Genomic DNA, 56258 nt, shown 5'->3' on the forward strand with positions numbered 1-56258 from the left:
ACGCCGATGCGCACCGGCGTGTCGTGAGGGTTTCGGCTGCCAGCAGCCGAACCCCGCAGCCGCCCGGAGGATGCGAGCCCTAGACGGCCAGCGCGGTGATCTTGTCCTTGACCTGCGCCAGGGAGGGGTTGGTCTGGGCGGTGCCGTCGGGGTACACGAGCGTCGGCACGGTCTGGTTGCCGTTGTTCGCGGACTCCACGATCGCGGCGGCCTCGGGGTGCTGCTCGATGTCGACGACGTCGTAGGTGATGCCCTCACGGTCGAGCTGGCTCTTGAGGCGGTGGCAGTAGCCGCACCAGGGCGTCGTGTACATCGTGAAGGAGCTCATCTGGGACTGTCGCCTCCGGCGTCTAGGGTTTGATCTGCACCCGATCCAACCACCGTCACCCAGGAGATGTTCCCCCGCATGGCCACCGCCGCCGACCTGCTCACCGCGCTCGACCCCGAGCAGCGCCAGGTCGCGGAGGCGCTGCGCGGACCGGTCCGGGTGCTCGCCGGCGCGGGCACCGGCAAGACCCGGGCGATCACCCACCGCATCGCGTACGGCGTGGCCACCGGCGTCTACGCGCCCACCGAGGTGCTCGCGGTGACGTTCACCACGCGGGCGGCCGGCGAGATGCGCGGGCGGCTGCGCACCCTGGGCGCCGGCCCGGTCCAGGCCCGCACGTTCCACTCCGCGGCGCTGCGCCAGCTGCGCTACTTCTGGGCAGGCGTCTACGGCACCGAGCTGCCGACGCTGATCGAGTCCAAGATCGGGCTGCTCGCGACCGCCGCCCGCCGCCAGCGGCTCAGCGCCGACCAGGCGCTGCTGCGCGACCTCGCGTCCGAGATCGAGTGGGCCAAGGTCAGCAACGTCCACCCCGACGACTACCCGGCCGTCGCGGCGCAGCGCGGGCGCAGCGTCACCGGCCACGACCACGACACGGTCGGGCGGGTGTTCGGCAGCTACGAGGAGGTCAAGCGCGGCCAGGGCCGGATGGACATGGAGGACGTCCTGCTGCTCACCGCCGGCATGCTCGCCGAGGACGAGCGGGTGGCGGCCCAGGTGCGCCGGCAGTACAAGTGGTTCGTCGTCGACGAGTTCCAGGACGTCTCCCCGATCCAGTCCGCGCTCCTCGACCTGTGGCTCGGCGGCCGCGACGAGCTGTGCGTCGTCGGCGACCCCGCCCAGACCATCTACTCCTTCGCCGGCGCCAACGCCGCCTACCTGCGCGACTTCCCGGCCCGCCACCCCGGCACCACCTCCATCGAGCTGGTCCGCAACTACCGCTCCACCCCGGAGGTGGTGGCCGCGGCCAACACCCTCCTCGGCGGCTCGGCCAGCGCCGGGGTCGAGCTGCGCGCCCAGCGGCCCTCGGGCCCGCCGGTCAGTTACACCCCGCGCCCCGACGAGGTCGCCGAGGCCGAGGCGGTCGCCGCCCAGATCCTCCGGCTCCGCGACGCCGGGCGCTCGCTCGGCGAGGTCGCGATCCTGTTCCGCATCAACGCCCAGTCCGAGGCGTTCGAGGAGGCGCTGGCCGCGCGCGGTCTCCCGTACGTCGTGCGCGGCGCCGCCCGGTTCTTCGACCGCCCCGAGGTCCGCGAGGCGGTGACCCGGCTGCGGGGCGCGGCCCGCTCCGGTGAGGCCGCCGCCGACACCACCGACGGCGACTGGGTCGAGGTGGTGCGGGCGATCCTGGCCGGCATGGGCTGGAGCGCCGAGGCGCCCACCACCCGCGGCCAGACCCGTGACCGGTGGGAGTCCTGGCAGGCGCTGGTCGACCAGGCCACCCAGTTCGCCGCCGACGCCGGCCGGGCCGGCGAGGCCGCCGACCTCAACACGTTCGTCGACCACCTCGACCGGCGCGCCGCCGAGCAGCACGCCCCGGTCGCCGACGGCGTCACGCTGGCCACGTTCCACGCCGCCAAGGGCCTCGAGTGGGACTCGGTGTTCCTCTGCGGGCTCCAGGACGGCACCCTCCCGATCACCTACGCCGACACCCCGACCGCGGTCGAGGAGGAGCGGCGGCTGCTCTACGTCGGCATGACCCGCGCCCGCCTCGACCTCGCCCTGTCCTGGGCGCTGTCGCGCAACCCCGGCGGCCGCGGGTCGCGCAAGCCCTCGCGGTTCCTCGACCCGCTGCTGCCCGACGAGGCGCGCGCCTCGCGGGACCGGCCCCGCACCCGCAAGGTCGCCAACTGCCGCGAGTGCGGCCGCCCCCTCGCGACCGGCCAGGAGCTCAAGCGCGGCCGGTGCACGGACTGCCCGGCGTCGTACGACGAGGAGCTCTTCGAGCGGTTGCGCGAGTGGCGCCGCGACCGGGCCGGCGAGGAGAGCGTGCCGGCGTTCGTGGTGTTCACCGACGCGACCCTGCAGCTCATCGCCGAGCACAAGCCGCGCACGCCCGAGGCGCTGCTGCGCATCAACGGCATCGGCCGGTCCAAGCTCGAGCGCTACGGCGAGGACGTGCTCACGGTCGTCGGCTGACCGCTCGCGGGGAAGTGGCCCAAGAAATTTCGAGAAATACCCACTAAATGGTTTGCCCATTACATGTGGGAGCCGCTAGGTTTTCCGAGAACAAACAGCACGCGCACTCGATCCTGGCAAGATCGGCGCCCAATCGCACCGAAGGAGGTGGCCTCGTGAACAGCACCATGACCTGGAAGACGGCTCAGAGCCCGTCGCCCTTCGGCATGCCCATTTCCGGCCACGCCTTCGGCGTGACTCGGCGTGCGACCGATTCCTGCACCGCCGCCGCCACCCTCGTGGTGCGCGACCGCGAGGCCGGCATCGGCAGCACCACGGGCGCCGTCAAGACGGACAAGGGCCTTGTCCAGTCCTACTTCCCGGGGACCTCTGCCTGGAGACCACCGACCTGTTGACACCCAACAGCCATCGGCAGCCTCCAGGCCGCGGAACCCGAACCCCGGGATCCGCGGCCTTCTTGTTTCCGGAAGACCCGCACCGCACACACCCACCGCGATCAGGTCAGAGAAGGAGGTGAAACATGACCATCAGTGAACTCGTCCGCGCCGATGGGGCTGCCGAGGTGAGCCTGGGCCACCTGCACGACCAGGCCGTCCAGACCGACGACGAGACGCTCCCGTGCCGGGTGAACAACCCCGAGCTCTGGTTCGCCGAGTCGCCCAGCGACGTGGAGTTCGCCAAGGCCCTGTGCCAGGACTGCCCGGTCCGCGCCCTGTGCCTCGACGGAGCACTCGAACGCCGTGAGCCCTGGGGCGTCTGGGGAGGCCAGCTCTTCCTGCAAGGAGTGGTGATCCCCCGCAAGCGGCCCCGTGGCCGCCCCCGCAAGAACGAAGCTGCCGCCTGATCCACCGACGACCGCTTCCCGACCTCCCGCCCGAGCATCACCGATCCCTTCTCGACAACCTTCTCGACAATGACGTCAAAGGAACCGACATGATCCACAGCCACGAGACCCTGGTACGCGCGCACCTCAGCGCCCGCCTGGGTGAGGCGGAGCAGTGCCGACCGGGCCGCCAGCTGGCCCGCGTGCAGCGCACCGACCGCCGGGCCGAGCGACTCGCTCAGCAGGCCCGTCTCGCCCTCGCTCGCGCGTTCTGAGCGCACCACCGAACACGAAAGTAGCCACTTTCCGATGAAGACCACCCAGACCACTGACCCGAACGGAACCACGAAGATGAGTCTTCTCCACGAAAATCTGGCCCGAGCGCAAATGTCCGAGCGCCTGGGAGAGGCGCAGCAGCTCCGGCGCGGCCAGCAGTTCGTCCGCGCCCGCCGACTCAGCCGCAAGGCCGAGCAGGCAGCGCAGCAGGCCCGTCTCGCCCTCGCCCGCGCGCTGTAGGTCCAGACCACCGCAAGCTCACCCCCGTCCTGATCGCGGGTGACTGAGAGAACGAGAGCCGGGTACGACGACGTCGTACCCGGCTCTCGCACGTCCGGGCCCTCAGTTCGGGCTAGGGTCGAACCGTGATGACCTGCGACTTCTGCGGGCGCCAGGAGGCCGACGCGGCGAAGACGCTCACCTGGACCACCGCCGTCGAGAACGGCCGCAAGCGGGTGTTCTGCGACGAGTGCTCCCGGGCCAACCTGCGCGCGATGGAGGGCAAGCTCGACAGCGAGTGGTGGTGACCGGCCGCGCGTTCAGCCCAGCTCGCCGCGGAGCACGATGTCCCCGGCCGACCGGCCGACCTCGACCGTGAACGTGCCGGGCTCGCGCGCCCATCCTCCGGCGGCGACGTCCCAGTGCTCGAACGCGCGCGGCGCGACCTCGACCGTCGCCCGCACCGTCGCCCCGGGCGCGGCCTCGACCCAGGCGTGGCCCGCGAGCCACCGCACGGGGCGCTCGATCGTGCTGACGGGGCGGGACAGGTAGACCTGCACCAGCTGCCGGCCACCCCGGTCGCCGGTGTTGGTGAGCGACACCTCGACGACGGCGCCGCCGTCCGGTGCCGAGGCGGCGGTCACCGCGTCGTACGACCAGGTCGTGAACCCGAGGCCATGGCCGAGCCAGTACGCCGGGGCCACGTGCTCGCACAGGAACCGGCGGTAGCCGACGTGCAGGCCCTCGGCGTAGGGCAGCCGCCCGTCGACCGGGGTGGTCGACGCAAGCGCCGGTCCCTCCGCGGTCGGCCAGGTCGTGGGGAGCCGGCCGCCGGGTTCGACCGCGCCGAGCACCACGTCGGCCAGCGCGCCCCCGAACTCCTGGCCTGGGAACCAGGCGAGCAGGACGGCGGCGACCTCGTCGCGCCAGGGCAGCAGCACGGGCGCGCCGGAGTTGACCACGACCAGCGTCTCGGGCCGCGCCCGCGCGACCCGGTGCACGAGCTCGTCCTGGCGGCCGGGGAGCGCGAGGCTGTCGCGGTCGAACCCCTCGCTCTCGACCTCCTCGGTGGTGCCGACGACCACGATCGCGAGGTCGGCGGCCGCGGCGTCGGCGACCGCGTGTGCGAGCGCGGCATCGTCGTCCTCGACCGTGCAGTCGACCGCGACCTGGAGCGAGACGAGCAGGTCCTCGCCGGCGCGGTGGTCCTTGACGACGTGGGTGAGCGAGACCCGGATCGACTCACCGGCGTTGAGCGACACCGTCGCCCACTCCTGAGGTGGGCGCATCAGCCCCTCGACCGGGTCGGCCCCCGGCCCCAGCTCGAGCAGCTCGTCGAAGGCGGGCCGGTCGTCGAGGCGGAGCCGGAAGCGTCCGACCCCCGACGCGCCGATCCGGTACTCCCCGGTGAGGTCGGCGGTCACCACGGTCTCGAGGCCGATCTCGGTGATCAGCGCCGGGTCGACGCCCTCGAAGGCGTTGTTCCAGTTGAACGCCGAGCCCAGGCGCCGGTCGCGGCCGAGCACCTCGCCGCCGGCGCCCCGGAACTCGACCAGGATGCCGCGCTCACCGTCCGGCGTGGTGAGCAGCTCCGGGTCGGCGGCCGAGACCCGCTCGTGACCGCGGGCGCCCTGGCAGTAGGTCACCTCGACGTCGGGGCCGAACGCCGCGAGCAGCCCGGCCAGGGGGGAGACGGTGGCGGGCGGGAAGACCAGCGCGCTGCCGCCGCCGAGGAAGCGGGCCTCGCGCGCGTTGGGGCCGATCACGGCGACCCGCCGGACACCGCCGGCGTCGACGGGCAGCAGTGGCCGCCCGTCGACGGGCTCGTTGCGGACGAGCACGAAGCCGGACGACGCCGCGCGTCGGACCAGCTGGTCGCTCGCCGCATCGGTCCACGGGTCGACCGGCTGCGGGTCGGGGCCGTCGGCGAGGGCGCCGACCCGGGTGGCGAGGAGGAGCAGGCGGCGCACCTTGGCATCGACCTCGGCCTCGGTGACGTCGCCGGCCTCCACGGCCTCGACGAGCGCCCGGCGCCACGGGCCGGTCGGGCCGGGCATCATCAGGTCCAGGGCACCGCGGGCCGCGGGACCGGTGGAGCGACCGGCGTACCAGTCGGTCATGGTCACGCCGTCGAACCCCCACTCCTCGTGCAGCACCGAGCGCAGCAGCGGGCTCTCGGTCATCGTCGTCCCGTTGAGGCTGTTGTACGCCGCCATCACGGCCCACACGCCCGCGTCGCGCACGATCGTCTCGAACGGCGCGAGGTACAGCTCACGCAGCGTCCGCTCGTCGACCCGCGCGTCGACCGTGAGCCGGTCGGTCTCGGAGTCGTTGGCGACGAAGTGCTTGACCGTCGCCGCGACCCCCTGGGACTGCAGCCCACGGACGAGCGCCGCACCGAGGTCGCCGGTCAGGAGCGGGTCCTCGCTCAGGCACTCGAAGTGCCGGCCGCCGTACGGCGAGCGGTGCAGGTTCACCGTGGGGGCGAGCACCACGTCGACGCCCTTGCGGCGCGCCTCGTGGGCCAGCAGCCGGCCCAGCGTCTCGACCAGCTCGGGGTCCCAGCTGGCGGCGAGCGCGGTCGGGGAGGGGATGTTGACCGACGGGTCGCGCTCGTCCCACAGCTCGCCGCGGACGCCGGCCGGGCCGTCGGAGGTCACGATCCGGCGCAGGCCGATCGCGGGCTCGTCGTACAGCGCCCAGAAGTCCGCGCCGGTGAGCAGCCGCACCTTCTGGTCGAGGGTGAGGCGCGCGACCAGGGCATCGAGGTCGGGCGCGGCGGACGGGACGGCGGAGGGCATGCGGGTTCTCCCGGGGATGAGGTCTGGGGTTCGGTGAGGGGTGTGCCGAGGAGGGCGAGGGGCGGGCTACTTGACGGCGCCCTCGCTCAGGCCGCTCTGCCAGAAGCGCTGGAGGGCGAGGAAGGCGATCACCAGCGGGATGATCGAGAGCAGCGCTCCGACCACGACGTACAGCTGCAGGTTGCCGGCGATCGCCTTCTGGCTGTTCCAGGTCGCGAGGCCCAGCGTCACCGGGTAGAGCTTGGTGTTCTGGAGCATCACGAGCGGCAGCAGGTAGTTGTTCCAGATGCTGACGAACTGGAACAGGAAGATCGTGACCAGCGCCGGGCCCATCAGCCGGGTGGAGATCGTGAAGAACGCCCGGAACTCCCCGGCCCCGTCCAGCCGGGCCGACTCCAGCAGCTCGTCCGGCACCGCGGCCGCGGCGTAGATGCGGGCCAGGTAGACGCCGAACGGCGAGACGATGCTCGGGAGCAGCACCGACCAGAACGAGTCGGTCTGGTCGACCTTGCTGAACAGCAGGAACAGCGGCAGCGCCAGTGCGGTCGCCGGCACCAGCACGCCGGCCAGGATCACGTTGAACACGACCTCGCGGCCGGGGAAGACGTACTTGGCCAGGGCGTAGCCGGCCATGCTCGCGATCAGGGTGCCGACCAGCGCGCCGATGCTGGCGTAGAGCACGCTGTTGAGCATCCAGCGCAGGTAGATGCCGTCCTGGTAGGTCAGCACGTGGCGGACGTTGGTCAGCAGCTCGAACTGCCCCTGGAACCACAGGCTGGTGTCGGTGAGGCCACCGCGGGTGGTGCTGGACGCGACCACGAGCCACCACAGCGGCAGCAGGAAGTACGCCGTGCACACCGCCATGAAGCCGGTGGCGGCGAGCCGGGACACCGGCCGGGTCTGGATCCGGGTGCCGGCGCGGGGAGCGGTCGTCGTGCTCACTGGAAGGCCCTCCTCTGCGCGAGCTTGAGGAACAGGAACGACAGCGCGCAGGTGACCAGCGCGAGCACCACGGAGTAGGCCGCCGCGAGGTGGTAGTTGGGGATGCTCGAGGTCGAGTAGACGACCATGTTCGGGGTGTAGGTGCTGCTCACGGCGCTCGAGATCGTGCGGAAGATCTGCGGCTCGTTGAACAGCTGCAGGGTGCCGATGATCGAGAACACGCCGGTGAGCACGAGCGCGGGGACGACCTGCGGGATCTTGATCGACCAGGCCATCCGCACCTGGCCGGCACCGTCGACGGTCGCGGCCTCGAGCACCTCGGCCGGGATCGACTTCAGCGCCGAGTAGATGATCAGCATGTTGTAGCCGGTGTAGACCCAGTTGACGACGTTCGCGATCGTGAACATCACCAGGTCCGGGCCGAGCAGGTCGAAGCGGTCGGCGACCGCCGGGATCGGGGTGGTGCCGGGGGAGTAGAGGAAGCCCCACATCAGCGCGGCGATCACGCCGGGCACGGCGTACGGCGCGAAGAGCGCGAGCCGGAAGAACCGCTTCGCCTTGAGGGCCGGTGAGTCGAGCAGCAGCGCGAACACCAGCGCGAGCCCGAGCTGCAGCGGCACCGAGATCAGGAAGAACTGCCCGACGTTGACGAGGCTGTCCCAGAACTCGGAGTCCTGGAAGACCTGGGAGTACTGCGTGAAGCCGCCCCAGGCGTCGTGGGCGACACCGAAGGTGCCCTCCCGCTCGACGGTGAGGAACGACTGCCACACGGCGTACCCGATCGGCAGGACGTAGAAGAGCGCGAAGGCGGTCACGAACGGCGCCAGGAAGCCGATCGCGGCCCTGCGGTGTCGCCGCGAGCCGGCGTCGCCGCGGCGCGCCCGGGGTGCGGGTCCGTGGTCCGCCGGGGCACCGGCGCCGCCCGGCACCGGAACGGCGGGATCGGCGACCGTCGGCGGCAGTGCCGTCATGGTGGGGAGCCTCCTCCGGGGTGGTGGTGAGGATCGTGTGGCCGGCCGGCGAGAGGAAAGCACGGAGCGTCGGCCGGCCACACGGGTCGGTTGGTGCGGGACGGCTCAGTCGGCGACCGAGAGCGACTGGGACTTCATGGTCGCGACGGTCTTGTCCTGCGCGGAGGTCAGGGCGTCGGTGAGCGTGCCCTGCCCGTTGACGGCCTTGCCGATGCCGTCCGCGAGGGCGGCGTAGGTGTCGGTCATCGTCGGGCCCCACTGGAAGCTGGGGTCGACGCCGGCGGATGCCTGGGCGAACACCTCCCACACCTTCTGGTCTCCGTAGTAGGGCAGACCCTCAGTGAGCGCGGGGAGCTGCTCCTGGCCCTCGGTGGTGGCCGGGTACTGGCCGCCGTTCTTGTTGTTCAGCGTGAGGGCGTCGAGGTTGCTGAACGCCCAGGTGGCGAACTTCGCGGCCTCGTAGGGGTGCTCGCTGCCCTTGAAGACGACGGCGGTCGAGCCGCCCCAGTTGCCGGCGGTGTTCTCGCCGGCGGTCCACTGCGGCATCGGGGCGACGGCCCACTTGCCGGCGGTCTTGGGTGCGGCGCTCTCGAGCAGCTTGGTGGTCCACGCGGCGCCGATGATCGACCACTCCTGACCGGAGTCGAGCGCCTTCCACTGCGGGTCGCCGAGGCCGGGGATGGTGTCGACGAGGCCCTCGTCGATCAGCTTCTGCCAGTAGTCCGCGACCTGCTGGGTCGGGTCGTCGTCGAGGCTGACGCTCCAGGTGTCGCCGTCGACGGAGAACCACGAGGCGCCGTTCTGCCAGGCGAGCGAGGTGAACCACGCCGGCTGGTCGGTCGGGAAGTCGCCGATCGTCGCTCCCTCGGCCTTGATCTTCTGGGCGGCGTCGTAGTACTCGTCCCACGTCGTGGGGACGGCGATCCCGGCCTGGTCGAAGAGGTCCTTGCGGTAGTACAGCGCCATCGGGCCGATGTCCATGGGGATGCCGTACACGGCACCCTCCTCGCCGAACCCGACCTGCGAGATCGCCCAGTCGACGTACTTGCCCTCGGCCTCCTGGACCGGTGCGCAGTCACCGATGTTCGTGAGGCCGTCCTGGAGGCGGAACGACGGGAGGTTGTCGAACTCGATCATGCCGATGTCGGGGGTCTTCCCGGCCTTGATCTGGTTCGAGTACGCCTGGTACGTGCCCTGGTTGCCGCCGACGACCTCCTTGTACTCCACCTGGATGTCGGGGTTGTTCTTGTTCCAGAGATCGACGGTCTCCTGCATCCCCGGCACCCACGAGGTGAAGGTCAGCGTGACCTTCCCGTCGGCCGGCTGGCACGAGTCGCCGCCGGCGGCCTTGTCGCCGCTGCCGCTGTCGTCGCTGCTGCCGCATGCCGCGGTGGCCAGGAGCGCGCCCGCGGCGATGACCGCCGCGATCGCCCGGCGCCCTCGCGCTGCCCGCATGTGCCCTGTCCGCATCTGGTCCCTTCCCTTCCGGCCCTGGGCCGGTCCGATGAGTGTCGCGATGAGAAGACCGCTGGCTGTGACTGCCGCCACAGGGTGGCCGAGGCAGAGTCAAGCACACTTGCTGACAGGTAAGTAAGTATCGCAGCGAGGAATGTTCCCGAATCGTGATCTTCGGTCGGGGCGGGGTCAGGAGAGCACGGTCGAGGCGCGCTCGGTGCTGCCCCAATGCTCGAGGAGCGCGTCGATCACGAGGCCGACCGCGGCCGGCATCTGGACGGCGTCGGGGTCGAGCAGCCACTGCACCTGCAGGCCGTCCATGACGGCGATGATCGAGGACGCGCCGGCGCTCAGCTCCTCCGCGGAGGGCATCGCGTCGGGCTCGCAGCACGCCTCCAAGGCGGCCGCGATCAGGCCGCGCAGCACCTCGAAGCGCTCGCGGAACGAGGTCTGGGCCGGGTGACCGTCGGTGACCGACTCGGCGGAGAGCACGACGTAGGACTGCACGAGCCCGATCCGGCCGGTGTTCACCACCGCGGTCTTGACCAGGTGTCGGAGCATCTCGGGGCCGCGCGGCGGCTCGTGGTTCTCGAAGTCGGCGACGTCGAGGTGCTCGCGGTAGATCAGCACCTCGACGAACAGCTGCTCCTTGGAGCCGAAGTGGTGCAGGATCCCCTGGTGGGTGATCCCCACCCGTTCTGCGATCTCGCCGAGCGAGGCCTTGTGGAAGCCGCGCGCGCCGAAGACCTCGTGGGCGGCGAGGATGATCTCCTGGCGCCGCACGTCGGCGGAGACCCGGGGCGCGCGGGCCCGGGGTGCGCGTCCGCGGACAGGGGGACTCTCGGGACGACTCATGCCCGCAGCCTAACCCTGGCTTACCACTCGGTCAGTTGGTACGGCGGCGGGCACCGCGGCGAGCTCCCACGAGCAGCCGCAGTGCGGGTGCCGCGCCCAGGGGTGTCGGACCGGGTCGAGCTCGGCGCCGATGGCGACCGTCGCCGACCAGGTCGCCGGCCGCACGCCGGACAGGTAGGTGAGCACGTCGCGGACCGCCCAGGCCGCGGCCAGGGCGCGCAGCGCGGGGTCGTCCGGCCCGCCGGGGCGCCCGTCGAGCTGCTCGACCACCACCGCGCGGCGCGGGTCGTGCTCCCCGTGGTGGGCGTCGACGCAGCGCAGGCAGGCGGTGGCGCCGGGCACCACGAACGGGCCGACCGTGTAGCCGTACGCCGACGCGCCGACCACCAGGTGCGGCCGCCCGGCGCGCACCTGCGCGTCCACGTCGGCCCGGCTCGGCTCGCCGTCGGCGAGCACGAGCGCGACGCCGGCGTCCTCTGCCACGGTGCGCCGGGCGGTGTGCAGGACCCGGGCGGCCTCCACGGCCAGCGGGCCGCGGCCGTGCACCGCCACCGCTCCTCGGCGCGTCGACGCGGCCCGGTCCGGTCCCGCAGGGTCGAGCAGCATGCCGGCCCGCGCCAGGGCGAGCAGCACCCGGTGCGCGTCGGGGGTGTCCGGTGCCGGCGCCCGGCCGGCCCCGAGGTCGTCGAGGAGCCGCTGGACATCGGGCTGGTCGGGGACGACCAGCCGCCAGGGCGGGTCGAGGCCGATCTGGAGGTGCTGGTCGTCGCGCCGTACGACGTGGAGCCCGGGCCGGAGTCGAGTCATGGGAGCGGTCTACCCGCTGCGCGCCGCTCGAGCGCGCTCTCTCCACAGCCACCGGCCCTGCTGGTCGCGACAACCGCGGACACCCGGGGCGCCGGCGGGCCGGAGGTGGAGCAGGTCCGGAGACGGCGACGGCGGCGCCGGACCGGGAGAACCGGGCCGACGCCGCCGTCGTCGTCAGATCGTCGGGGCGCTACGCGCGAAAGTGTCGCGTCACGCCTTGCCGAGGATGCGGTTGAGGTTGGTGCCACAGACCGGGCAGACAGCCTTCGCCATCCGGGTGCCCTTGTCGTTCACCTTCACCTCGCCCTCGGCCTCGCGCTTCTCCTTGCACTTCACGCAGTAGAACTCGCCGCTCCAGGTCTCCGCCATGACGGCCTCCTTGCCTATGTATAACTGGTCGTCGCGACGGGGCAGAGGGGAAGACCCGTCGGAAGCTCGGCAGCGGTTGCCGCCGAACCGACTCAGACCCTACGACACGAGCGGTCACGTGTGCGTCAGGCGCACCGGAACCGGTGAAACGGGTCACGGCGCGCCGCGCCGCCGGTCAGTACCTTGTGCGCATGTCCGAGCCCCTCTCTGCCGCCCCCGACCTCACCCACCTGCGTCTCGAGCGACCCGCCGACGGAGTCGCCGTGCTGACCCTCGACAACCCCGACCAGCGCAACGCGATGTCCGACGCGATGACGGCGTCCTGGGTCGAGGCGATCGATGCGCTGGCCGCCGACCGGTCCGTGCGGGTCGTCGTCGTGACCGGCGCCGGCTCGGCGTTCTGCTCCGGCGGCAACACCTCGTGGATCGCCAGCGAGCCGGACGCGACCGTCGACGAGCTGCGCACCCGGATGATCGCGTTCTACCGCGCCTGGCTGTCGATCCGGCGCCTCGAGGTGCCGACGATCGCCGCGGTCAACGGCCCGGCGATCGGCGCGGGACTGTGCCTGGCGCTGGCCTGCGACATCCGGTACGCCGCGGCCGGCGCGCGTCTCGGGGCGCCGTTCGTCAAGCTCGGCATGCACGCCGGCATGGCCGGCACCTACCTGCTGCCGAACGTCGTGGGGGAGGCGCACGCCCGCGACCTGCTGCTCACCGGCCGGCTGGTCGACGCCGACGAGGCGCTCCGGCTGGGCCTGGTGTCGCGGGTGGTCGAGCCGGCCTCGTTCCTCGACGAGGTGCTCGCCACCGCCGAGGGCATCGCCGCCACCGCGCCGATCGCCAGCCGGCTCACCAAGCTGGCGCTGGCCGACGGCGGGCACGCGGACTTCGAGAGCTGCCTGCAGTGGGAGGCGATGGCGCAGCCGATCACGCTCGCGACCGCGGACCTGCAGGAGGGCATCCGCGCGGCGCAGGAGAAGCGGCCCGCGGTCTTCACCGGACGTTGACCCGCCCGAAACTTTCGGGCGGGTGAACGTGAGGAGGCCCCCGACCGCATCGGGACACTTGCCTTCCCCTTGCGAGTGTCCGTCGGCGGCCGGGGGCCTCATCTGCCGACCACGCTAGGAGCCGGGGGCGGCGGGGTCAACGCGGCGGGCCTGCTGCCTGTGGACAAGCCTGTGGACAAAGCTGTGGACAGGCGGTCGCGCCGGTGGAGGAACGGCCCGCGCGGTGGAATCCGCCTGTGGAGAACGCCCCGCCGGAGACGACGCCCGCACCGCTGACCAGCGACAATGGCTCTCCACCGGGTGTGGACGAAAGAAATCCGGGCCCAGCCAGCACTGCACCACGACGAACGAGAGGGCTGACGGCGTGTCGGACACGTACGACGCGGGGCCGGTCGCCGCGCTGCGCCGGATCGCGTTCCTGCTCGAGCGGGGGCGCGAGGACTCCTACAAGGTCAAGGCGTTCCGCGGGGCCGCGGCCGCGATCCTGCCGATGTCGCACGACCAGGTCGTCGCCGCCGTCGAGGACGGCACCCTCACCGCGCTGCCCGGGGTCGGCGCGAGCACGGCCCGGGTGATCGCCGACGCGGTGCGCGGGGTGATGCCGGCCCGGCTCGCCGAGCTCGAGCGCGAGCACGGCGGCGACCTCACCACCGGCGGGTCGGGGCTGCGGGCGGCGCTGCGCGGCGACCTGCACTCCCACTCGGACTGGTCCGACGGTGGGTCGCCGATCGAGGAGATGGCGTTCACCGCGATCGAGCTCGGCCACGACTACCTCGTGCTCACCGACCACTCGCCGCGGCTGACCGTGGCCCACGGCCTCAGCGCGGAGCGGCTGACCCGCCAGCTCGGCGTCGTCGACGCGGTCAACCAGCACCTGGCCTCGGCGGGGGAGGGGCACTTCACGCTGCTGAAGGGCATCGAGGTCGACATCCTCGACGACGGGTCGCTCGACCAGGACGACGACCTGCTCGCCCGGCTCGACGTCCGGGTCGCCAGCGTCCACTCCAAGCTGAAGATGGACGCCGACGACATGACCCGCCGGATGATCGGCGCGATCCGCAACCCGCGCACCAACGTGCTCGGCCACTGCACCGGCCGGCTGGTCACCGGCAACCGCGGCACCCGCCCGGGCTCGCGCTTCGACGCGAAGGCGGTCTTCGAGGCGTGCGCCGAGCACGGCGTCGCCGTCGAGATCAACTCCCGTCCCGAGCGGCGCGACCCGCCGACCGCGCTGCTGGAGCTGGCCCGCGACCTGGGCTGCGTGTTCTCGATCGACAGCGACGCGCACGCGCCGGGACAGCTCGACTTCCTGGTCTACGGGTGCGAGCGGGCCGAGGCGGCCGGCATCGACCCGGATCGGATCGTCAACACCTGGCCGCGGGAGCGGCTGCTGGCCTGGGCGACGAAGTAGCGTTTCGACCATGGACCGACCCGAGGTGGAGGTGCGGCGCTCGAAGCGGCGCCGCCGTACCGTCTCGGCCTATCGCGACGGCGACCGGGTGGTCGTGATGATCCCCGCGTCGCTGTCCCGGCGCGAGGAGGCGGAGTGGGTGGAGAAGATGATCGCCCGCCTGGACCGCTCCGAGCGCCGCCGCCGACCCAGCGACGGTGACCTGATGCGCCGGGCGCAGGACCTCAACGACCGCTACCTCGGCGGGCTGGCCACGCCCGAGTCGGTGCGCTGGGTCGACAACCAGCAGTCCCGCTGGGGCTCGTGCACCCCTGGCGACCGCACGATCCGGCTCTCCGTCCGGCTGCAGGGGATGCCGTCGTGGGTCGTCGACTACGTGCTGATCCACGAGCTCGCGCACCTGCTCGAGCCGGGCCACGACGCGAAGTTCTGGGCGTGGGTGGACCGCTACCCGCGCGCCGAGCGGGCCAAGGGCTACCTCGTCGGCTGGTCGACCGCCGCCCGCCTCGAGCCGCCGCCGGGCGAGGCGATCGACTAGGGAGCCCGCTCGCCGGTGGTTTCGAGGCTCGCTTCGCTCGCACCTCAACCACCGCCAGCAACCCGGGCTCGGGCCAGTCGCACCAGCTCGACCAGGTCCGCCTCGGGGTCGGGCAGCGCGTCGGCGGGCCACCAGCGCACGTCGAGCGACTCCTCGCTGACCGCGTGGGCGGCGCCGGCGGGCGCGACCGCGACGAACCGGACGTCGAGATGGTGCACGTTCCCGCCCGCCCCGCAGAACGGTACGGCGTGCTCGCTCAGCTGCACCGGCACCGGGTCGAGGACCAGGCCGGCCAGCCCGGACTCCTCGGTCGCCTCGCGGAGCGCTGCCCCCGCGAGCGTGGCGTCACCGGGCTCGCAGTGCCCCCCGAACTGGAACCAGGCCCGGGCCTTGGCGTGCAGGGTGAGCAGCACCGACCCGTGGTCGGCGTCGAGCACCAGCGTGCTGGCGGTGAGGTGATCGGGGCGGCAGCCGCGGTCGAGCCCGTCGGGGTGGGCGCGCAGGTGCGCGACGTACCGCTTCCGGAGCCGCTCCTGGGCCGCGTCGGGCGCGGCCCAGCCGTCGAGCACCGCCAGGGCGTCGGCGTGCAGGCTCACTCGTCGGGGGAGTCGAGCAGCTTCTTGAGCTCGGCGTCGAAGTCCTCGTCGCTGAGCTCGGGCAGCGCGGTGGCCTCCTCGCGGAACCCGAGCGGGTCGTCGAGGTCGGCCGCGGTCGGCAGCAGGTGCGGGTGCATCCACACGCCGTCGCGGGCCTCCACGCCCTGGCGGGTGCGCAGCGAGCCCCACAGCGTCGAGGCGTCGCGCAGCCGCCGGGGCCGCAGCTCGAGCCCGACCAGGCTCGCGAACGTCTCCTCGGCGGGTCCGCCCGCGGCCCGGCGGCGGCGGAAGGCCTCCTGCAGCTTGCCGGCGGCGGGCATCCGCTCGGCGGTGGCCTGGCCGACGACCTCGTCGACCCAGCCCTCGACCAGCGCGAGCGTGACCTCGAGGCGCTGCAGCGCGGCCTCCTGGGCCGGCGAGCGGGGCAGGTCGAACATGCCGCCCTCGAGCAGCGCCTGCATCGAGGCGGGGTCGTTGGGGTCGATGCCGCGCATCTGCTCCTCGATGCGCGACTGGATGCCCTGGGCGTTGATCTCGATGCCGCGGGCGTAGTCGGCGACCGCGCCGATCAGGTGGTCGCGCAGCCAGCCGACGTGGGCGAACAGCCGCTGGTGGGCGGCCTCCCGCAGCGCGAGGTAGAGCAGCAGGTCGTCCTCGGTCACGTCGAGACCCTCGGCGAACGCGCTGATGTTGGCGGGCACGAGCGCGGCCTTGCCGGGCGCGGCGAGCGGCAGGCCGATGTCGGAGACGCTGAGCACCTCCGACGCCAGGGCGCCGAGGCCGGAGCCGACCTGCGAGGCGAGCATGCCGCCGACGGCCTGGCCGAGGATGCCGAGCAGCGGCCCGGACATCGCCCGGGCCTCCTCGGGCAGCGCGCCGCTGAGCGCCTGCACCGACGACTCGGCGATCGGCTCGACGAGCACCTTCCACACGTCGGTGGTGCCGACCACCCACTCGGCGCGGCTCCACGCGGCGGTGGAGGTGACGCCGGAGGGGAACGCGGTGGTGTCGTCGAGCCAGTGGTCGGCGAGCCGGACGGCGTCGGCCACCGCGTCGCGCTGCCGCTGGCTCGGCGTCGGGTCGGGGGACTGGGCCACGGTCTTGCGGGCCAGGTCGAGCGCGAGGTCCCAGTTGACCGGCCCGTCGTGGGGCTGCATGAGGAACTGGATCTGGCTGAAGAGCTGGCCGAGGTCGGGCAGCCCGGCCGCCCCGGGACCGCCGGCGGCACCGCCGAGGCCGCCCAGGGCGCCGAAGAGCTGCTCGAACGGCGTGCCCTTGAACGGGTTCTGCCCCGGGTCGCTGCCGTCGTCGGGCGTCTCGCCCGGCTTGTCGTTCATGGCCCCAACGGTACGCGGGCCCCGGTCACCGGGCGTCGTGCAGGCGGACGGAGTGTTCTAGGGTCGCGACGTGAGCTCCGCCGTACGCCTCGTGGACCTGCGCGAGACCCCGCTCGACGTCGCCGAGGTCGTCGCCGCGCTCGACGACGACGCCTCCGGCGGCCTGACCCTGTTCGTCGGCCGGGTCCGCGACCACGACGGCGGCAAGGGCGTCACCGGCCTCGACTACTCCGCACACCCGACCGCGCTGGCCCGGCTGCGGGAGGTGTGCGAGCGGGTCGCGGAGGAGTACGACGTGCAGGGCGTCGCGGCCGTGCACCGCACCGGCAGCCTCGCGATCGGCGACATCGCCGTCGTGGTCGCCACCACCGCCGCGCACCGCGGCGACGCGTTCACCGCCTCGCGGGCGCTGATCGACACGCTCAAGGCCGAGGTGCCGATCTGGAAGCACCAGCGCTTCGGCGACGGCACCGAGGAGTGGGTGGGAACCCCCTGAGCGGGCGCGCCTCCCCGGCGTGCGGGTCGCCCGCTCCTACGGTGGAGGCGTGGAGATCCTGCTCTGGCTGGTGCCGTCGGTCGTCGTCACGGTCGTGGCGATGCTGTGGGTCGCCTGGGCCGGACGCGAGGGCCGCGGCGAGGTCGACCGCGAGGTCGCGGTGCGCCGGCTGGCCGCCGCGCTCGAGCCCGACCCGCGTCGCCGGCGCCGGCCCAGCCCGGGGTACGCCGTCCCGACCCCGGACCGCGACCGCTCCACCGGCGTCGCCGTACGCCCCTCGCGCCGCGCCTCCTGATCGCCGCCTAGGGGACATCTGACAGTCTTGGCGGCATGACGCAGCGCACTCTGGCCGGCCTCCTGGCCGTGCCGCTGCTCATCGGGCTGTGGGTGACGGCCGCGCTCAAGCCGCTGCCGTTCGTGACCTACGAGCCCGGCCTGACCATCGACGTGCTCGGCACGAACGACCAGGGCAAGGAGATCATCGAGATCCAGGGCCACCAGGTCTACCGCGACGACGGCCAGCTGCGGATGACCACGGTCTACGTCTCCCAGCCCGAGCCCAAGGGCAGCAACAACCTCTTCGAGCTGATGCGCGACTGGCTCAGCAACGAGGACGCGGTCTATCCCTACGACGCGGTCTACCAGCGCGGCGAGACCGTCGAGCAGAACCGCAAGCAGGGCGCCCAGGAGATGACCAGCTCCCAGGACGCCGCGACCGCGGTCGCGCTGGAGGAGCTGGGCTACGACGTCACCGAGGCGGTCGTGGCGGGCGTCGCCAAGGGCACGCCGGCCGACGGCGTGCTGAAGACCGGCGACGTGCTGCTCAGCGTGGACGGGGTCGCGGTCGCCAACGGCGACGACGTGGTCGCCGCGGTCGGCAAGGTCGAGGCCGGCCGGGCGCTGCGGCTCGTCGTACGCCGGGACGGCGAGCGCCGCGAGCTGTCGGTGACGCCGCAGGTCAGCGACGGCAAGCCGCAGATCGGCATCCAGGTCGGCACCCAGACCAAGGGCGAGCTGCCGGTGAAGGTCACGATCGGCATCGACTCCAACATCGGCGGCCCGAGCGCCGGGCTGATGTTCTCGTTGGCCATCTACGACACCCTCACGCCCGGGTCGCTCACCGGCGGCGCGACGATCGCCGGCACCGGCACCATGGACGCCGCCGGCAACGTCGGCCCGATCGGCGGCATCCAGCAGAAGATCGTCGGCGCCCGCGACGACGGCGCCGAGCTGTTCCTGGTGCCGCCCGACAACTGCGCGGACGCGCTCGGCGCCCCCAACGAGGACATGCGCCTGGTGCGCGCCGACACCATGCACGACGCCCGGGTGGCGATCGAGGCCTGGGTGAAGGACCACGACGCCGACCTGCCCAGCTGCGAGGAGACTGACGAGTGACGGAGTTCGACCCGGAGTTCGACCCGGAGCTCAGCCCCGACCTGACCGCCGACCTCGACGTCGACCCGGCGCTGGCCTCGGCGGTGCTCGAGATCGAGAGCCACATCGCCGCGGAGGGCTGGGACCAGCCCGCGCGGCTGTACGCGCTCGTCGACACGGCGTCGCTGGTCGAGCGCGAGCCCGCCCTGGCCGCCGCGATGGGCCTGGACGCCGCGTCCGCGCACGGGTCGCTGACCCCGATCGAGCAGGACCAGCTCGCCCCCGACCTGTCGCTGGAGGTCGCGCTCGAGACGATCGTGTGGCCGCCGGAGGTGACCGGCTGCGCCGCGGTCGTCGAGCGCCTGGTGCTGCCCCCGGACGCGGACCCGCTGATCCCGAACGACCCAGCCTCGGCGGAGCGGTTCGCCCGCGAGCACCCCGACCGGCAGGACGTCCGCATCGTCGCCGGTGTCACCCGCGCGGGCGCGACGTACTGTGCACTGCGACTGCGTGCGCACGACGACGACCAGTCCGTCGTGGGCGGCTCCGACCTCGTGCCGGGGCTGCTGGAGCTGCTCGGGGCGACGTTGGAAGAGCCCGGGGAGACGCCCGGGCACGAAGGAGAGAAGCAGAGATGAGCGAGCTGTTCGACGAGGACCCCCGCGACGCGGGCCCCCCGGCCCGGTCCGGGTCTCGGCGCTCACGCGCGCTGATCATCACCGCGGTGGTGCTGGTGATCGCGTTCCTCGGGCTCAGCACGTTCGCGGGCATCTACACCGACCGGCTCTGGTACAAGTCCGCCGGCTACGGCGAGGTCTTCGGCACGCTGTTCTGGACCAAGACCGTGCTGTTCCTGGTCTTCGGCGCCGGCATGGCGCTGGTGGTCGGCCTGAACATCTACCTCGCCTACCGCTTCCGCCCGTTCTTCCGGCCCAGCTCCCCGGAGCAGAACGGCCTGGACCGCTACCGCGAGGCCGTCAACCCGATCCGCACCTGGCTGCTGCTCGGCGTCGCGCTGGTGCTCGGCCTGTTCGCGGGCAGCTCCGCGATCGGTGAGTGGCGCGACTACCTGCTGTGGCGCAACGGGGTGTCGTTCGGCAGCGACGACGCCTTCTTCCACAAGGACATCGGCTTCTACGTCTTCACGCTCCCGTGGCTGCACTACCTGCTTAACTACGCGATGGCGGTGCTGGTCGTGGCGCTGATCGCCGCGGCCGTCGTGCACTACCTGTACGGCGGGATCCGGCTGCAGACGCCCCGCGACCGGCTCTCCGGGGCGGCGCAGGCGCAGATCTCGCTGCTGCTCGGCCTGTTCGTGCTCGCCAAGGCCGGCGACTACTGGCTGGACCGGTTCGACCTGGTCTCCCAGGGCGGCGGGCTGATCACCGGCATGACCTACACCGACGACAACGCGGTGCTGCCGGCCAAGAACATCCTGCTGGGCATCTCCGTGATCTGCGCGGTGCTGTTCTTCGTCAACGTGTGGCGCCGCACCTGGCAGCTGCCGTCGGTCGGGCTGGCGCTGCTGGCCGTCTCGGCGATCCTGCTCGGCCTGATCTGGCCGGGCATCGTGCAGCAGTTCCAGGTCAAGCCGTCCGAGGCGGACAAGGAGGCCTCGTACATCAAGGCCAACATCGAGGCGACGCGCACGGCGTACGACGTCTCCGACGTGCAGGTCGAGAAGTACACGCCGTCCTCCTCCGCGGCCTCGGCCGAGCTGACCCAGCTCGCGAACGAGACGTCCTCGGTCCCGCTGGTCGACCCGCTCGTGGTCCGGGACGCGTTCGAGCAGGTGCAGCAGAGCCGCGCCTACTACTCGGTGGCCGACGTCCTCGACGTGGACCGCTACGAGATCGACGGCACCGACCGGGCCCTGGTGCTCGGCGTGCGCGAGCTCGACCAGGCCGGCATGAACGACGGCGACAAGAACTGGACGAACCTGCACACCGTCTACACGCACGGCAACGGGCTCATCGCGGCGTACGCCAACCAGCGCCCCGAGGACAACAGCTCGGAGATCAACAGCGTCAGCGGCGCCGGCGGCAGCGACCAGAGCGGCCTGGTGTGGGCGCAGGGCATCAACGCCGGCGAGGACGGGCTGCGCCGGGCGGTCGGCGACTACGAGGACCGGATCTACTACGGCGAGCAGAGCCCGACGTACTCCGTGGTGGGCAAGCCCGCCGCGGACGCCAAGGACGTGGAGCTCAACCTGCCGACCGGTGGCGAGGACGCCGGCTCGACCACGACGTACGAGGGCCCCGGCGACGCGAGCGTGGGCGGGCTGTTCAACCAGCTGATGTTCGCGACGAAGTTCGGGGAGCCCAACTTCCTGCTGTCCGGGCGGGTCAACGAGAACAGCAAGGTGCTGTTCAACCGCCAGCCGCGCGAGCGGGTCGAGAAGGTCGCCCCGTGGCTGACCGTCGACAGCGACCCCTACCCGGCGATCGTGAACGGCCGGATCCTGTGGGTCGTCGACGGCTACACGGTCACCGACCGGTACCCGTCGTCGGAGAAGGAGTCGTTCCAGACGATGACGGACGACTCGCTGCAGGACGAGACCGGCCTGCGGACGCTGCCGACCGACGAGATCAACTACATGCGCAACGCGGTCAAGGCGACCGTCGACGCCTACACCGGCGAGGTGACGCTGTACGCCTGGGATGACACCGACCCGATCCTCAAGGCGTGGAGCTCGGCCTTCCCCGGCACCGTGAAGCCCAAGGCGGAGATCCCCGACGAGCTGCTGCAGCACCTGCGGTACCCCAAGGACCTGTTCCAGGTGCAGCGCTACCAGTTCGCGCGCTACCACGTCACCGACGCGGGCGACTTCTACCAGGGCAACAACCGCTGGGAGGTCCCCGAGGACCCGTACGCGCGCGGCCGGTTCCAGCCGCCGTACCGGCTCTTCACCGGTGACCCCGAGACCAGCGACGAGACGTTCTCGCTGACCTCGGTGTACGTGCCGTTCAACAAGAACAACCTGGCGTCGTTCGTCTCGGTCGACTCCGACGCCACCGACCCGGACAAGTACGGCGCGATGCGCGTGCTGGAGCTGAGCAACGACCAGACCCCCGGTCCGGGCAACGTGGCCAACGAGTTCACCAGCGACCCCGACGTCGCCGACAAGGTCGCGCAGTTCAGCCGCAGCGGCGCGACCCCGATCCGGGGCAACCTGCTCACGCTGCCGGTCAACGACGGGCTGATGTACGTCCAGCCGGTCTACGCCAAGCAGGAACTGTCGGAGTCGAGCTGGCCGATCCTGCGCTACGTGCTGGTGAAGTACGGCAGCCAGATCGGCGTCGGTACGACGCTCCGCCTGGCCCTCGAGGACCTCGTCGGCACCTCCGGCGGCACCGTCACCCCGCCGCCCGACACCGGTGGCGACGGCGGAGACGGGTCGGGCAACACCGGTGGCGACGGGAGCATCAACTCGCGGATCCAGCGGCTCCTGGACCAGGCCGACCAGGCCTTCCAGGACGCGCAGGCCGCGCTCGACCGTGGCGACCTGGGCGCCTACCAGGACCAGGTCAAGCGCGCGCAGGACTCCGTCGCGGCCGCCCTCCGCCTCGCCGAGCAGCGGGACGCGGGCGGCTCGGGAAGCTCGGACCAGGAGCCGTCGGGATCGGCATCCCCCTCGGAGTCGCCGTCCCCCTGATCGGACCCCGAATCGGGCCCGGCGGCGACCGTCGCCGGGACCCGATTTGGACCGTCCCGCACCGGTCTGTAAGGTTGTGTTCACCGACGCGGGGTGGAGCAGCTCGGTAGCTCGCTGGGCTCATAACCCAGAGGTCGCAGGTTCAAATCCTGCCCCCGCTACAAGAAAGTGGCCCCTGACCTGCGGAAACGCAGTTCGGGGGCCACTTGGTTTCTTGAGCCACATAGCCTTGTGCCGCGTTTATGTCCCGGAAACCTCCGCGTTGGCAGCACGTTGTGGTCCCGGGGTTGGGGCCAGGCTGGCGCTCGAGGCGGCCGCCTGCGGGAGGCTCTACGGTCTAGGATTCGGCGGCTTCATAGACGGCATCGTTCTGCACCAGATACTTCAGTGGCATCACATGGTCAGCCACGTGGAGGAATATCCGGCGGACACCGTGGCGGGCCTGGAAGTGAACACCTTGGCTGACGGCTTCTTCCATATGGCGACGTGGGTCTTGGTCCTGGCTGGATCGATCGCGGCGATCAAGGCTTGGCGTGAAGGCCGTTTCGCTCCGAGTTGGTCCTTCCACTTCGGCCTCGTTCTGGCGGGGTGGGGGATATTCAACCTGGTTGAGGGAATCGTGGATCATCACCTCCTCGGTGTGCACCACGTGCGCGACGACGTCGGTTCCCCGCTGTCGTGGGACCTCGGGTTCCTGGCGTTCGGTGCGCTACTGCTCGTCGGCGGGTGGCTGCTGCACAAACGAGGTATAGCGGCGATGGAGCGTCGAGCACGAGGAGGTGGAGAGCGGGCGTCGGTGGGCCGCTGACGGGCGGGCTGCCGCCCGCACCTGATCTGGCGCGGACCTGAGCTATCCCAAGGGCAGGGACACATAGCCGCGGATGGGGCCGGAGCGGAGTCGAACGGCCGAGTCCAGGTCGACATCCCAGTCCGGCTGGCGGGCCAGGAGCGTCTGCAGGGCGATGCGCGCTTCGAGACGTGCCAGCGCCGCGCCGAGGCAGAAGTGGATCCCGCGTCCGAACGCGACCTGCCGTTCTGGTGCGCGATGCAGGTCGAACTGATCCGCCTTGGCGAAGACTTGGTCGTCGCGGTTGGCGGATCCGAACAGAAGCAGCACGGTCTGGCCAGTCGCCATGTCTTGTCCGTGCAGGTCGACCGGGCGGGTCAGGGTGCGCGAGAGGCCCTGGACGGGGGAGTCGTAGCGCAGCAGCTCTTCGACGGCGCCGGGGACGAGGTCTGGGCGGTCCGCCAGCTGCCGGCGGCTATCGGGATGCTGAGCGAGCACGACCGCGCTGTTGGAGAGCAGGTTCGTGGTGGTCTCGTGTCCGGCCACGAGCAGCAGCAGGCAGAACCCGAGGAGTTCCTCCTCGGTGAGGCGTTCGCCGTCGGCGTCGGCCTGGACCAGCGCGCTCATGAGGTCGTCCTGCGGGCGCGCGCGTCGTTCCGCGAGAAACCCTGAGAAGTACTCGTACAGCGATGCGGCGGCGTCGAGTCCGGGGCCGAACTCGCCACGGGTGGGGTTGGACTGGATGAGGGTGGTGGACCAGATGCGGAACCGGTCGCGGTCGGCCCGTGGTACGCCGAGCATGTCGGCGATCACGATGGCGGGGAGGGGGCCGGCGAATCTGGAGACGAAGTCCCATCCGCCCGAATCTGGGGACTCGTTTAGAAGGTCGTCGACGATGGTGTGGATGTGCGGCTCCAGTGCGTTGATCCGCCGGGGGGTGAACGCCTTGCTGACGATCTTGCGCAGCGCGGTGTGCCGCGGCGGGTCCGTCATGATGAGCATGGGCAGGAACAACTGGGTCATGTCCACCCCGGGAGGGGTCGGGAAGATCCCCGACGCCGAGGAGTACGTCGCCGGGTCGGCGAGAGCTGCGCAGACGTCGTTGTAGCGGCTGAGCACCCAGGTGTTCGCCTGCACCGACCAGTAGGCGGGGGCTTCATTGCGGAGCTCTCGATAGATGGGATAGGGGTCGACGATGATGTCGGGATCGAACGGGCTGTAGGTCAGTTGCTGACTGCTCATCGGCACTCTCCAGGTGGTGTTCATCGTGTGCCTTCTGCGGAGGCGCCCGTCCACGCCGCTGCACTCCTGTCGGGGACTGGCGCAACTCGCCTGAGGCTTGCTGCGAAGGTGGTGATTCCCATCAGGCCAAGGACCCCAGAGGCAAACTCTCGTTTGCAACGGCGCGTTTGTACTGCGAGTACAACACACCCAACCGCTCAGGTCGAGACCCCTGTCGGAGTCGAGGGCCGTCCGCGGCTTGGCTCAGAGCGGCCACCGAGCAGGTTGGCGGTCGTCGGCGGCCGCCGACGGTGGGCCGTCACGTTCGCCGCGCGGCTCGTCTCATGATGAGACCGAGAGCTGCTGTGACGGCGATCAGATCCTGGCTCATCAGCGCGGCCGGCATTCCCAGGATCCGCTGGGGGATGCGGTGCTGATCGTAGGGTGAGGTGCCGGGTATGAACAGGGTCAGGTTGAAAGGTGCCCAGCGGGCGATCGGCAGTAGTGCGGCGGCGGTGATGAGTCGTTCAGAGGAGGGGTCGTGCGGCCGGCGGCTATGCAGCAGCCAGAGCGCCACGAGTCCTTCCGTTGTCGCGCTGACGACCTCCGACGTGCCGTGCCAGCGGGCGTGTGGCCCGTACTCGGGGCCGAAGGTATGGCGGCGGTTCCAGTCTGCGAGCCACGGAAGCGTGGCCGAGGCGACAATGGATCCAGCAATCAAACGCAGGCCAAAGCTGGCCACCCCAGCGTGGGCCCCAGGGACCGGCCAGCCCTCGTTCACAACGAGCTCCTTCTGTCGTCGGAATGCCCCTTGGCTCAGCTCGAGACTCGGCTGGGGCCGCTACTGCGCCGACGCCAGTCGGCAGCCATGCGACTCATGGTGCCCAGAAGCGTCGGCCTCATGCCGCCGACCGTCGGTGCGTTCGTCGCCCGGGACCCACTTCCGTGACTCGCGTTGGCCGGTCGGCTGCCGCGACTAGGAGGGGTGAATGTGCGCGATGGGCAATCTTGCCTGTTCGGCAATCGCCTGGGAGGCTGGTGCCGTGATCGAAGGCCTGAGGGGGAGGAAGCGCGCGGCGACCGCGCAGGCGCTTGCCGAGGCTGCCTTCCACCTGGCGAAGGAACGCGGCCTGGGCGGGTTCGTGATAGACGAGGTCGCGGAGATGGCTGGGTACTCGCGCCGTACGTTCGCGAATCACTATCCCTGCAAGGAGGCGGCGGTGGCAGCAGTCGCCTACGCCGGTATCGAGGCTGCCGCCGACGCACTCGAGGACGTGTCGGAGGGCCGACCGTTGCTGGATGCGGTCGAGGTCGTGCTGCGGCTGCAGCTGACGACGACGGGGCTGTCCCGGATGCGGGAGGTCTTGACGTTGGCGCGGGCGTATCCCTCATTGGAGCCCCACGTGTACCACGTCCAGCACCGGATGCGGTTGGAGGTCGAGGAGCGGATGGTCTCCGTGGCGGCGGGACGCTATCCGGCTTCCTATCTCACTCTGCTCGTCGGCGCCGTCTACGGCATGGTCTCCTCCGCGCTCGAGGGGCTCGTCGACGTCCGCCTTCCTGGCGATCTGCCGAGTCGCGACGCCGTGGAGTTCGACGAGTTCTTGACCGAGGTCTTCATGCATCTCCGTACGGGCTTCTGACCCGCACGCACATCAATCCCGAGGAGCAGCCCCAATGTCCACGTTCTTGTACCGCCTCGGCCGCGGCTGCTACGGCAGGCCCTGGCCATTCATCGTGGGGTGGGTGTTGGTGCTGGCTACAGTGGTGGCTGCGTTGGTGTTCAACGGGGTGAAGGTGACCTCGGAGATGAAGATCGACAACACGGAGGCCCAACAGGTCCTGGACCGCGTCGCCGCGGAGCTACCGCAGGCTTCGGGCGGCCAGGCCAGCGTGGTGTTCACCGTCCCGGACGGTGAACGGTTGGAGACACCGGAGAGGATGACCGCGCTCGCCGAGACCGTGCGGAAGGTCTACGAGTTGGAGCAGGTCGTCAACCCGGCTGACTTGAGCCAGGGCCAGGGTCAGCCGTCGGCCGGACCGGAAGCCGCCCCACCGGGGAACGCGCAGGGTGCTGCTGACTCGCAGCCTCAGCAAGCCGATGGGCCAGACCCGGCACCGCCGCCGTATCGGCCGCTGGTCCTGGATGGGGCGCCGGTGCCGGGTGTGCTGGTCTCGACCCGGGCGCCGGTGGCGCTGTTCCAGTTCCAGTTCACCGTGCCGTCCACGTCCCTGACAAACGAGCAGGTCTCTGCGGTGTTGGAGGTGGTCGAGGATGCCGAGCAGGGAACCGGTCTGCAGGTACTGCCCAGCGACTCGTTGAAGGCGATCGAGATCCCAGTCGGCGCCGCCGAGGTGGTCGGGCTCGCGGTCGCGGCCGTGGTCCTCGTCCTCACACTCGGCTCGCTCATCGCCGCCGGCCTCCCCTTGGTCACCGCCTTGGTCGGCGTCGGGGTGGGCGTGGGGACGGCCTTCGCCTTGTCGACGTCGGTGGAGATGAACACCGCCACCCCGGTCCTGGCGTTGATGATCGGCCTCGCCGTGGGTATCGACTATGCGTTGTTCGTGGTCAACCGGCAGCGGCGACTGATCATCGACCGCGGCCTGGACGCCCGCGAGGCAGCTGGCCGGGCCGTTGGGACCGCGGGCAGCGCCGTGCTGTTCGCCGGTCTCACTGTGCTCGTGGCGCTGGTCGCGCTCACCGTCATCGGCATCTCGATGCTCACCACCATGGCCCTGGTCGCCGCGGCCACGGTCCTGCTCGCCGTCCTCATCGCCCTTAGCCTGTTGCCAGCCCTACTTGGGCTGATCGGAGAGCGGATCGTCTCCGCCAAGACTCGGGCCAAGGGACACAGCCAACGAGGGGATGGCCAGGGCGCCCACTCTGTGGCGGACCGGTGGGTCAAAGCGGTGCTGCGGTTCCGCTGGCCGGTGATCCTCGGTGTGGTCGCGGTCCTGGGCATGGGAGCTGCCCCCGCAGCAAGCATGGACCTGGGATTGCCGACGGGCGCGACCGCGAACACCGACACGGCCGCCCGGCAGAGCTACGAGCTGGTCACCCTGGGGTTCGGAGAGGGGTTCAACGGGCCGTTGCTGGTGACCGTGGAGTCCTCCAAGGGCGCTGCCGTGGACGCCCAGACCCTGGGGGCGGTCACGCAGCGATTACAGCAGCGCGATGAGGTGGTGGCCGCGGTACCTGTGGGAACCAGTCAGGACGGGCAGATGGCGGTGCTCAGCGTCATCCCCACCTCGGGCCCCGATGACGAGGCCACCGCCGACCTCGTCAAGGCCCTTCGTTCACCCAGCTCGGCTGTCGCGCAGGAGTATGACGTCGAGGTGGGTGTCACCGGCTTCACCGCGATTGGCATCGACATGTCCGACCGACTCGCCGAAATCGTCCCGCTCTACCTGGCCATAATCGTCGGCCTGTCGCTGCTGATTCTGCTGGTGGTCTTCCGGTCACTCGTCGTACCGATCCAAGCCACGCTCGGTTTCCTACTCAGTATCCTGGCCACCTTTGGGGTGACCACCGCGGTGTTCTCTTGGGGGTGGCTCGGCTGGCTGGTGGGGATCGACACCGGCGGGCCGTTGTTCAGCTTCATCCCGGTCATCGTTACCGGGATCCTCTACGGGTTGGCGATGGACTACCAGGTCTTTCTGGTCTCCTCGATGCGCGAGTCCCACGTTCATGGCCACCACGGCGAAGCCGGCGTGGTGCACGGCTTCGACCAGGCCAGCCGAGTCGTCGTCGCCGCCGCGGTCATCATGGTCTCAGTGTTCGCCGGTTTCATCTTCAGCCACGACGTCATGATCAAGCAGATCGGGTTCGCGCTCGCGGCCGGCATCCTTATCGACGCCTTCTTGGTGCGCATCACGTTGACTCCGGCGCTGATGGCACTGTTCGGCGACAAGGCTTGGTGGCTACCGCGCTGGCTGGACCGGCTCCTGCCCGACCTCGATGTCGAGGGTGACCGGCTCCTGCGCATGCTCACCGACCATCAGGACAGCGAGGCGACGCCACGTAACGAGTCCATCGGCAAGTAGTGGGCCCGCGCTCCCAGCCAGCACGAGAGTGCACTCAGGGCGCGCGCACGAGGGGCTGGTTAGCACCACCGTCAGCCGTCAGCCGTCAGCGGTACCAGCGGCCAACCTCACCATGTGTGGATGCATGTCCACTCCCCGCCGTCAGGGAGAGCGCTCGCCGACCGCGTTAGGCAGACGCTCGCTGTGGGACGTCATCTCCGCCCGCTCGCACGCTTATCGAGGCGGCCGCGGTCGGCGGTGGCCCCGGGGCACCCTCGGCCGCCTGCCCCGGTGAAGTTCGTTCACCGGGGCAGGGCACTGAAGTCGCAGGAACTCCTCGACCTCGCGCAGGCCGCGCGCGACATCTCTGTCGACCCGGCTCGCTCGTCGTTGCTCTCGCCGCGCAATCCAGTCACGATCCCATTGCTGCCAGGCGCGGTAGCCCCCGCACCCGATCAGCCAGCAACTCCCAAAGGCGACCATTCCGCCATAGATCCACCACACCGTATGCCACACGGCGTCCGAGAGCAGGTCCGCCAATGGCCGCCAGACAGGCCCGAAGTACATGGGTCACCCCCGCCGGACGCGGACGGGTCGAGAGGAGCGCCCGGATCCCCGTAAGCCTACATGCAGGCGCGCATGCATGTAAGCCCCCGACGGGTGAGGAGGCCCCTCGCCTAGGTGGGGCTATCCCAGGGTGCCCGCCGGCGAGTTCCTCCGCGCAGGCAGAGCGCGGCGGGCTGGCTCGGGTGGAACGCTGGGCCAGGCTGGGCCGGGCTGGGCGGCCCGGCCGGGAGGCGCCGGCTCCCTTGCGATTCCCTGAGGGGCCGGGCCTCTTGTCGAGATTCTGGGCGCCTGCGGCCGGCGCGGATAACGATGCCGTGGAGTCGGTCGACTATCCGGGTTGGTGCTTGGGCCGGTGGTGCTCTGGTTGTCGCGACCGGGCGCTCGGGAAGAGACCGGTGTTGCTGCGATCTGCAGCGGACGCCAAACCAAGATGATTGACTCGAGAAGTCGCGAGCGAGGGCAGTCAGGTGACCACCGACGTCGCGGCAGACCTGGCGACGGTTCTTCAAGGCGCCGGAAGGGCACGGGGCTGGGGATCAGTGTGAACGTACGCCGTCGAGGACCAGGGTCGTCACCGCGCTCGCGAGGCGCTCCTGGTCCAGGTCCTGGGCGCTCACGAGGTAGGACAGGGCGCTGATGGTGACCGCACCGAAGACCGCCATCGCGACCGACCCCGGGTCGGGCACCTGACGCAGCGAGCCGTCAACTACGCCGTCTTCGATCAGCGACTGCACTGGCTGGTAGTAAGCCGAATGGATCATTGCTGCGATCTCAGGAATCCGGCCGGCCCGACCGAGCTCGCCCACCAAGGCCCGGCAGACCGCCGGTTGCTCGGCCATCACCCGCAGCTGGGCCCGGATAACCTCGGCTAGCCGGGCCGCTGCGGATCCCTCCGACTCAACCGCGATGGCCACTTCGTCGGCGACGCGATCCAGGGCGTCGCGGAACAAGAACGCGAGGATCTGCTCCTTGCCAGCGAAGTAGTAGTACAGCGTCGCCTTGGGGATGGTGGTGGCAGCCGCGATGTCTTCCATCTTCGTCTGGTCGACACCGTGCTCGGCGAACAGCTCGGCCGCAGCACTCAACTTGACGGCAGTGTGACTGGGAACAGTTCGCATCGAAGCCCTCCAGAGTGATTGGACTGAGAGACTAGATCGGCTGCGGCAACCTCCGGTTGCGACGGTGCACGGTGAGCCCTGGGAGGCGGGCGAGGCGCAGGTTCTGTTGGCGCGATTGTGCCTCGCATCGGAGCTGGGGCTTAGTCACTAGGCTGCGTCGTGGTGCCCTGAGCAAAATGCTCCGCGCCGACTTTGACGAAGACAGCCGTCGAAGAGACGACAGCGCTACCGCCCGGCCCGATCCCGCTGGCGGTGAGGAACAGCTTGCGTCCGTCTCGGCGGGCCACGTCGGCTCTCAGGTGGTACGTCGTTCCGATGAGTACCGGCGCCAGGTATTCGATCGTCAGCTGGCGGGTGACCGCCGGCCCGCCCTCGAGGAACAGCAAGCAGCCGTAAAGGTCGTCGACAACGGTAGCGACCGCGCCGCCATGGACAATGCCGGGCGCACCTACGTGGCGGGCGTCGAACTCATGCCATGCCTCGACGCCGTCGCCCTCTCGAACGGCCCGGAGATGATGCCCGTGGGGGTTGTGCGGCCCGCACCCCAGGCAGTGGTCGTGGTGGACCGGCAGTTCGGCGCCGTCGGGGTAGCCAACGAACTTCTCCGACCACATAGCCAGCAGCGTATGCATGTCAGCCACGCGGGGCTCCCTGCAGACGCAGTGCCCAGGCAGTGAGAGCCTCCGCCTGCCGAGGGCCTGGATGGGGAGTCAACAGTCCGCTGACTCCTCTTCCGAGGAGGAGGTCGAGGGTGAGCCGGATCTCTGTGGGGTCCGCGGTGACGTAGGTGCGGCAGATCTTGGCCAACTCGGCGTTGACGCGGTCTTCGGCCGGAACGAGATGGTCCCGCAGGGCCTGATGCGCCCGAGCGGCAACCCACAACTCCAGGCTCGCGGCGTACAGGGGCCCAGAGAGCGCCTCCGCCAGCAACCGTAGAGCCGTCTCGCGCTGCTCTGCGCCCCCTACACCTTGGGCTCCGGTGGAAGGGGGCCCAAGCAGCTCCATCTGCTCTCGGACGCGGCGTAGGCGCTCCTGCGCCAAGTGCTCGACGGCGGAGACGACCAACTGGTCGCGGGTTCCGAAGTGGTGCAACTGTGCACCACGTGAGAGGCCCGCCCGGGCCGCGACCGCGGCACTGGTGGTTCCCGCATATCCGAGTTCCGCGAGGCATGACACGGTGGCATCGAGCAGCGCTCGCCGTGTTGACGCCGAGCGCTCCTCTTGCCTTCTCACGTGGACGGGCATGCTCAGAGACTACATGCGTGCACGAACGCACGTAGCTGCGCGGTACTTGGGCCGGCGGGTAGCGGGTGGATGTGGCACGCCTGTCAGTTCTGCAAGGTCGATGGCCGATGCGGCTGTCGGGCGGTGTCTTGGCGGGCGCCGCGTGTCCGGGCGTCCACCTCCACAGCGGCCCCGACTGTGCGCAGAGTGTGCTTCCGCCCCTCGGCGAAAACCTCCGCGTGGTCTGCCCATGGAGGGCCTCAGATGTCACACTCGCTGGGTGGTCACAAGGAATCAGGCGGTGTGGGTGGCCCCCGAGGGGGACGGCGATTGGCTCGAAGCCACAGTCCTAGAACTGGGCACAACGGTTGCACTCGTGCGACTTGCCGACGCCTTACATAGTGAGTGGGTGCCGCTCACCCGTGTCGTCGACAGCCCACCCGGCCCATGAGTGGTCCAACGAGCTGGCCGCATTGCGGGGAGGCGGGGCACGCTCAACTCGACCGCCGAAAGGTGCTGGGTGTTGCCCAGACCCGTGCCAGGGCGCCCCTGCATCGCCGACTCCCCAGGCCCGGCTTTGCAGGCAAAACTCGGTTGAGGTGAGCTGCGCGATGCAGACGCGGTCAGCAGGATAGAGGTCAGCTCGGCGGATGGGGCTCGAAGCGGAGGCCCCTGCTGCGGATCGTCGTGATCAGGTGCGGGTGACGAGGATCGTCACCCAGCTTGCGGCGCAGCCAGCCCAGGTGGACATCGATGGTCTTGGAGGAGGTCCAAAACGTGGTGCCCCAGACATCGCGCATGAGCTCCTCGCGGGTGACGATGTCCCCGGCGCGAGATGAGCGCGTGAAGAAGGTCGAACTCCTTGCGGGAGAGTTCTACCTCCTCGCGACCGCGCCACACGCGTCGGCTCTCGGGGTCCAGCCGGAGGTCCTGCACCTCGATCACGACTCCATGGTAGGGCAGCCGTCGACCCGTCTGGTCGGAGAAAGCGAGAACCGCTGGTGGCAACACGCTGCCACCAGTCCCGTGCCCCCAGGTGTGTCGCCGCTCTTTGGCTTCTAGCGGCCAGCGGCCCGTCTGACCCTCGACAGCATGCGGCTGGCTCGATTCCCGAAGGACCGTGGGGAGTCATCGGAAGCCTGCCCTCCGGCAGACGTCCCTACGCGGCCGGTCAGCCGCCAGATGTCGGGGCGGAGTCGACGTCGTCGATCCACCCCAGCCCGGCGACCGCGGTGGGGAACCCACAGGTCGTCACCGCCAGCATCGCCACCGCCCGCAACTCATCCGCGCTGGCGCCCAGTGCGAGGGCCTTGCGGGTGTTCGACCTGACGGCCCCCTCCGACTGGGCTCCCACAGCAAGGGCGAGCTTCAGTAGTCGGACAGTTCGATCGTCGAAAGGTGTCGCACTTGCCATCTCTTGCGCCAGCGTGTCCTGGGCGCTCGCCACACCCGGGTAGCGCTCTCTGAACTCCTGATAGATGCCGGGCAAGTACTCCGCATGGTCCACCAAGACGCTCGCCTCTCCTCGTTGCCACTTGTTGCGTTCTTCCTGTGCAGCCGACAGAGCCACCAGGGGGGCGTCGCCCCTCACGCGCATCCGTTCCGCAACGCAGACTACTCGGGGCCGGTGTCGAAGGGCGGGCACTTCGGAGGGCGACTCGGGACCAAGGTCCATATCGCCGGCGCCCTCCTGCGCGGACTGTGGGATGGAGTGCCGGCGAGGCCGGCCACGGCGGACCGGAGGCGGGTATGGCAAAACCGACGTTGATCGAACGGGAGCGGACCTACGACCGGTTCGCACCACACCTTGTCCCACAGCCACACTGGCGGGGACCGCATGCGCTGTGGTTCTGGGCCATGGGGCTGGGGGCGGGCACCTTCATGGTGCGTCACGCGTTCTCGCTCGCCGACACCGGAACCGTGCTGGGACTGTCCCTGCTCGACGTCGTGGGCCTAGTCCTGGTTGGGATCGGCGGACTGATCTTGATCCTGGACCTGGGCAGGCCGGAACGGGTGCTAAAGGCGTTGAAACGCCCTGACCGGTCGTGGATCGCGCGGGGGGCGCTCGCTGACTTCGTCTTCCTGATCATCGGCGCGCTCTATCTGCTCCCCGGCTGGTTCGGGGCGTTGCCCTGGACGGACGAACCATTCCTGGAAGCAAACCTGACGGCTCAGGTGATGATCGCCATCTCCTTCGCCGCAGCGGCCGTGATCATAGCCTATCCCGGCATGGTGCTCTATGAGTCGATCTCGATCCGCCTGTGGCACTCGGCGCTGGTGCCGGCGCAGTTCATCGCTCATGCGCTGACCTCTTCACTGGGGTTGACGCTGTTCGTCCTCGCCGTCAACGGACGGCTGGAGGACGTGCGGACCGAGCTCGGTGTCGGCTTCCTTGTCGGCCTGGTGGCCACGCTGGGGATCACCCACATGTACGTCCTCGATCGTGCGCACGAGCACACTCCTGCGGCTCGGGCCGGACTGCACCGCTTGCTGCGGGGTGGGATGGCCGCCCACTTCTGGACCAGCGTGCTGATTGGGTTCGGCGTGCCTGTCGTCCTCACCCTCATCGCTTTCGCCGCTACGGCAGCAGGTCCTGCCCTGCTTGCCATCGGTGGCGCCCTCAGCGTGGCCGGCAGCCTGCAGTTCCGCTATGCCCAGCTGTGCGCTGGCGTCAAGGTCAGCCCTCTCGGCTGAACCGGCATCCCTCGATCCCCCCACAACATCGGAGTTGTTCCCATGGCACTGACAGCACCTCTGCCGCTGTTGCCCGCAGAAGGCGAGCAGGTCTTCGCCTCCGCGTGCACCCCCAACTGCTGGATGAACTGCCGCCTCTACGCGCACGTGCGAGACGGCAAGCTCGTCGAGACCACCGCGGCACCGTTCCCCGACTCCCGCTACAACCGTATTTGCCTGCGCGGGCTGAGCCACCCGCAGCGGGTATACGGCACCGACCGCATCACGACGCCGCTGCGCCGGGCCGGGAAGCGTGGGGAGAACCTGTGGGAGGAGATCTCTTGGGAGGAGGCGCTCGACGAGATCGCGGCCAAGCTCACCGGCGTGCGCGAGCGCTATGGTGACAAGGCGGTCTGCTTCGCGCCGCTGTCCGGGAGTTATGCACTCATCAACGGGGCGCTTGCCGGTGCGGCGCACCGCATGGCCAACGTGCTGGGGGCGACCCTCGCGGCCGACTCGATCGACCTCGGCCTAGCCACCGGCGAGACTCAGGTGGCGGCCAACCTGGCCAGCGGCATGGCCGCCTGGATGCTAGCCCATCAGCCCGAGGACATCGCCAATGCCCGGACCATCATCGCGTGGGGCACCAACGTCACCGAGTCCCAGGTGCACAACTGGCACTTCTTCGCCGACGCCCTCGACAACGGTGCCAAGCTCATCGTGATCGATCCACGGTTCTCCGAGGCAGCCAGCAAGGCCGACATCTGGGTGCGGCCTCGACCGGGGTCGGACAGCGCCCTGGCCATGTCGATGGTCAACACCGTCATCGAGGAACGGCTCTACGATGAGACCTACCTGCGCGCGCACACGGTGGCGACCTACCTGGTGCGTGAGGACAACGGGCTGTTCCTGCGGGCCAGCGACTTGGACCCGACCGCGGAACCCGTTGTGCTCGCCCTTGACCCGAGCACCGGTGTGCCCGTCCCGGCCGACCCCAACACGGCGACGACGGCGATCTTCGGCACCTACCAGGTACAGACGCCCCAGGGGGCGGTCACGGTTCGGCCCGCCTTCCAGCTCCTTGCCGACGCCGCAGCCGAGCACAGCCCGGAGGCGATGTGGGACGTCACCGACGTCGAGCCCGCGCTTGTGCGTGAGGTCGCCCGCCGCTACGCCACCGCCGGGCCGTCGTTCATCTACTCCGGCATGGGTATCGACCGCTGGGACAACGCCGACCTAGTCGGCCGCGGCATCGCCACGCTGGGTGTCATCAGCGGGCAGATCGGCAAGCCGGGGGCCACACCGTTCGGCTCGCTGATGGGCGGAACCGCGATTAGCATCATCTTCACCCCCGGGGTGCTCGATGAGTGGACCATGCCGACCGGCAACCACACGGCCAAGCTCAACTACCTGTTGCTCTACGACGCCGTCGCCAAGGGGGTAACCCAGCAGTGGGTCCCCGCCGACCCCAGCAACCCCTTCGCCGGGCCACGGTCGAGCACACCTGAACCGGTGGACTGGCCCGTCAAGGCGCTCATTTTCAACTGCTCGAACTTCGTGAGCAACTTCCCCAACCAGAACCGCATCCGAAACGAGATGCTCTCGGAGGAGAACGTCGAGCTGGTCGTCAGCATGGAGATGGTCATGAACGACACGGCGCGGATGGCCGACATCGTGCTGCCGGTGACGAGCTGGTTCGAGAACGACGACCTCTGCGCAGGCATGCACCCCTTCCTCATGCGTCAGCAGAAGGCCATCGCCAACGTCGGACAGGCCCGCTCGGACTACGAGATCTTCGGCGCGCTGGCCCAGCGGCTCGGCGTCGGTCAATACTTCTCCGAGAGCCCGACGGTGTGGATCGACCGGATCGTCGACAACATTGCCACGGCTCTGCAGCGGCCCGAGGTCGCCGAAGAGTTCCGCCGCGACGGCGTCGCCCGGCTCTTTGACTCTGGCTACATCCCGTTGAGCGACGGCGGGTTCATGACTCCCTCGGGGAAGGCGGAGTTCTACGCCGAGGGAGTCATCGTCAACTACCCCGAGTCCATGCCCTCATTGCGGATCCCGGTGACCCACGGCGTCGACCCGCTGCCGCACTTCGAGCCGCCTTTCGAAGCGTGGCGGGACAACCCGAAGTTCGCCAAGTACCCGTTGGTGCTCAATCAGCGACACTCTCGGTTCCGGGTACACAGCACCTACTACGAGGTGCCCGTCCTGCGCGAGATGGACCCCGAGCCGTTGGTCGAGCTCAACGATCGCGAGATGGCCGCCCGGGGCCTGGTCGACGGCGACGTGGTCAAGGTGTTCAACGACCGGGGCGAGGCTTACCTCAAGGTGCGCACCAACAACGCGTTCCCCGACTCCACGTGCAACATCAACAAGGGCTGGCAACGTCACCAATTCCTCGCCGGCGGTTACCAGGAGCTGACCCACGAACAGGCCAACGTCCGCCACTACAGCTGCTCGTTCTTCGATGTCCTGGTCGAGGCGGTCAAGGCCGACGCGGCCGCCATCCCGGTCATGCCAGAAGCCCAGCGGCGCGGCGCCCCGACCCTCGTGAAGGAGAAGTGACGATGTCCAAGGCGAAGACCCAGAATGGGGCACGGCCCCGCCGGTGGGGCATGGTGATCGACCTCAACCGCTGCATCGGATGCCAGACGTGTTCGGTGGCCTGCAAGATAAAGAACAACCTCCCCGAAGGGACCTGGTGGAACCGGGTGCTCACGGTCGAGGGAGACGAGATCGACCAGGTCGGAGGCACCGTCGAGCACCCCACCCTGTCGTTCCTGCCCATGGCATGTCAGCACTGTGAGGACCCGGCGTGCCTGCCGGTGTGTCCTACCGGCGCTACCTACAAGCGCGAAGACGGCATTGTCGCGATCCACACTGAGGACTGCATCGGTTGCCGCTCGTGCATCCAAGCCTGTCCCTACGGGGTTCGTGTCTTCAACGAGAAGCCGGCCAAACGCCCCACCGACCATGCGCTCGGCTCCTCGGCGGTCACCTCGGGAGTGCGCGGCACAGTCGAGAAGTGTGACTTCTGCATGGACCGCATCGACGCCGGCGCCCTTCCGATGTGCATCGAGACGTGCCCTGCGCGGGCACGCTTCGTCGGTGATCTCAACGACCCCGACTCGGAGGTCTCCCGGCTCATCCGCGAGCAGGGCGCCCAACAGCTGCAGCCGGAGATGGGCACCAACCCCAGCGTCTACTACATCCCCGTCCAGCGGCGCAACGTGCACCGGACAGGGCTCGACTCGATCGCCGTCGAGCCCAGCACGGTGGCTGTGGGGCCCTCCTAGTGCCGCACCGCCGGGGGGGCAGCTACGGAGTTCTCAGGCGCAAGTCACCTGCCTGTCTGGGGTCGGCGGCAGGTTCGATACGGCAAGGGCCGGGCGTCCACGCAGTCAGGACCGTTCCCGCCCCTCATCGCTCCGTCCTCCCGTGAAGGGGGACACCGTTCGGCCGATCCAGGCGGGACACGACGACGCCGCCGACCGGAGGACGGTCGCCGAGGCGCTCGTCCGCCGGCCATGGACAATGCCCGCGGAGGTGACAGTCGGCGGGGCGCGGGCCGCTTTCGCCGACGAGCATGTTCACATGCTCCTCCTCACCCGAGGGCCCAGTCTGCTGGGCACGCTGGTGCGCGAGGACCTCGAGGCGGACGTTGACGACGGCGCGCTGGCGCTGCCGCTTGCGACCCTGACCAACCGCACCGTCGCCCCAGACGTCCCGCTTGAGGACGTGCGCCGGTGGCTGGTAGCCAGAGGCGAGCGGCGGCTCGCTGTCGTAGAGGAGGACCGGACGCTGCTGGGCTTGTTGTGCCTCAAGCGTCGGCAGACCGGCTTCTGTTCCGACGGGGACGTGGCCGCCAGGGCCGCTGAACGGCATGCGACCGGCACTCTGTCGCGTGCCGCGCTCCCTCAGGACGCCCTCGCCTGAACGTGCTCATCGCCGGCGAACAGCCGGCGGGTGGTTGGTCCACTCACCAGGTCGCGGAGAGGCCGCCGTCGACCACGAGGGTCTGTCCGGTCATGAACGCCGACCCGGGACCCGACAGGAAGACGGCGGCGGCCGTCATATCGGCCGGGACCCCCCAACGTCGGACAGGGGTACGCCGCACGACGCGCTGCTGGAACCGCTCGTCGGAGTGCAGGTCGCTGACCAGGTCGGTTTCCACCCAACCCGGGCACAAGGTGTTGACGGTGACCCCGCTGCGACCGAGCTCAGCCGCCAGTGAGCTCGAACGCGGGATTCGATCTCATTCTCGGCGTCCCGGGTGCGTGGTCGAGCCCGCGGCTGCCGGACGTGCCCACGCTGGCCGCGCAGTACGAAGCCGCAGGCGGCGTCAGCCTCGCCCACTGGGACTTCCACCTGGCGCTGGCGTACTACAAGATCGCCGTCGTCTCCGCGGGCATCGACCACCGGATGCGTGCCGCGGGCGACCCTGGCCAGGCTCACGACTCGCCTGGGGACGCGGTGGAACGCGTACCTGGAGCTTGCCCGCCGAGCACTCGGGCGCCCGTGAGCATCGACATACCGGCGCGCGACCTGACGCTGTTCGCGCCAGCCAGGCTCAGCGTTGCGCGGTCTGAGCCGTCGCTTGACGAGCTCCGTCCCCGTCACCTCAACGTTAGAGATGGTTTCACATGAACAAGTCCACCACCATGGAACGGGTGGCGATCGTGACCGGTGCGGACATCGCCCGCCGACTGGCCTCCGACGGACTCGCTGTCGCGGTGGCCGACCGCGACGAGCCGGCGTGTCAGGCCGTGGTCGAGGAGATCGAGGCGGCAGGCGGTCGGGGCCTGGCGGTCCGCGTCGACGTCAGCGACGAGCAGGCCGTCCAGGACGGCGTCGAGCAGATCGTCACGCAGTTGGGGGAGCCGACGGTCCTGGTGAACAACGCCGGGATCATCCGAGACAACCTGCTCTTCCGCATGACCGTCGAGGAGTGGGACGCCGTGACCAACATGAAGCACTTCTCGAGAATCCGCCGTGACCCAGGCATGGACGCAGCGCTCAACGCACGCGAGGAGAAGAGCTGATGGATTTCGGGCTTGACTCACGGACCGAGGAACTCCAGACCGAACTGCTTGACTTCATGCGGGTACACGTATATCCGTCCGAGGCCGTGTTCGCCGAGCAGTTGGCGGACCTCGGGAACCGGTGGGCGTGGGACTCGGCGCCGATCATGGGCGACCTACGCGCCGAGGCCCGCAGGCGCGGACTGTGGAACCTCTTCCTTCCCGGGGACGAAGGCGCCGGACTCACCAATGTGCAGTATGCCGTGCTAGCCGAGATCTCAGGTCGCAGCCCACACCTTGCACCACCGGCGATGAACTGTGCCGCTCCGGACACCGGCAATATGGAGCTCTTGTCGATGTGTGGCAACCAGGAGCAGAAGGAGCAGTGGCTTCGACCGCTGCTCGCCGGTGAGATCCGATCGTCGTTCGCGATGACCGAGCCATCGGTCGCTTCCTCCGACGCCACCAACATCGCCACCAGCATCGTCCGCGACGGCGACGACTACGTCATCAACGGGCGGAAGTGGTGGATCACGGGCGCGATGAACCCCAACGCGAAGATCTTCATTGTGATGGGCAAGACCGACGCGGCCGCCGAGCGGCACCGGCAGCAGTCCATGATCCTCGTCGAGCGAGACACGCCGGGCCTCGAGATCCACCGCGCCCTGACTGTCCTTGGGTACGACGACCACGATCACGGCGGCCATGCTGAGCTTTCGTTTGACGATGTGCGGGTGCCGGTCGGGAACCTGGTGGGTAGTGAAGGCGATGGGTTCGCCACGGCTCAGAAGCGCCTGGGGCCCGGCCGAATCCACCACTGCATGCGGTCGATCGGCGTCGCCGAGCGCGCCATCGAGCTTATGTGCGCCCGCGCGGACGGCCGCATCGCCTTCGGTAAACCGCTGTCGGATCAAGGCACGGTCCGCGACTGGATCGCCGAGTGCCGACTGCGCGTGGAGCAGTTGCGGCTGCTGGTCCTCAAGACGGCGTGGTTGATCGACACCGCCGGCGTCAAGGCCTCTCACGCCGAGATCCAAGCCATCAAGGTCGCCACCCCGCTCACGGTCGAGTGGATCCTGGACAAGGCGATCCAGGTGCACGGAGCCGGTGGGCTGTCGCAGGACTTTCCCCTCGCTGCGATGTACGCCTCGATCCGGACGCTCCGATTCGCCGACGGACCAGACGAGGTCCACAAGAACGGGCTCGCCCGAGCAGAGCTCCGCCGTCAAGCGGCTATACGTGCTGGCTAGGCCTGGCTAGGCCCCGGCATGCAAACCAGACAGTGCCTACCGACGCGAATGTCGCGTGCCGGTTCTGATGGAGGCGACTGGGTCCTCCGGTCCGAGAGTTAGGAGCGAGCGTCGCCCGGTCGCAATCGTCGCCCGGCCTGTCACTACTGGGCCTTGGCAGGTGTCGGGAGTGACCGGGCGATGATCTCCTTCATGATCTCGGTGGTGCCGGCATAGATCTGGCTGATCCGCAGGTCGGTCCACGCGCGAGCGATCGGATACTCCTCCATGTAGCCGTAGCCGCCGTGGAGCTGCAGGCACGTGTCAGCGACTTGCTGAGCGCGTTCCGAGGCCCAGTACTTCGCCATCGCGGCGGTCGGGATGTCCAGCTGGCCCTTGACGTGCAGGTCGAGACACTCGTCGATGAAGGCGCGGGTGACGCGGGCCTCGGTGGCGACCTCGGCGAGCTTGAACTTGGTGTTCTGGAATCCGAAGATCGGCTTGCCGAACGCCTCGCGCGTGAGCGTGTACTGATGCGTCACATCCAGCATCAAGTCCATCGACGCGGCGCAGCTTACGGCGACGATAAGCCGCTCCTGGGGCAGCTGCATCATGAGCTGGATAAAGCCCTGACCCTCCTCGGTGCCGAGCAGATTGCCGGCAGGCACGCGTACGTCATCGAAGAACAGCTCGCAGGTGTCCTGGCCCTTCAGGCCGATCTTGTCCAGCACCCGACCGCGCCGAAAACCCTCGGAGCTGCTCGGCACGATGACCAGTGAGACGCCGGCAGCGGCCTGATCGGGGGTGGTCTTGCAGGCGACCAGCACCATGTCGGCGTGGTAGCCGTTGGTGATGAATGTCTTGGCGCCGTTGACGACGTAGTCGTCGCCTTCTCGGACTGCCTTGGTCTTGATTCCCTGGAGGTCGGAACCGGTGCCGGGCTCGGTCATCGCGATGGCGGTCACGACCTCGCCGGAGGCCATCTTGGGCAGCCACTGCTGCTTCTGCTCCTCGGTGCCGTAGTGCAGCAGGTAGTGCGCGACGATGCCGCTGTGCAGCGCTGCTCCCCAGCTGCTGTCACCGATGCGAGCCTGCTCCTCGATGAGGATCGCCTCGTGGAAGAACGTGCCGCCGCCCCCGCCGTACTCCTCCGGGATCGACGTACACAACAGGCCCAGCTCGCCGGCGCGGGTCCACAGCTCGCGGTCGACGCGCTTCTGGTCGATGAACCGCTCGATGTTGGGCTTGATCTCCTTCTCGCAGAACGTGCGGGCGAGCTGGCGGAAGTCGTCGAGATCCTGGGTCATCCAGGGCGAACGGCGGCCGGGCATGGGTCCTCCAGAGCTAGTGGGTACCGGGTACAACCTGTACCGCAGGCTACGGGTACGTCCTGTACCCGCGCCAGCCCTGTGGGTTAGGTTGCGGTCGTGGATCTCGCGAGGTGGGTGGACACGGCCGTGGTGCGCCGGTCCACTGCGCACGACTCCCATCGAGCTCCGCGGCGCGAACAGATAGTGGTGGCGGCGGCTGACGCGATCGAGGAGTACGGCGCCGGGGTCGGCACCGCTCAGATCGCCGAACGCGCGGGCGTGGCGCGGCCCCACGTCTACCGCCACTTCGACAGCAAAGAGGATCTCGCCGGCGAGGTGCTGCGGTTCGCGGCGGACCAGCTCATCGACGCCGTTCGGCCCGCGATGCAGGTCAGTGGCACCGCCCCTGCCATCATCCGGGGTGTGATCGGGGCTGCACTCGGGTGGGCGGCCGAGCATCCGAACCTCTATCGCTTCATGGCAGTGCGCCAGCAGAACAAGGAGACGCATCGGGCCAGGCTGGGGCGCACGCGGTTCCTGGGGGAGGTGGTGGCCGCCGCGTCGGCGTACCTGCGCACCCCCGAGGTCGAGGTCGACCTTCCGGACGGGGTCATGGCCGGGCTGATGGGTATGGTCGATGCCGGGATCATCTGGTGGCTCGACCACCACGACGAGTCGCAGGACGAGGTCGTTGCGCGGATCGCGCACCAGGTGTGGTTGATTCTGCGCGATCTCGCTGACAGCGTCGGGCTCGGCATCGACGATCACAGTTACTTGAGTGTCCGATGAGGACCGCTCCAGTGTGTGGACGGCGCGCACCGTGCGCAGCCGCGTGGGTAGAGGAGGCCGAAGCATGGACGTCGAAGTCGGGAAGGCCGACGACCGCCTGGCGGCGGCGATGACGCCGACGGCGGGACCGCACCTCGAGGCGACCTTCTTCCTCGATCATGACAGCGCTGCGGTGCGCGACTTCACCGAGCAGGTGGTTCCCGGCGCATCGAGCCCGCGTGAGCGAGCGTCCCTGCTGTTCGCTGCGGTCCGGGACAGGGTCTGGTACGACCCCTACTCGGTGTCCCGAGACCCTGCGCACTACCGGGCCAGCTACGTGCTCGAGGCGGGCCGCGCCTACTGCGTTCCCAAGGCGGTGCTGCTGACCGCGGTGCTGCGGGCCGTGGGCATCCCTGCCCGGCTGGGCTTCGCCGACGTCCGCAACCACCTCCAGACCGACACCTTGCGGGCCGTCATGGGTGGCACGGACCTGTTCGTGTACCACGGGTACTGCAGCGTCCACCTCGACGGCCGATGGTTGAAGGCGACGCCGGCCTTCAATGTCGAGCTGTGCGAGCGCTTCGACGTGCCCCCGGTGGACTTCGACGGACAGAGCGACGCGCTCATGCACGCCTTCACCTCCGACGGCACCCGGCACATGGAGTACGTGCGGGACCACGGCAGCTTCGACGACCTCCCGTTGGACCGGATCCTGACGGCCCTCGACCAGACCTACGGCCGCATGGCCCCCGGCGTCGGGGTTGCCGACGACGCCTTCATTGCTCCTGCCGACACCGGGGAGGCCACCGAGCATGCACCCGTGGACCCGTCAGGGAGCTCGGACTGAGCACTCTCGCCTCAACGGTGCTCGTGCTCACCTCGGAAGTGGCTCGGTGAGCTGCCGGTCCATCTCTTGAAGGCGTGCGAGAAGTTGGTGAGATCGCTGTAGCCGAGCTCGTTGGCGACATCGCTGACCGACGTGGAGGGGTCGAGAAGCCGCTTCCTGGCGCGTTCGACCATCGACTGCTGTAGCAGCTCGCGGAAACTGGTTCCCTCAGCGGCGAGGCGGCGCTTGAGGGTGCTCGAGGACATCGAGAACTCATCCGCGACTGACTGGATCGTCCTCACTTCTGGCCTTTGGTCCAAGAGCTCGCGCACTCTGCGGGTGGAGTCCGGGGTGCCGGCCCGACGTTCGAGCGCCTGCTGGAGGTTGGTGATGGCGACGTCGTAGGCAAGTGGGTCGGGGAAGCGGCAGGCCGTGTGCAGCGTCCGTGCAGGGACATGCAGGTAGGACAGGGCGGCGTCGAAGATGAGCCGCGCCCCTGGCCAGGCCTGTCGAGCCCCGCTGCTTGGCGCCGGCCAGCGACTATGCATGGTCACCTCGGACGCGTCGCCGACCAGTCGGTCGATCAACCGGATGAGGGCGAGTCCGCAATAGGTCTCGACTAGACAGTCCAGGGCGGGGTCTGCTGCGTTCCCGGTAAGCCGTATCGTCAGGTCGTCGCGCTGGGGATCGGACACGGTGGTGACGGCCTCCGTGATCACGGGAAGATAGGTCAACAGCTGCACGACCTCCGCGACGGTTCCTGCACTGACCAGCGGCACGCTCAACGGCCCAAAGGACGTGAGTTGTGCCTGTTCTGCACAGGCGATCCCCAGCTGCGTTGCCTGTTCGGCATCGAGGTCGGGGTAGACCTCGCGAAACCACCGCAGCGGTGCCTGCGCTTGGGTCTGGATGAGAGCCAGCTCACCGGTTCCCTCGCGCGCCATGATGGCGCGGAACTGCTCCGCGGCGTCCGGATCGATCGCTGAACTGCTCAGCAGCTGCACGAAGGCAAGGGCTGGGACTCCTGGCTCGTCTCTCCACACAGCGATCCTCACGAGATCCGATCTCACAACAGGATGACACGGCTAAACATGGCCCCGAGCGATGTCAACGACAATCATGAAGGAAATGTCCGCCTCGTAGTCAATACTGAGGGAGTTGTAGATGGCAGTCGTAACCTTCGTGTCGCACGACGGGGAGAAGCATGAGGCGTCCATCGATGAGGGCTACTCGCTGATGCAGGTCGCGAAGAACAACGCCATCCGGGCATCGATGGTGACTGCGGCGGAGAGGCCGCCTGCGGCACCTGCCACGTGATCGTCGATTCCGCCTGGGTCGGCGAGGTCGGCCCCTCCGGTCCGGAGGAGGAGGAGATGCTGTCGATGAACCCCGAGCGGCAGCCGACATCTCGGCTGTCGTGCCAAGTCAAGGTCTGCGAGTCCTTGGACGGCTTGACCGTGCATTTGCCCGAGTCCCAGTGGTAGCAGGAGGTGTTGGCGAGATGAAGATCCCTGAAGCAGTGACGACGAAGGTCGAGGCGGCCATCCCGTTGGATCGACGGGTCCAGGCCGCACACCTCTACGACAAGGGGCGACGGTGGCTCACCGGCACGAACGGGCAGAAGATGTTCGTGGAACGTCCGATCCCGCCGGTCGAGGAAGTCGCCCTCGAAGACATCGACCTCAGCAACCCGTTCCTCTACCGACAGGGGCGTTGGGTCTCCTACTTCAAGCGCCTACGCGACGAGGCCCCTGTCCACTACCAGCCCAACAGTCCGTTCGGGCCGTTCTGGTCGGTCACGCGTCACGCCGACATCATCGCGGTGGACGAGAACCACGAGGTCTTCTCCGCCGAGCCTCTCATCGTCATCGGGACACCCCCGCGGTTCATGGACATCGCCATGTTCATCGCTATGGACCCGCCCAAGCACGACGTTCAGCGGCGCGCCGTCCAAGGTGTCGTCGCACCGAAGAACCTGCGCGAAATGGAGGGCCTCATCCGGGAGCGCGTCAGGGACGTCCTGGACAACCTGCCCGTCAACGAGCCGTTCGACTGGGTGAGCACGGTGTCGATCGAGCTGACCGCCCGCATGCTGGCGACGTTGCTGGACTTCCCCTTCGAGCAGCGGCACAAGCTGGTTGAGTGGTCGAACCTGGCCACCTCGATGGAGCAGGCCAACGGCGGCCCCTCCGACAACGACGAGCTGTTCCGCGGCATGGTCGACATGGCGCGTGGACTCACCGCGCTGTGGCACGACAAGGCCGCCCGCCTCGCGGCCGGCGAAGAGCCCGGGTTCGACTTGATCACGATGCTGCAGCGCGACGAGAGCACGAAGGACCTGATCAAGCGACCGATGGAGTTCGCCGGGAACCTGATCCTGCTCATCGTTGGGGGCAATGACACGACCCGCAACTCGATGAGTGGTGGGGTTCTCGCGCTCAACCAGTTCCCCGACCAGTTCGAGAAGCTGAAGGCCAATCCCGACCTGATCCCGAACATGGTCTCGGAGATCATCCGCTGGCAGACCCCCCTTGCCTACATGCGCCGGATTGCCAAGACCGACACTCTGCTGAACGGCCAGTTCATCCGCAAGGGCGACAAGGTGGTCATGTGGTACGCGTCCGGCAACCGCGACGAGACGGTGTTCGAGCGACCGGACGAGCTGATTATCGACCGGCCCAACGCCCGCAACCACATTGCTTTCGGCTTCGGCGTGCATCGGTGCATGGGCAACCGGTTGGCCGAGCTGCAGCTACGGATCCTCTGGGAGGAGCTGCTCCCGCGCTTCGAGAGGATCGATGTGGTCGGGGAGCCGGAGTACGTGCAGTCCAACTTCGTTCGCGGCATCAGCAAGCTGATGGTCGAGCTCATCCCCAAGGGCGCCGGATGAGCTCGGAGCGCGCGGTGGTGGTCGGCGCCAGCCATGCCGGGGTGCAGCTGGTCACCAGCCTCCGCCAGGAGGGCTGGTCCGGTGAGATCGTGCTGGTCGGTGACGAGTCGGCGCTGCCCTACCAAAGGCCTCCGTTGTCGAAGGCATATCTGGCCGGGAAGTGCTCGCTGAAGGAGCTGGCCATCCGGTCGGAGGACTTCTACGTCAAGCGGGACGTCGAGCGCGTGACTGCCAGCGTGCAGGAGATCGACCGGTCGGCGGGCGAGCTCGTGCTCGGCACCGGCGACCGCTTGGCCTACGACGCTCTTGCTCTTTGCACGGGAGCGCACCCCCGACGTCTCCGCGCCGAGGGTGCCGGCCTCGACGGGGTGCACTACCTGCGTCGGTCGTCGGACGTGGAGCGGATCCGCGAGGATGCCACTCCTGCGGGCCGCGCCGTCATCGTCGGTGGTGGCTACATCGGTCTCGAGACCGCCGCCTCGTTGCGCGCGCTCGGTCTCGACGTCACGGTGCTGGAGGCCGCAGACCGGGTCCTCAAACGGGTCACCGCCCCTGAGGTGTCGGCCTTCTTCACGCGAATCCACCAAGAAGAGGGCGTCGACGTGAGGACGAACGCCTCGGTCGAGGCCCTGGTCGGCGACACCCGCCTGCGAGAGGTGGTCCTGGCCAGCGGCGAATCGGTCCGAGCCGATTTTGTGATCGTCGGGATCGGTATCGAGCCGAACACGGGGTTGGCCGCGGCAGCCGGGCTGGCCGTGGACAACGGGATCCTAATCGACGCACAGGCGCGCACCAGCGATCCCACCATCGTGGCCGCCGGGGACTGTACGTCGCAGGACATCCCCCGCTACGGACGACGGATCAGGGTGGAGTCGGTCCCGAGTGCAGTGGAGCAGGCCAAGGTGGCAGCGGCGACCATCTGTGGAAAGGACAAAGAGGTGGCGGCGCTCCCGTGGTTCTGGTCGGACCAGTATGACCTCAAGCTCCAGATTGCGGGACTCAATACCGGCTATGACGGCATCGTCTTGAGCGGTGACCCGACCCGTGACCGCGACTTCACCTGCTACTACCTTCGGAAGGGCGAGCTGAGAGCCGCTGACTGTGTCAACCGTCCTCGGGACTTCATGACCACCAAGCGCATGCTCAGCCAGGGGATCGCGGTCGACATGGCCGCCCTGACAGCGGAGGTGGCGGTGTGAGAAGCCGCAGTAACCGCTGGTCGTGGTCACCATCGAGCCATTGCCCGCCGAGGTGAGCAAGGATGGCTTGGAGGTCGACGGTCTGGACGGCGATGAGAGTGCTGCCTCTCGTTCCGGACTTGCGTGACTCGCGTCCGTCCGCGGGCGTCAGACGCGTCCCCAGAGACGCCCGCGGGCCTGCATGGTGGCTGGCGTTGCTCGTCTGCAAACCGCTACTGCTGCTGGTCAGGAGAGCGGACTGGCGTGGTACCGAACGCCTGCCCGGGTTGGGAGGCGCGGTGCTGGCGGCCAACCATGTCTCCCAGGCCGACCCGCTGTTCCTGGGGGAGATGATTCTCGCCCAGGGCCGGACCCCCCGGTTCATGGCCAAGGCGAGCCTTTTTCAGAGTAGAGCAGTCGGCTGGTGGTTCCGGTCGGCCGGCCACGTCGAGGTCGATCGGTCCGACGGCCGGTGTGGGATCCGTGCCGCGGTCGAAGCCGTGGAGCGTGGCGCTCTTGTCGTCGTGTATCCGGAAGGATCGATCACGAAGCGACCGGATGGGCGTCTGATGTCGCTCAGGTCGGGTGCTGTTCGCATCGCGCTGGAGACGTCGGCTCCATTGATTCCCGTTGCTCAATGGGGCGTGCAGGCGATCGTGCCAGCCTACGAAGGGAGGGTGGTGCTGGGCCGCCGCCGTCGTCGGGTCACCCTGCTGGTCGGGGAGCCGGTGCCACTCGAGGACCTCCGAGAGTTGCCGAGGGCGACGGCAGTGACTGTAGGGGTGCAGAGACTTCAGGACACCCTCGCCGCCATGGTCGACCAACTGGCCGACGAGCACGCTAGTTAGCGTGCGGGCGTGTCCAGGTCAGTAACGCGAGTCGGTCGCCAGACAGAAATCGCTAACCTCTCTGTCATGCGGGCACCGTCCATGCGCGAACGGTTCAGGGAGCACATGCGCGCCGCTGTCCTCGAGGCTGCCCACGACCTGATCGTCGACCGCGGTTGGGACCGGGTGCGCATGGGGGAGGTGGCGGATCGTGCCGGGGTGTCGCGAGCGGCTCTCTATAAGGAGTTCGGTGACAAGGCCGGCCTTGGAGAAGCCGTCGTGCTCCGCGAGGCCTCGCGCTTCCTGGAGGGCATCCAGAAGGCGCTGGAGGCACACGTCGGCGATGCGAAGCGAGGCATCGCGGCAGCCGTCGACTACACCTTGAACGAAGCGGGGCGAAGCCCCCTCCTCAAGGCGGTGCTCATCTCCAACCGCGACCTCGACACGGGGAGTCAGGCGTCCACGGGGATGCTCCCGCTGCTCACGACCTCCGTGCGGCTTCTCGACCTCGCCTCCGACACCCTGGCCGGATGGGTGGCGGAGAGTTACCCCAGTCTTCCCCCAGACGACGTCATCGACGCGGCCGACACCATGGTGCGCCTGACGGTCAGTCATCTGGCCCTGCCCAAGTGGGACCGAACCGCGACGGCGCGCAAGATCTGCGAGGTCGCGGTCCGGTTCCTCTCCCTCGAATCGTGACCTGGGCCCGACGGGACGACGGGAGCAGTCTGAACTGAGCCTCAGCGGCGTACGGCGTGTTCGTCGCCGCCGTGCTGCTGCCGTAGCACCGTCTTGAGCACCTTGCCGGTCGCTGTGCGGGGCAGCTCGGCTACGAACTCGATCCTGGTGGGGCACTTGAAGTGGGCAAGCCGCTCCCGGGTGTACGCGATGAGTTCCTCGGCGGTCGTCTCGTCGCCGTCCTGCAGTGCCACGGTGGCCACCGGGGTCTCGCCCCAGCGGGTGTCGGGGACGCCGACGACGGCCACTTCGCGGACGGCCGGGTGGCGGTAGAGCACTTGCTCGACCTCGATGGGGTAGACGTTCTCGCCTCCAGTGATGATCAGGTCCTTCTTGCGGTCGACGAGAGTGATGAACCCCTCGGCGTCCATGCGGCCCAGGTCACCGGTGTGGAACCAGCCGCCGCGGAAGGCCTCGGCCGTGGCTTCCGGGAGACCCCAGTAGCCCGCGAACACATTGGGTCCGCGGAGGACGAGCTCTCCGACCTCGTCGGTGCGCGCGTCCTTGTCGGCGTCATCGACGATGCGCGCCTCAACGTGGAATACCGCGCGGCCGATGGATCCGGCCTTCTCCTTGACGTGATCGGCGTCCAGGACGGACACGATCGGCGCGGTCTCGGTCATTCCGAAACCCTCTTGGAAGGGCAGCCCCTTGCCCTGGTAGAAGTCAATGACCGGCAGAGGGCAGGGCGCTCCACCGGAGACGGCGAGCTCCAGCGAGGACAGGTCGACGTCGTCGAAGCCAGGCACCGACATGAGCGCCGCCCACATGGCCGGGACCATGAACTGCACGGTGGCCCTCTCGCGGGACATCACCTTCAGGGTCTGCGCCGGGTCGAACGAGGGGAGCAGTACGTTGGTCCCGCCGACGTACAGCAGCGGCAGGGTGTGGATCCCGAGGCCGCCGATGTGGAACATCGGCGCCACGGTCACCGTGACGTCGGTCTCGCGCAAGCCGCGCCCGAAGGACAAGCTGTTCACGACGTTCCACAGGTGATTGTCGTGGGTCAGCATCGCCCCCTTGGGTCGCCCTGTGGTTCCGGACGTGTACATCAAACATGACACGTCGCTCCGATCGACGTCGGCGTCGACTGGACGGGCCTCGCCGCTGACCAACACCTGCTCATAGTCCAGCTCGCCGTGCTCGGGTTCGCCGCCGACGACCAGGCGGGATCGGACGCGCACTCCCTCCCCGGCCACAGCCGCGCGGGCCACCGGAGCCAGGGGCGCCGAGTACACGAACACGTCTGCGCCCGAGTCCGCCAGGAGATAGGCGATCTCGGCCGGCGCAAGACGCACGTTCATGGGCACGAACACCGCGCCCAGCTTGGCCGTGGCCAGCATCGTCTCTATGAACGCGGTGCTGTTGAGCAGGAGCCCTGCCACCCGGTCGCCCCGCCGGACGCCGAGGGCCCTCAGTGCCCGGGCCAGTCGATTGGTGCTGCTGTCCAGGGTGGAGTAGGTCAGCCGCCGCTCACCGTCGATGAGCGCGATCCGGTCCCCGGAGAGGAAAGCCCTCGTCGTGACCCAGCTGCCGATTCCCTTGTCCATGGACATTCCTTCCGGGGATGCTGTCATCCCTGCGAGTGAGTCAGGTCACGCAGTTTGTCCAAACCTGACGGCACCGTCAAGATAGTCGGACGCGATCCCGGAGGACACGAGTTATGGATAGCGGATCGAGTGCCCTCCCGGTCACTGCACGCGGCCGGCGAACCAGGTCGGCTTTGCTGCTCGCCGGGCGGGAGTTGTTCGAGGAGTGCGGGTTCTCCGCCGTCGGAATCGACTCTGTTGTCCAACGTGCCGGGGTCTCCCATGGGACGTTCTACACCTGGTTCGACTCCAAGGAGACGTTGCTGCGCGAGATCGTCAGCGAGGTCGGTGAGGCGATCCTCTCTGCGACCTCGATCGGGGACCGTCTGCCGCCGGAGGCCGCGTACGCTCGCATCGAGGCCGCGAACCGGTCGTTCCTGCGGGCGGTGACCCAGCACTCTCGGATTCTGCGGGTGCTGGACTCCCTGGCGGACGTCCGGGAGGACTTCCGTGGGCTGCGGCTCGAGATGCGGGAGTCGTTCGTCGAGCGGGGTATGGAGGGGCTGATCCGGCTGCAGCAAGTGGGGATGGCGGATCCGATGCTGCCGCCGCGGGCGACGGCCAGCGCCCTCGGCGCCATGGTGGAATCCTTCGCCCACCTGTGGCAGGACCCGGTAGAGGGGTTGGACGAGGCGGCGGCCGTCGACGTCCTCACGCGCTTGTGGGCCGGGGCGATCGGCCTCACGCCGCCGGCCTGGCCAGGGGGTGACCGTGCGGGCGCAGCGGCCACCGAGGCACTCCACGAGTGAGCAGCTGCTCAGCTCAGTGCCGTCAGCGCTGCTCCCAGCGCCATGGGTCTCTCGACCCCGTGGGTCCGGTGCGCCGACCACGTGCCGAGAGTCAACGAAGTCTGCCGGCGGGTTGCCCATCGGCTGGGCGTGCACTCCGATGCTGGGCGCGATGGGGGAAGACGGAACCGGCGGGCCGGTCCACGGTCACAAGCCGATCCGCTTGCTGATGACCTCGTTCATGATCTCGTTCGTCCCGCCACCGATGCCAAGGATCCGCGCATCCCGGTAATGGCGCTCGACCTCCGACTCGCGCATGTAACCCATGCCTCCGAAGATCTGCACCGCCTCGTTCACCACGAAGTCGCAGGCGTACACGGCGGTGTTCTTCGCCATCGACACCTCGGTGACGACGTCCTCGCCGGCGAGGAACCGCTGGGCCACAGCCCGGGTGTAGCAGCGCGCGACGTCGACCTGGCGGGACATCTCCGCGAGCTTGTGCCGGATCACCTGGCGGGAGGCGAGCGGTCGCCCGAACGTCTCCCTGTCCCGCGCCCACCCGAGCGCCAGATCCAGGGCTCGGGCCGCCGTGGCGTAGGCCTGAACGGCGAGGCCGATCCGCTCGCTCTGGAACTGCTGCATGATCTGTACGAAGCCGGAGTTCTCCGTGCCGACCAGGTTGGTGGCCGGCACCCGGACGTCGGTGAAGGAGAGCTCGGCGGTGTCGCTGCATCGCCACCCCATCTTGTCCAACCGTCGGGACACGCTGAACCCGGGCGTGTTCTTGTCGATGACCAGCAGGGAGACCCCCGCGTGGCCAGGTTCACCGGTGCGCACCGCAGCGGTGACGAAGTCGGCGCGGACTCCGCTGGTGATGAACGTCTTGGCACCGTTGACGACGTACTCCTCGCCGTCGAGGACCGCGCGGGTGCGGAGGTTGGCGACGTCAGAACCCCCGCCGGGCTCGGAGACCGCCAACGATCCGATCAGCTCCCCGGCAAGCGTAGGCCGGACATAGCGGTCGACCAGCTCGGGACGGCCATTGGCCGCGATGTGTGGCAGGGCGATGCCATGCGTGAACAGCGAGGCGCACACGCCGGTGGACCCGCCGCCGTGCAGGATCTCCTCGGTGACGATCGCGGAGTCGATCGCGTCGCCGCCGCTACCGCCCACCTCCTCGGCGAACCCGACGCCCAGGAGACCGACGTCAGCGGCCTTCCGGTGCAGATCGCGCGGCAGCTCGCCTCCCCGTTCCCACTCGTCCATGTGTGGCGCGATCTCCCGGCCCACGAAGTCGCGCGCCAGCCGCCGTAGCGCCACCCGCTCCGGGGTGCTCCATGGGTCGCCGGTGGGTGTGGAGACGTCAGTCTGCGTCATGGCTTTCATCCTCTGCTCGGTGTGCGCCGGGGCCAGCCCCTCGGAGAGCGCTCGTTCAGCGCGGTGATGCCCTCCCGCGCCTGGTCCCACGCGAATCTCGCAGCCGACACCCCGGTCGTCCGGCGGGAGTCCGCCTGCACATTCGCGCCGGGGAGATCACGTCCCACCATGGTGATCTCCGCGACCGCCCCGCGGCGCCAGCCATGGACCAAGTCCGCGTCAGCCACGGAAACGCTCCCTCAGTTCGTGCTTCTGAATCTTGCCGGTCGCTGTCTTGGGCAGGCCGGTCAGAACTTCGATCCGCTTGGGGACCTGGAAGCCCGCCAGGTGCTCGCGGCACAGAGCGATCAACCGCTCGGAGAGGAGGGTCGGCTCGACGTCGGGATCGGCGGCGACGACGACCGCTGTCACGGCCTCGCCCCACCGGTCGTCGGGTACGCCGATAACCGCCGCCTCGGTGATCTCGGAGGAGCTGAGCAGCACCCGCTCCACCTCGACCGAGGAGACGTTCTCCCCGCCGGTCTTCACGATGTCCTTGAGCCGGTCAGAGAACCAGACCACCCCCTCCTCGTCGAGGTGTCCGAGGTCGCCACTGTGGAACCAGCCGTGCGCGAAGGCTGCGGTGTTCGCCGCGGGGTTGTTCCAGTAGCCGCTCATCACGTGCGGCCCGCGATAGACGATCTCCCCGGTCTCGCCTCGGGGCAGCAGGTCCCCGGCCGGTCCCATCATTCGGGCGTCGACGGTCACGACCGCCGGACCCCACGAGGCGCTCTTGGCGTCCTGGTGTGCCGGCCACTGCAGCACGGTGGCCGGCACGCACTCGGTCTGCCCCGATCCCAGGAGCACTTCGGCGTCGGGGAAGGCGGCGGCGATCTTGGTGATCCGGTCCTGCGGCATCGGTGCCATCGCGTACATGCACAGCCGAACTGAGGACAGACTCCGCTCCTCTAGCCTCGGCGTGTCGAGCACCGCGGCCCACATCATCGGCAGCAGAAGTAGGTGTGTGGCCCGGTGCTTCTCCACGATGTCGAGGTAGGCCTCAGGTTGGAAGCCTCGCGGAAGGATCACGGTGCCGCCGGTGAGCAACACCGGCACGAGCAGCGTGTCCAGTGCAGTGGTGTGGAACAGCGGTAGCACGATCGGGGCCACCGAGAACTCGTGCCCGTGGCGATGGCCCACCTGCAGCGCAGTGCTCAGCGCCGCCACATGAACCGCGAGGTGGCTGGTCAACACGCCCTTGGGTCGGGCCGTGGTGCCCGAGGTGTACAGGCAATGCAAGGTGTCCCGGTCCTCGACCACCACTTGCAGCGGCGTGTGGTCAACGGCCACCTCGTCCCAGCGCAGCGTGGTGCGTCCGGCCACCGAGTCCGACGTCTCGCCGGTGACGACGACCGTGGTGACCTGCGGCAGGTCGGGAAGAACCTGCTCAAGCAGCGGAACAAAGGCCGGATCGGCGACCACAACCCGCACGCCGGCGTCGGCCAGGATCCACGCCACCTCATCTGGCGGCAGCATCAGGTTGACAGGCATAGCGACGAGCGCGGCCTTGGCGCAACCGAAGAACGTCGCCACGAACCGCCAGGAGTTGCCCAGCAGGAACGCCACCGGCTCCTGGCGCTCCAGTCCGGTGTCGAGCAGGCCTCGGCCGAAGGCCTCAGCGAGCTCATCGAGCCGCGCATAGGTGATCTCCTCATCGCCCTGCACGATGGCCGGCCGATCCGGGAATTGGAAGGCCGAGCGAGTGAGCATGTCACCCACCGACAGTCTGGTCGCCAGGTTGAGCGCGAGGGGCTCGACCCCCGAAACATCAGGACGCAATGCTGTTCCCTTCGTCGGTCTCCGTCGCGACGAGCGTCGCGTCTGTCTCCACGTGCCCTGCCGGGACGTCCGGGGCGGACCTGCGGCGAAACGCGACCTGACAGAACCGTCAGGTTAGCCCGCGGTGATGTGACCTGCAACACCCCGGCGGCGCGGCCCGCGACGTCGCCCCCGTCACCCACCTCCCTGACCTCCTCCCAGGTGGGGACCGCGGGGTCGTTCGGCGCACATCTCTTGTTCCGAACGCCCCTCACTGTCAGGCTTCGCTGCATGCGAGGACTCATGCAGGATGTACCCCTGACGATCGACGCAATCTTCAGGCACGTGGAGCAACACTTCGGTGACGGCACGATCGTCACCAATACCGCCGAAGGAGTCCGCCGAACCACCTACGCCGAGTGGGCTCAGCGAACCCGCCGGCTGGGTGGCGTGCTGGACGCGCTCGGCATCACCGGGGACGGCCGGGTGGGCACCTTCGGTTGGAATAGCCAACGGCATCTGGAGCTGTACTTCGCCGCGCCCTGCACCGGCCGGGTGCTGCACACGCTGAACATCCGACTGTTCCCCGAACAACTCACCTACGTCGCCAACCACGCCGAGGATGAAGTGGTCTTCGTCGATCGGTCGGTGTTGCCGCTGTTGTGGCCGCTGATCGACACCATGACCACGGTGCGGCACGTCGTCGTCATGGAGGACGGCGGCACCGCCGACATCCCAGACGACCCCCGGATCGCCGACTACGAGGCACTGCTCGCCGAGGCGGAACCGGTCGACTTCAACGTCCGTGACGAGAACCTGGCTGCGTCGATGTGCTACACCAGCGGCACCACCGGTAACCCCAAGGGGGTCGTCTACTCGCATCGCTCGACGGTGCTGCACACCATCACCTCCCTCTCGGCGAACGCCTTCGGCATGGGCGTAAACGACGTCGCCATGCCGGTCGTGCCGATGTTCCACGCCAACGCCTGGGGAATCGCACACGCTGCGCCAGCGGCCGGCGCCGACCTGGTGCTGCCCGGTCCGCTCATGCAACCGGAGGTGCTGGCCGACCTGATCGTCGACGAAGGGGTGACCTTCACCGCCGGCGTCCCGACGATCTGGCAGGGCGTGCTGCCGCACCTGGCCGGCCGCCCCCACCGGTTGCGCGAGATCGGCTGCGGCGGCTCGGCGGTGCCGAAGGCGCTCTCCGAGGCCTACCGCGAGCAGGTCGGGCTGCCGATCCTGCAGGCCTGGGGAATGACCGAGACCAGCCCGTTGGCTTCCTCCTCCGTCCTGCCCCGGCGCTACGCCGACGCGAACGCCGCCACCCAGGCAGAGCAGCGAGCCCGTGCCGGCATCCCCATCCTCGGGGTCGAGGCCCGCATCGTCGACGCCGCCAGCCTGGAGCCGCAGCCGTGGGACGACCACGCCACGGGTGAGCTGCAGGTCCGTGGACCCTGGTGCGCCCAGGACTATTACAAGCCCGATGCGGGCGTGGTGCTGTCCACCGAGGACGGCTGGATGCGGACCGGCGACGTCGCGGCGATGGATGCTCACGGTTCCATCCGCATCGCCGACCGCACCAAGGACCTCATCAAGTCCGGCGGTGAGTGGATCAGCTCGGTGGACTTGGAGAACGCGATCATGAGCCACCCGAAGGTGGCCGAGGCCGCGGTGGTCGCGGTGCCACACCCGAAGTGGGATGAGCGCCCGCTGGCCTGCGTCGTCCTGAAGCCCGGCGAGACGGCCACCGAGGAGGAGATCCTCGACCACCTGCGGCCGCTCGTGGCCAGGTGGTGGCTCCCCGACGCGGTCGAGTTCATCGATGAGGTGCCCAAAACCAGCGTCGGCAAGTTCTCCAAGAAGGACTTGCGAGCGAGGTTCTCCTCCTATGAACTGACGTGAGCCGATCTCGGCAGCGATGAGCGGAGGGCTCGGTGAGCGACGCTCGGCCACCGTGGT

At 69.2% G+C, this 56258-nt stretch carries 55 protein-coding genes, 1 tRNA gene and 1 pseudogene; 34 read left to right on the forward strand and 23 right to left on the reverse strand.

Annotated elements, in window-relative coordinates:
• Window positions 1-79 precede the first annotated feature (79 nt).
• Window positions 80-328, reverse strand: coding sequence for a mycoredoxin (locus tag QQZ14_RS08265; RefSeq protein WP_284533781.1), 249 nt, complete (start codon window positions 326-328; stop codon window positions 80-82).
• Window positions 329-406: 78 nt separating this feature from the next.
• On the opposite strand from QQZ14_RS08265, the gene QQZ14_RS08270 reads away from it, so the two are divergent.
• From QQZ14_RS08270 to QQZ14_RS08295, 6 genes are all read left to right on the forward strand, one after another.
• Window positions 407-2467, forward strand: a complete 2061-nt coding sequence (locus QQZ14_RS08270) for an ATP-dependent DNA helicase UvrD2 (RefSeq protein WP_284533782.1) — start codon at window positions 407-409, stop codon at window positions 2465-2467.
• 155 nt (window positions 2468-2622) lie between these two features.
• On the forward strand, window positions 2623-2862 hold the full coding sequence (locus QQZ14_RS08275; RefSeq protein ID WP_284533783.1) for a hypothetical protein: 240 nt from the start codon (window positions 2623-2625) through the stop codon (window positions 2860-2862).
• Between the two features lie 125 nt (window positions 2863-2987).
• On the forward strand, window positions 2988-3311 hold the full coding sequence (locus QQZ14_RS08280; RefSeq protein WP_284533784.1) for a WhiB family transcriptional regulator: 324 nt from the start codon (window positions 2988-2990) through the stop codon (window positions 3309-3311).
• 89 nt (window positions 3312-3400) lie between these two features.
• A complete protein-coding gene (locus QQZ14_RS08285; protein ID WP_284533787.1) occupies window positions 3401-3565 on the forward strand; it encodes a hypothetical protein in 165 nt (54 codons plus the stop codon).
• A 34-nt stretch (window positions 3566-3599) separates the two neighbouring features.
• A complete protein-coding gene (locus QQZ14_RS08290; protein ID WP_284533790.1) occupies window positions 3600-3806 on the forward strand; it encodes a hypothetical protein in 207 nt (68 codons plus the stop codon).
• A 125-nt stretch (window positions 3807-3931) separates the two neighbouring features.
• On the forward strand, window positions 3932-4093 hold the full coding sequence (locus tag QQZ14_RS08295) for a hypothetical protein (protein ID WP_284533846.1): 162 nt from the start codon (window positions 3932-3934) through the stop codon (window positions 4091-4093).
• A gap of 12 nt (window positions 4094-4105) precedes the next feature.
• Here the strand turns inward: QQZ14_RS08295 and QQZ14_RS08300 are convergent, their stop codons facing one another.
• The 7 genes from QQZ14_RS08300 to QQZ14_RS08330 form a co-directional block, all read right to left on the reverse strand.
• Window positions 4106-6586 (reverse strand): beta-glucosidase family protein, encoded by a 2481-nt coding sequence (locus QQZ14_RS08300; RefSeq protein ID WP_284533791.1) that lies wholly within the window; start codon window positions 6584-6586, stop codon window positions 4106-4108.
• A gap of 66 nt (window positions 6587-6652) precedes the next feature.
• Window positions 6653-7528, reverse strand: a complete 876-nt coding sequence (locus tag QQZ14_RS08305) for a carbohydrate ABC transporter permease (protein ID WP_284533793.1) — start codon at window positions 7526-7528, stop codon at window positions 6653-6655.
• Window positions 7525-8499: a carbohydrate ABC transporter permease gene (locus QQZ14_RS08310; protein WP_284533794.1), complete on the reverse strand. Its 975-nt coding sequence runs from the start codon at window positions 8497-8499 to the stop codon at window positions 7525-7527. The genes QQZ14_RS08305 and QQZ14_RS08310 overlap by 4 nt, the downstream gene beginning before the upstream one ends.
• 105 nt (window positions 8500-8604) lie before the next feature.
• Window positions 8605-9954: an ABC transporter substrate-binding protein gene (locus QQZ14_RS08315; protein WP_284533795.1), complete on the reverse strand. Its 1350-nt coding sequence runs from the start codon at window positions 9952-9954 to the stop codon at window positions 8605-8607.
• Window positions 9955-10143: 189 nt separating this feature from the next.
• A complete protein-coding gene (locus tag QQZ14_RS08320; protein WP_284533796.1) occupies window positions 10144-10809 on the reverse strand; it encodes a TetR/AcrR family transcriptional regulator in 666 nt (221 codons plus the stop codon).
• 9 nt (window positions 10810-10818) lie between these two features.
• A complete protein-coding gene (locus QQZ14_RS08325) occupies window positions 10819-11616 on the reverse strand; it encodes a hypothetical protein (protein WP_284533797.1) in 798 nt (265 codons plus the stop codon).
• Window positions 11617-11826: 210 nt separating this feature from the next.
• Window positions 11827-11985 (reverse strand): DUF5679 domain-containing protein, encoded by a 159-nt coding sequence (locus QQZ14_RS08330; protein WP_011754982.1) that lies wholly within the window; start codon window positions 11983-11985, stop codon window positions 11827-11829.
• A 191-nt stretch (window positions 11986-12176) separates the two neighbouring features.
• Between QQZ14_RS08330 and QQZ14_RS08335 the strand changes: the two genes are divergently transcribed.
• The 3 genes from QQZ14_RS08335 (at window position 12177) to QQZ14_RS08345 (ending at window position 14941) form a co-directional block, all read left to right on the forward strand.
• A complete protein-coding gene (locus QQZ14_RS08335) occupies window positions 12177-12992 on the forward strand; it encodes an enoyl-CoA hydratase/isomerase family protein (RefSeq protein ID WP_284533799.1) in 816 nt (271 codons plus the stop codon).
• A gap of 364 nt (window positions 12993-13356) precedes the next feature.
• Window positions 13357-14403: a PHP domain-containing protein gene (locus tag QQZ14_RS08340; protein ID WP_284533800.1), complete on the forward strand. Its 1047-nt coding sequence runs from the start codon at window positions 13357-13359 to the stop codon at window positions 14401-14403.
• 10 nt (window positions 14404-14413) lie between these two features.
• The gene (locus tag QQZ14_RS08345) at window positions 14414-14941 is read left to right on the forward strand and encodes a M48 metallopeptidase family protein (RefSeq protein WP_284533801.1); all 528 of its coding nucleotides are present in this window, start codon (window positions 14414-14416) and stop codon (window positions 14939-14941) included.
• A gap of 44 nt (window positions 14942-14985) precedes the next feature.
• Here QQZ14_RS08345 and QQZ14_RS08350 read toward each other — a convergent pair whose 3' ends face one another.
• Window positions 14986-15537, reverse strand: coding sequence for an NUDIX hydrolase (locus QQZ14_RS08350; RefSeq protein WP_284533802.1), 552 nt, complete (start codon window positions 15535-15537; stop codon window positions 14986-14988).
• Window positions 15534-16874: a zinc-dependent metalloprotease gene (locus tag QQZ14_RS08355; protein WP_284533803.1), complete on the reverse strand. Its 1341-nt coding sequence runs from the start codon at window positions 16872-16874 to the stop codon at window positions 15534-15536. The genes QQZ14_RS08350 and QQZ14_RS08355 overlap by 4 nt, the downstream gene beginning before the upstream one ends.
• A gap of 70 nt (window positions 16875-16944) precedes the next feature.
• On the opposite strand from QQZ14_RS08355, the gene QQZ14_RS08360 reads away from it, so the two are divergent.
• The 7 genes from QQZ14_RS08360 (at window position 16945) to QQZ14_RS08390 (ending at window position 23207) form a co-directional block, all read left to right on the forward strand.
• Window positions 16945-17370: a molybdenum cofactor biosynthesis protein MoaE gene (locus tag QQZ14_RS08360; protein ID WP_284533804.1), complete on the forward strand. Its 426-nt coding sequence runs from the start codon at window positions 16945-16947 to the stop codon at window positions 17368-17370.
• 49 nt (window positions 17371-17419) lie between these two features.
• Window positions 17420-17665: a hypothetical protein gene (locus tag QQZ14_RS08365; protein WP_284533805.1), complete on the forward strand. Its 246-nt coding sequence runs from the start codon at window positions 17420-17422 to the stop codon at window positions 17663-17665.
• A 35-nt stretch (window positions 17666-17700) separates the two neighbouring features.
• Window positions 17701-18765, forward strand: a complete 1065-nt coding sequence (locus QQZ14_RS08370; protein ID WP_284533806.1) for a YlbL family protein — start codon at window positions 17701-17703, stop codon at window positions 18763-18765.
• Window positions 18762-19382, forward strand: a complete 621-nt coding sequence (locus QQZ14_RS08375) for a PPA1309 family protein (protein ID WP_284533807.1) — start codon at window positions 18762-18764, stop codon at window positions 19380-19382. The genes QQZ14_RS08370 and QQZ14_RS08375 overlap by 4 nt, the downstream gene beginning before the upstream one ends.
• Window positions 19379-22399, forward strand: coding sequence for a UPF0182 family membrane protein (locus QQZ14_RS08380; RefSeq protein WP_284533808.1), 3021 nt, complete (start codon window positions 19379-19381; stop codon window positions 22397-22399). The genes QQZ14_RS08375 and QQZ14_RS08380 overlap by 4 nt, the downstream gene beginning before the upstream one ends.
• 87 nt (window positions 22400-22486) lie before the next feature.
• Window positions 22487-22560: transfer RNA gene (locus tag QQZ14_RS08385), tRNA-Met, on the forward strand.
• A 101-nt stretch (window positions 22561-22661) separates the two neighbouring features.
• Window positions 22662-23207 carry a DUF2243 domain-containing protein gene (locus QQZ14_RS08390; protein ID WP_284533842.1) on the forward strand — a complete coding sequence of 182 codons (546 nt, stop codon included), beginning with the start codon at window positions 22662-22664 and terminating at the stop codon, window positions 23205-23207.
• 42 nt (window positions 23208-23249) lie between these two features.
• On the opposite strand, the gene QQZ14_RS08395 is transcribed toward QQZ14_RS08390, so the two are convergent.
• Together QQZ14_RS08395 and QQZ14_RS08400 are read right to left on the reverse strand one after the other, a co-directional pair.
• Window positions 23250-24452, reverse strand: coding sequence for a cytochrome P450 (locus tag QQZ14_RS08395; RefSeq protein ID WP_284533809.1), 1203 nt, complete (start codon window positions 24450-24452; stop codon window positions 23250-23252).
• A gap of 274 nt (window positions 24453-24726) precedes the next feature.
• Window positions 24727-25188, reverse strand: a complete 462-nt coding sequence (locus QQZ14_RS08400; protein WP_284533810.1) for a hypothetical protein — start codon at window positions 25186-25188, stop codon at window positions 24727-24729.
• A 262-nt stretch (window positions 25189-25450) separates the two neighbouring features.
• On the opposite strand from QQZ14_RS08400, the gene QQZ14_RS08405 reads away from it, so the two are divergent.
• Entirely contained in the window at window positions 25451-26050 is a 600-nt protein-coding gene (locus tag QQZ14_RS08405) for a TetR/AcrR family transcriptional regulator (protein ID WP_284533811.1), read from the forward strand.
• A gap of 34 nt (window positions 26051-26084) precedes the next feature.
• On the forward strand, window positions 26085-28451 hold the full coding sequence (locus QQZ14_RS08410; RefSeq protein ID WP_121256564.1) for an MMPL family transporter: 2367 nt from the start codon (window positions 26085-26087) through the stop codon (window positions 28449-28451).
• Between the two features lie 1082 nt (window positions 28452-29533).
• Here the strand turns inward: QQZ14_RS08410 and QQZ14_RS08415 are convergent.
• From QQZ14_RS08415 to QQZ14_RS08435, 5 genes are all read right to left on the reverse strand, one after another.
• The gene (locus QQZ14_RS08415) at window positions 29534-30082 is read right to left on the reverse strand and encodes a TetR/AcrR family transcriptional regulator (protein ID WP_240641441.1); all 549 of its coding nucleotides are present in this window, start codon (window positions 30080-30082) and stop codon (window positions 29534-29536) included.
• Between the two features lie 173 nt (window positions 30083-30255).
• Window positions 30256-30747: a PaaI family thioesterase gene (locus QQZ14_RS08420; protein WP_121256614.1), complete on the reverse strand. Its 492-nt coding sequence runs from the start codon at window positions 30745-30747 to the stop codon at window positions 30256-30258.
• Between the two features lies 1 nt (window position 30748).
• Window positions 30749-31360 carry a TetR/AcrR family transcriptional regulator gene (locus tag QQZ14_RS08425; protein WP_121256568.1) on the reverse strand — a complete coding sequence of 204 codons (612 nt, stop codon included), beginning with the start codon at window positions 31358-31360 and terminating at the stop codon, window positions 30749-30751.
• A gap of 617 nt (window positions 31361-31977) precedes the next feature.
• The gene (locus QQZ14_RS08430) at window positions 31978-32139 is read right to left on the reverse strand and encodes a winged helix-turn-helix domain-containing protein (RefSeq protein ID WP_284533814.1); all 162 of its coding nucleotides are present in this window, start codon (window positions 32137-32139) and stop codon (window positions 31978-31980) included.
• 371 nt (window positions 32140-32510) lie between these two features.
• Window positions 32511-32909, reverse strand: a complete 399-nt coding sequence (locus QQZ14_RS08435) for a carboxymuconolactone decarboxylase family protein (RefSeq protein WP_284533815.1) — start codon at window positions 32907-32909, stop codon at window positions 32511-32513.
• A 179-nt stretch (window positions 32910-33088) separates the two neighbouring features.
• On the opposite strand from QQZ14_RS08435, the gene QQZ14_RS08440 reads away from it, so the two are divergent.
• From QQZ14_RS08440 to QQZ14_RS08455, 4 genes are all read left to right on the forward strand, one after another.
• On the forward strand, window positions 33089-34033 hold the full coding sequence (locus QQZ14_RS08440; protein ID WP_284533816.1) for a DmsC/YnfH family molybdoenzyme membrane anchor subunit: 945 nt from the start codon (window positions 33089-33091) through the stop codon (window positions 34031-34033).
• A gap of 42 nt (window positions 34034-34075) precedes the next feature.
• Complete coding sequence (locus QQZ14_RS08445) at window positions 34076-36583, forward strand: molybdopterin-containing oxidoreductase family protein (RefSeq protein WP_284533817.1); 2508 nt, start codon at window positions 34076-34078, stop codon at window positions 36581-36583.
• 2 nt (window positions 36584-36585) lie between these two features.
• Window positions 36586-37314, forward strand: coding sequence for a sulfate reduction electron transfer complex DsrMKJOP subunit DsrO (gene dsrO / locus QQZ14_RS08450; RefSeq protein WP_121256580.1), 729 nt, complete (start codon window positions 36586-36588; stop codon window positions 37312-37314).
• A 142-nt stretch (window positions 37315-37456) separates the two neighbouring features.
• On the forward strand, window positions 37457-37954 hold the full coding sequence (locus QQZ14_RS08455) for a CBS domain-containing protein (RefSeq protein WP_121256582.1): 498 nt from the start codon (window positions 37457-37459) through the stop codon (window positions 37952-37954).
• A 43-nt stretch (window positions 37955-37997) separates the two neighbouring features.
• Here QQZ14_RS08455 and QQZ14_RS08460 read toward each other — a convergent pair whose 3' ends face one another.
• Window positions 37998-38267: an SDR family oxidoreductase gene (locus QQZ14_RS08460; RefSeq protein WP_121256584.1), complete on the reverse strand. Its 270-nt coding sequence runs from the start codon at window positions 38265-38267 to the stop codon at window positions 37998-38000.
• Between the two features lie 394 nt (window positions 38268-38661).
• Between QQZ14_RS08460 and QQZ14_RS08465 the strand changes: the two genes are divergently transcribed.
• Window positions 38662-39060, forward strand: coding sequence for an SDR family NAD(P)-dependent oxidoreductase (locus QQZ14_RS08465; protein WP_284533818.1), 399 nt, complete (start codon window positions 38662-38664; stop codon window positions 39058-39060).
• Window positions 39060-40289 carry an acyl-CoA dehydrogenase family protein gene (locus QQZ14_RS08470; RefSeq protein ID WP_284533819.1) on the forward strand — a complete coding sequence of 410 codons (1230 nt, stop codon included), beginning with the start codon at window positions 39060-39062 and terminating at the stop codon, window positions 40287-40289. Before QQZ14_RS08465 ends, QQZ14_RS08470 begins: the two co-directional genes overlap by 1 nt.
• Window positions 40290-40432: 143 nt before the next feature.
• Here the strand turns inward: QQZ14_RS08470 and QQZ14_RS08475 are convergent, their stop codons facing one another.
• Window positions 40433-41599 carry an acyl-CoA dehydrogenase family protein gene (locus QQZ14_RS08475; protein WP_121258965.1) on the reverse strand — a complete coding sequence of 389 codons (1167 nt, stop codon included), beginning with the start codon at window positions 41597-41599 and terminating at the stop codon, window positions 40433-40435.
• 96 nt (window positions 41600-41695) lie between these two features.
• Between QQZ14_RS08475 and QQZ14_RS08480 the strand changes: the two genes are divergently transcribed.
• Both QQZ14_RS08480 and QQZ14_RS08485 read left to right on the forward strand, forming a co-directional pair.
• Window positions 41696-42367, forward strand: coding sequence for a TetR/AcrR family transcriptional regulator (locus QQZ14_RS08480; RefSeq protein WP_284533820.1), 672 nt, complete (start codon window positions 41696-41698; stop codon window positions 42365-42367).
• Window positions 42368-42431: 64 nt separating this feature from the next.
• Entirely contained in the window at window positions 42432-43193 is a 762-nt protein-coding gene (locus tag QQZ14_RS08485) for a transglutaminase-like domain-containing protein (RefSeq protein ID WP_284533821.1), read from the forward strand.
• A gap of 11 nt (window positions 43194-43204) precedes the next feature.
• Here the strand turns inward: QQZ14_RS08485 and QQZ14_RS08490 are convergent, their stop codons facing one another.
• Window positions 43205-44176, reverse strand: a complete 972-nt coding sequence (locus QQZ14_RS08490) for an AraC family transcriptional regulator (RefSeq protein ID WP_284533822.1) — start codon at window positions 44174-44176, stop codon at window positions 43205-43207.
• Window positions 44177-44336: 160 nt separating this feature from the next.
• On the opposite strand from QQZ14_RS08490, the gene QQZ14_RS08495 reads away from it, so the two are divergent.
• The 6 genes and pseudogenes from QQZ14_RS08495 to QQZ14_RS08520 all read left to right on the forward strand — a co-directional run bounded on the left by QQZ14_RS08495 (window position 44337) and on the right by QQZ14_RS08520 (window position 48766).
• Complete coding sequence (locus QQZ14_RS08495) at window positions 44337-44489, forward strand: hypothetical protein (protein WP_284533823.1); 153 nt, start codon at window positions 44337-44339, stop codon at window positions 44487-44489.
• On the forward strand, window positions 44441-44656 hold the full coding sequence (locus QQZ14_RS08500; RefSeq protein ID WP_284533843.1) for a 2Fe-2S iron-sulfur cluster-binding protein: 216 nt from the start codon (window positions 44441-44443) through the stop codon (window positions 44654-44656). Before QQZ14_RS08495 ends, QQZ14_RS08500 begins: the two co-directional genes overlap by 49 nt.
• A 17-nt stretch (window positions 44657-44673) precedes the next feature.
• Window positions 44674-46053 (forward strand): annotated as a pseudogene (locus QQZ14_RS08505) (cytochrome P450); the annotation flags it as partial.
• A 5-nt stretch (window positions 46054-46058) separates the two neighbouring features.
• Window positions 46059-47261 (forward strand): NAD(P)/FAD-dependent oxidoreductase, encoded by a 1203-nt coding sequence (locus QQZ14_RS08510; protein WP_284533825.1) that lies wholly within the window; start codon window positions 46059-46061, stop codon window positions 47259-47261.
• A gap of 194 nt (window positions 47262-47455) precedes the next feature.
• A complete protein-coding gene (locus QQZ14_RS08515; protein WP_284533844.1) occupies window positions 47456-48088 on the forward strand; it encodes a lysophospholipid acyltransferase family protein in 633 nt (210 codons plus the stop codon).
• 66 nt (window positions 48089-48154) lie between these two features.
• A complete protein-coding gene (locus QQZ14_RS08520; protein WP_284533827.1) occupies window positions 48155-48766 on the forward strand; it encodes a TetR/AcrR family transcriptional regulator in 612 nt (203 codons plus the stop codon).
• A gap of 41 nt (window positions 48767-48807) precedes the next feature.
• On the opposite strand, the gene QQZ14_RS08525 is transcribed toward QQZ14_RS08520, so the two are convergent.
• On the reverse strand, window positions 48808-50355 hold the full coding sequence (locus QQZ14_RS08525; RefSeq protein ID WP_284533828.1) for an acyl-CoA synthetase: 1548 nt from the start codon (window positions 50353-50355) through the stop codon (window positions 48808-48810).
• A gap of 173 nt (window positions 50356-50528) precedes the next feature.
• On the opposite strand from QQZ14_RS08525, the gene QQZ14_RS08530 reads away from it, so the two are divergent.
• Window positions 50529-51143 (forward strand): TetR/AcrR family transcriptional regulator, encoded by a 615-nt coding sequence (locus QQZ14_RS08530; RefSeq protein ID WP_284533829.1) that lies wholly within the window; start codon window positions 50529-50531, stop codon window positions 51141-51143.
• Between the two features lie 186 nt (window positions 51144-51329).
• On the opposite strand, the gene QQZ14_RS08535 is transcribed toward QQZ14_RS08530, so the two are convergent.
• Together QQZ14_RS08535 and QQZ14_RS08540 are read right to left on the reverse strand one after the other, a co-directional pair.
• On the reverse strand, window positions 51330-52499 hold the full coding sequence (locus QQZ14_RS08535; RefSeq protein WP_284533830.1) for an acyl-CoA dehydrogenase family protein: 1170 nt from the start codon (window positions 52497-52499) through the stop codon (window positions 51330-51332).
• Between the two features lie 219 nt (window positions 52500-52718).
• Window positions 52719-54248: a class I adenylate-forming enzyme family protein gene (locus QQZ14_RS08540; protein ID WP_284533845.1), complete on the reverse strand. Its 1530-nt coding sequence runs from the start codon at window positions 54246-54248 to the stop codon at window positions 52719-52721.
• Window positions 54249-54587: 339 nt separating this feature from the next.
• Between QQZ14_RS08540 and QQZ14_RS08545 the strand changes: the two genes are divergently transcribed.
• A complete protein-coding gene (locus QQZ14_RS08545) occupies window positions 54588-56201 on the forward strand; it encodes a long-chain fatty acid--CoA ligase (RefSeq protein WP_284533831.1) in 1614 nt (537 codons plus the stop codon).
• Window positions 56202-56258 lie beyond the last annotated feature (57 nt).

This window comes from Nocardioides sp. T2.26MG-1 (assembly GCF_950101795.1).
Lineage (GTDB): Bacteria > Actinomycetota > Actinomycetes > Propionibacteriales > Nocardioidaceae > Nocardioides.

Bases quoted from the DNA above. Each gene is read 5' to 3' on its own strand.
- QQZ14_RS08265 (WP_284533781.1), bottom strand. From the start codon at position 328: ATGAGCTCCTTCACGATGTACACGACGCCCTGGTGCGGCTACTGCCAC.
- QQZ14_RS08270 (WP_284533782.1), top strand. From the start codon at position 407: ATGGCCACCGCCGCCGACCTGCTCACCGCGCTCGACCCCGAGCAGCGC.
- QQZ14_RS08280 (WP_284533784.1), top strand. From the start codon at position 2,988: ATGACCATCAGTGAACTCGTCCGCGCCGATGGGGCTGCCGAGGTGAGC.
- QQZ14_RS08285 (WP_284533787.1), top strand. From the start codon at position 3,401: ATGATCCACAGCCACGAGACCCTGGTACGCGCGCACCTCAGCGCCCGC.
- QQZ14_RS08290 (WP_284533790.1), top strand. From the start codon at position 3,600: ATGAAGACCACCCAGACCACTGACCCGAACGGAACCACGAAGATGAGT.
- QQZ14_RS08300 (WP_284533791.1), bottom strand. From the start codon at position 6,586: ATGCCCTCCGCCGTCCCGTCCGCCGCGCCCGACCTCGATGCCCTGGTC.
- QQZ14_RS08310 (WP_284533794.1), bottom strand. From the start codon at position 8,499: ATGACGGCACTGCCGCCGACGGTCGCCGATCCCGCCGTTCCGGTGCCG.
- QQZ14_RS08315 (WP_284533795.1), bottom strand. From the start codon at position 9,954: ATGCGGGCAGCGCGAGGGCGCCGGGCGATCGCGGCGGTCATCGCCGCG.
- QQZ14_RS08320 (WP_284533796.1), bottom strand. From the start codon at position 10,809: ATGAGTCGTCCCGAGAGTCCCCCTGTCCGCGGACGCGCACCCCGGGCC.
- QQZ14_RS08325 (WP_284533797.1), bottom strand. From the start codon at position 11,616: ATGACTCGACTCCGGCCCGGGCTCCACGTCGTACGGCGCGACGACCAG.
- QQZ14_RS08330 (WP_011754982.1), bottom strand. From the start codon at position 11,985: ATGGCGGAGACCTGGAGCGGCGAGTTCTACTGCGTGAAGTGCAAGGAG.
- QQZ14_RS08335 (WP_284533799.1), top strand. From the start codon at position 12,177: ATGTCCGAGCCCCTCTCTGCCGCCCCCGACCTCACCCACCTGCGTCTC.
- QQZ14_RS08345 (WP_284533801.1), top strand. From the start codon at position 14,414: ATGGACCGACCCGAGGTGGAGGTGCGGCGCTCGAAGCGGCGCCGCCGT.
- QQZ14_RS08355 (WP_284533803.1), bottom strand. From the start codon at position 16,874: ATGAACGACAAGCCGGGCGAGACGCCCGACGACGGCAGCGACCCGGGG.
- QQZ14_RS08370 (WP_284533806.1), top strand. From the start codon at position 17,701: ATGACGCAGCGCACTCTGGCCGGCCTCCTGGCCGTGCCGCTGCTCATC.
- QQZ14_RS08380 (WP_284533808.1), top strand. From the start codon at position 19,379: ATGAGCGAGCTGTTCGACGAGGACCCCCGCGACGCGGGCCCCCCGGCC.
- QQZ14_RS08395 (WP_284533809.1), bottom strand. From the start codon at position 24,452: ATGAACACCACCTGGAGAGTGCCGATGAGCAGTCAGCAACTGACCTAC.
- QQZ14_RS08410 (WP_121256564.1), top strand. From the start codon at position 26,085: ATGTCCACGTTCTTGTACCGCCTCGGCCGCGGCTGCTACGGCAGGCCC.
- QQZ14_RS08420 (WP_121256614.1), bottom strand. From the start codon at position 30,747: ATGCATACGCTGCTGGCTATGTGGTCGGAGAAGTTCGTTGGCTACCCC.
- QQZ14_RS08425 (WP_121256568.1), bottom strand. From the start codon at position 31,360: ATGCCCGTCCACGTGAGAAGGCAAGAGGAGCGCTCGGCGTCAACACGG.
- QQZ14_RS08430 (WP_284533814.1), bottom strand. From the start codon at position 32,139: ATGCGCGATGTCTGGGGCACCACGTTTTGGACCTCCTCCAAGACCATC.
- QQZ14_RS08440 (WP_284533816.1), top strand. From the start codon at position 33,089: ATGGCAAAACCGACGTTGATCGAACGGGAGCGGACCTACGACCGGTTC.
- QQZ14_RS08445 (WP_284533817.1), top strand. From the start codon at position 34,076: ATGGCACTGACAGCACCTCTGCCGCTGTTGCCCGCAGAAGGCGAGCAG.
- dsrO (WP_121256580.1), top strand. From the start codon at position 36,586: ATGTCCAAGGCGAAGACCCAGAATGGGGCACGGCCCCGCCGGTGGGGC.
- QQZ14_RS08465 (WP_284533818.1), top strand. From the start codon at position 38,662: ATGAACAAGTCCACCACCATGGAACGGGTGGCGATCGTGACCGGTGCG.
- QQZ14_RS08470 (WP_284533819.1), top strand. From the start codon at position 39,060: ATGGATTTCGGGCTTGACTCACGGACCGAGGAACTCCAGACCGAACTG.
- QQZ14_RS08475 (WP_121258965.1), bottom strand. From the start codon at position 41,599: ATGCCCGGCCGCCGTTCGCCCTGGATGACCCAGGATCTCGACGACTTC.
- QQZ14_RS08485 (WP_284533821.1), top strand. From the start codon at position 42,432: ATGGACGTCGAAGTCGGGAAGGCCGACGACCGCCTGGCGGCGGCGATG.
- QQZ14_RS08495 (WP_284533823.1), top strand. From the start codon at position 44,337: ATGGCAGTCGTAACCTTCGTGTCGCACGACGGGGAGAAGCATGAGGCG.
- QQZ14_RS08510 (WP_284533825.1), top strand. From the start codon at position 46,059: ATGAGCTCGGAGCGCGCGGTGGTGGTCGGCGCCAGCCATGCCGGGGTG.
- QQZ14_RS08520 (WP_284533827.1), top strand. From the start codon at position 48,155: ATGCGGGCACCGTCCATGCGCGAACGGTTCAGGGAGCACATGCGCGCC.
- QQZ14_RS08525 (WP_284533828.1), bottom strand. From the start codon at position 50,355: ATGGACAAGGGAATCGGCAGCTGGGTCACGACGAGGGCTTTCCTCTCC.
- QQZ14_RS08535 (WP_284533830.1), bottom strand. From the start codon at position 52,499: ATGACGCAGACTGACGTCTCCACACCCACCGGCGACCCATGGAGCACC.
- QQZ14_RS08540 (WP_284533845.1), bottom strand. From the start codon at position 54,248: ATGCTCACTCGCTCGGCCTTCCAATTCCCGGATCGGCCGGCCATCGTG.
- QQZ14_RS08545 (WP_284533831.1), top strand. From the start codon at position 54,588: ATGCGAGGACTCATGCAGGATGTACCCCTGACGATCGACGCAATCTTC.